This window comes from Agromyces sp. Y575 (assembly GCF_059445445.1).
In genome coordinates, this window is record NZ_JCAIUI010000001.1 from 971,421 (window position 1) to 1,026,583 (window position 55,163).

A 55,163-nucleotide genomic window follows, 5' to 3' on the forward strand; every position below is an offset into this window, starting at 1 on the left:
TCGGCCTCGCCTACGAAACCTCGACGCTCGACATGTACGCGTACCGCCCGTCGCAGGAGAGCTGGGAGAGCCTCGACGACCGTGTGGTCTCGTGCGTGATCTACGACCCGGCCGGCCAGGTCACGGGCACCCTCGCGGGCGCCGCACGCTGATCAGCTGAGCCACGGATGCCGCGTGGTGCGCCTCCGGGCCGCACCACGCGGCATTTCTCATGCCGACCGGGGTTTGCGGCGGCTCCACGCGACGCCGGCGAGGCACAGCACGCCGCCGATCATGCCGAGCACGGTCGGCAGCTCGCCGAGCAGCAACCACGAGAGCACGACGACGATCGCCGGCACGGCGAGCGTGGCTGAGGCTGTCGCACCGGCGGAGCTGCGCTTGAGCACGTACGCCCAGAGCAGGAACGCTACAGCGGTGGGGAAGACCCCGAGGTACACGACCGCCAGCACGGCCGGCGTCGGGGCATCGGCGAGTTCACCGATGGTCTGCGGGAGAAATGGCAGCAGCGCCACGGCGCCGACCACGCAACCGATCCAAGTCGCGCTCAGCGCGTCGGCCTCTCGCAGGGCGACCTTCTGCACGAGCACCCCGGCGGCATAGAGCACTGCGGCGAGGATGCCGAGCACGATGCCGAGCGGATCGCTGTGCGCGCCGATGCCGCCCGTCGCGATGATCACGACGCCGGTGAACGCGATGCCGATTCCGACCATGAGCGGGCGCGGGAATCCCTCTTTCAGCAGCGCACCGGCGGCGAGCGCCACGAGGAGCGGCGCGATGTTCACGAGCATCGCGGCGGTGCCCGCGTCGAGGTGGCGCTCGGCGAGATTGAGCACGAGAGTGTAGCCAGCGAACCAGAGCAGACCGTAGATCGCGATGAGCACGAGCGCGCGTGGTCGAGGCAGCGGCGGGCGGCGCCAGATGGCGATCGCGACGAGCACGGTGGCACCGACGAGCTGTCGGCCGAGCGCGAGCGGCCCGGGCGAGATCGCATCCCCGACCCCTCGGATGGCGATGAATGCCGAGGCCCAGAGCACCAGCACGATGAGCATCGCGGTCAGCACCTTCCAGCCGATCGTGGCTGGTGGCACCGGTGATTGCAGCGCGTCGGGCGCGGCCGCTGAAGGGAGTCGCATTCGTACAGCCTGACGTGCAAATCACCTCAGTACAAGCGAACGATTCTTCCTATTCGTTCAGTAACACTGTACGATCGCGGCATGGTAGACCCGCATCGACTCCGCGTGTTCCGTGCCGTGGTGCAGACCGGCTCGATCAATCAGGCCGCGACCCGGCTCGGCTACACGCCCTCGGCGGTCAGCCAGCACGTGAGCTCGCTGCAGCGCGAGACCGGGCTGACGCTCATCGAGAAGCGCGGGCGCGGCATCGTGCCGACGTCGGCCGGCATCGCCGTCGCCGACCGTGCCGCTCGAGTGCTCGACCAACTCGCCGATTTCGACTCCATGGCCGACGACCTGCGCTCCGGCCGCAGCGGCACGCTGCGCATCAGTTGCTTCATGTCGTCGAACCGCGCCTGGATGCCGGCGATCGCCGCCACACTCTTGAGCGAATTCCCGACACTGCGGCTCGAGCTCAGCCTCGTCGAGCTGAGCGGACAACACGCCGGCGAGCCCGACATCGAGCTGTACGTCGCCGAATCGGTTCGCGGCGACCGGGACCCCGCTGTCGCAGATGGCGCAGCAGACGGCTACGAGATCGAAGAGCTTCGCACCGAGGGCTACGTCGTCGTCGTGCCGAACGGGCATCCGCTCACGGTGCAGCGCTCGGTGACGCTGCGCGAGCTCGCCGACGAACCTTGGATCGACAATGACCACGCTCACGGACCATGCCGTGAGATCGCGCTGTCGGCCTGCGCCGCTCACGGGTTCGCACCGCAGTTCCGCATCCAGGCCCCCGACTATGCGACCGCCTTCGATTACGTCGCCCACAACGTCGGCGTCACCGTGCTGCCTCGCCTCGGCGTGCTCGACCTACCCGACGGCGTCACCGTACTGCCCGTCGACGATGTCGACGTGCAGCGGCGCATCATGTTGCGAGTGAAGCGCTCGATGCGAACGCACCCCGCGGTTCTGCGCATCACGGCGCTGCTGCGCGAAGCAGCACGCACCTGAGACACGGATGCATGATGCAGCGCTGAACTGCTCCGACAGTGTGCGACAACGGCCGATGGTGGAGATGGGGGGAATTGAACCCCCGTCCATCGCTGTGATTCCACGCCTTCTCCGGGCGCAGCCTGTGCAAGCGTTCTACTCGGCCCCGACCTTTGCCACAGGCGCCTAGGTCGACGAGCCCAGCCTGAGTAAAGTCCCGCGTGTCGCTCAGGCGACCACACGCAGCAAGTTCCCTAGATGACGCCAGCTACCGGGGCGGGAACAGACCCGCGGGCTGACGGACTATCGAGCTCGCTTAAGCAGCGAGGGCGAAGTCAGTGCGCTTTGAATTGGCACTTATTGTTTTCCAGAGATCGTTAACGAGATAACCCTGGATCCTCGGCCCGCTTCTCGTGGGTTCGCAGACGATGTCGAAACCGATCATCCCCATGAATCGCCGTGACTGTCGCTCAGTCGGAACTGAGTGATGAGCCTGGCGGGCCGTTGTCGCACACTGTGGAGTTTTCAAACCGGAGCGCCGATCTTTGGATCGGTGGGTGCCCGGCCTTACAGTCTAGAACAGGCGCGGCCGCTCCGCCATTCCCGAGCGGATGAATCCGGAGGTCCATGTGGCTACCGTCATCGCCGTGCGCGGCAACGCCGAAGAACGCATCCTTCCCGAACTCGGCGCCGTCTCGTTGAGCGTCGGCGCGTCGGGGGCCGAGCGCGACTCGACACTGGCGAGTACGACGGCCGCCCACGAGCAGCTCATCGCCGAGGTGCGCGAGCTCGAGGCATCCGGCGCCCTCGAAACGTGGTCCGCGGGGCAGCTCCGCGTCTCCTCGCATCGCCCGTGGAACAACGAAGGCAAGCAATTGCCGGTCGTGCATCAGGTGAGCGCCGACGTCGAGGTCGTCTTCACCGATCTCGACAAGCTCGGCGAATGGGTCAGCGCCGTCTCCGTCAACGGTCGGGTCTCCGTTGGCGGTATCGAGTGGCGACTGACAGATGCCACCCGCAAGCGCACCCAGGAACTCGCGCAGCGCGGCGCTGTCGCCGACGCCGTCGCGAAAGCGACCGTCTACGCCGCGGCGCTCGGTCTCGGGGATCCCGCGCCCGTCGAACTCGCCGACACGGGCCTGCTCACCGCGCAGCCGGTCGTGCCGGGCGGTGGCGGCGCTGAGCGGATGTACGCGATGCTCGATGCAACGATCGACTCGTCGGGCGGCGGCCCGTCGCAGTTCACGCCGGCGCAACTCGTGATCGCGGCATCCGTCGACGCCAGGTTCGCGGCCGCCGCCGCGACTGCGTAGCCGGGTCGGTTCGGCCGACGTCGAGAAGCCGACCGAGATCAGCTGGGGTCGATCAGCAGCGTCTCGAGGGCGGCGAGCTCGGAGAGCCCGAGGCCTGAGGCGAGCAGGTATTCCCTTGTCGAGCCGTGGTCGCGTTCGATGATCTCGATCACGCCTTCGATCGCCTCCCGCGGGCTGCCGCCCATGAGGATGCGCAGTTCGGGGCTGTCGGGCACGCCGTACTGCACGACGAGGCCCACCATCTCTTCGAGCCACTCCCCTGCGAGGTTCGCCTCGGTCGAGGCGTAGTCGACGATGACGGCCTCTCGGTCGACACCGACGGCGAGGAGCGCGAGTGCGATGACGATGCCCGTGCGGTCTTTGCCGGCGGTGCAGTGCACGACGACGGCGCGGTCACCGGCGCTCGAGATCTCGCGCAGGGCTGCGACGACGACCGAGGCGTGCTGGGTGACGATGCGCTCGTACAACGCCTCGAGCGAGATGCCGGCCGGGCCTTGCGAGGCGCCGGACCCCTCGAAGACGGGAAGCCGGAGTACCTCGACCTCGAGATCGCCGAGATCATCGGGCATGAACTGCGCCTCGTTGTCGTCGCGCAGGTCGATGACGATGCCGACGCCGAGTTCGCGGAGTTCGGCCCTGCCCGCCGCGCCGAGCCGGTGCAGTCCGTCGGAGCGGTAGAGCACGCCATCGCGCACCGTGCCGGTCGGTGCCGGCAAGCCGCCGACGTCGCGGAAGTTGTACGTGCCGGGCACCGGGATGCGGGTCGAGGTCTCCATCGCGAAGAGCCTACATCGCGCACCCCTTCGACAGGCTCAGGGAACTCGACAGGCTCAGGGAACTCGACAGGCTCAGGGAATGATCAGTCGCCGAGGTTGCGCCGGCTCGCCATGGCCCGGTCGGCCTCGCGCTTGTCTTGACGCTCGCGCAGCGCCTGCCGTTTGTCGAACTCCCGCTTGCCCTTCGCAATCGCGATCTCGACCTTCGCGCGCCCGTTCGAGAAATAGATCCGCAACGGCACGAGGGTGTAGCCACCCTGGCTCGTGCGGTGGCTGATCTTCACGATCTCCTGCTTGTGCAGCAGCAGCTTGCGCTTGCGCCGCGGAGCGTGGTTGTTCCAGGTGCCCTCGGTGTACTCGGGGATGTGCACCGCGTCGAGCCACATCTCGCCGCCTTCGAGGAACGCGTAGCCGTCGACGAGCGACGCCCGACCTTCACGCAGCGACTTCACCTCGGTGCCGGTCAGCACGATGCCGGCCTCATAGGTGTCCTCGATCGTGTAGTCGTGGCGCGCCTTGCGGTTGGTCGCCACGACCTTCTGACCGGTCTCCCTGGGCACGAGCGGCTCCTTGCCTCGAAACGGATGCCCCGGGGCATCCGAAGCAGCCGTTCAGTCTAACGGATGCCGCGGCATCCGTTTCGCCGGACTCGGAAGCGGCAAACTCGGGAAGCTGCGAACTAGACCTTCAGATACCTCGTGATCGCGATGCCCGCCGACGCGGCAGCGAGCAGCACCCCCACGAGGATGAGCAACGGCACCACGATGAGCGCATCGCCGAGGTCGACGAAGGTGAACGACAGGTTGTCGGCGAGGTAGCCCTGCACGAAGAAGTGCACGATCGCGACCACCGCCCCGCCCGCGAGCACGGAGCCGATGAGCCCCGCGAACACGCCCTCGAGTATGAACGGGGTCTGGATGAACCGATTCGACGCACCCACCAGCCGCATGATGCCGAGCTCTCGCCGGCGCGAGAACGCCGAGAGTCTGATAGTCGTGGCGATGAGCAGGGCGGCGGCGACGAGCATGATCGCCGCGATCGCGATCGCCGTATAGCTCGCGGAGTTCAAGACGTCGAAGATCTGATCGAGATACCGGCGCTGGTCGACCACCCCCTCGACGCCGGCCATGCCCGCAAGACTCTCGACGAGCACGGCTGCCTGCGATGGATCGACGAGGTTCACCCAGAACGTCTCGTTCAGCACCTCGGGCGTCACGTAGTCGGCCGCGGGGGTGCCCTCGAACTGCTCCTGGAAGTTCGCGAACGCCTGCTCGTGGTCCTCGAAGTAGAACTCGTCGATGAAGGGCTTCAGCGTGTCAGAGCCCAGTTGCTCCTCGATCGCGGCCTTCTGCTCTTCAGTCGCTTCACCGTCGGTGCAGCCGGCTGTGGTCGACACGCCCGTGCAGAGATAGACGGCGACCTGGGCTCGGTCGTACCAGTAGTTCTTCATCTGGCCGATCTGCAGCTGCAGCAACGCCGCGGTGCCGACGAAGGTCAGTGAGATGAACGTGACGAGCACGACGGAGACCACCATCGAGGCATTCCGGCGAAGGCCGTTCGCCGCCTCGGAGAGCACGAGACCGATCCTCATTTCGTCGGCCCCACTTCTTGGTCGTCGTCGCCTTCCCGGGGGCCTCCCGGAGCGCGCAGTCCAAGCCGTTCGGCGAGGGTCAAATGTTGGGATGCTGCGCTCCCGGGTTTCTTCGTCTTCGACGCGTCGCCCTGGCCCTGCCCGTCGCCGGCCACGGGCACGGCAGCCGTCGCTGCGGCGGTGATCGCCGCCGCGGCATCCGTCACCTCGTCGCGCTCTTCGGGCTCGACGTAGAGCGGCTGGGCTTCACGCATGACCTCGGTCGTGACCTTCGGCGCCGCACTCGTGATCGGTTCTCCGGTCGGCTGGGGGCCGGTGCCGCTGCCGGTGCCGGCGCCGTTGTCTGCATGCGTGCGGGACTCGCGAAGCGCAGCACCGTAGCCGGAGCTGCGCTCGTCGCGCACGATGTCCCCGGCCGAGAGCTCGATCACCCGGCGCTGCATCTGGTCGACGATGCCGGCCTCGTGCGTGGCCATGACGACGGTCGTGCCACTCGAGTTGATGCGCTCGAGCAAGGTCATGATGCCGGCGCTCGTCACGGGGTCGAGGTTTCCGGTCGGCTCGTCGGCCAACAGGATCTGCGGGTTGTTCACGATGGCGCGAGCGATGGCGACCCGCTGCTGCTCACCGCCCGAGAGCTCGTGGGGCATGCGCTTGCCCTTGCCGTCGAGGCCGACGAGCTTCAGCGTCTCGGGCACAGCCGACTGCACGAAGCCGCGCGACTTGCCGATGACCCGCAGGGTGAACGCCACGTTCTCATAGACCGACTTGTTCGCCAGCAGCCGGAAGTCCTGGAAGACGACGCCAAGATCGCGCCGGAAGTAGGGCACCTTGCGACTCGAGATCGAGCCCAGGTCTTGCCCGAGCACATGGATCGCACCCTTCGACGGCTTCTCCTCTTTCAGGATCAGCCGGAGGAAACTCGACTTGCCGGAGCCTGAAGCGCCGACGAGGAAAACGAACTCACCGCGGAGGATCTCAACCCCGATGTCGTTCAGGGCGGGCCTCGCCTGGCCGGGGTAGGTCTTGGTGACGGAATCGAAGCGGATCATCGCCATCGAGCCTAAGCAGGGACGGGGTGAATCGGCGCAACGACTCGCCCATCGACAGGCTCAGGGACCGCCCCTGCCCCTACTCGGCGGGGCGCTTGCGCCACTTGATGCCGGCCGCGATGAAGCCGTCGAGGTCGCCGTCGAAGACGTGGCTCGGGTTGCCGACCTCGTAGTCGGTGCGCAGGTCTTTGACCATCTGGTACGGCGCGAGCACGTACGAACGCATCTGGTCGCCCCAGCTCGCGGTGATGACGCCGGCGAGTTCCTTCTTCTGCGCGGCCTCCTGCTCCTTCTGCAGCAGCAGCAGTCGCGACTGCAGCACCCGCATAGCGGCTGCACGGTTCTGAATCTGCGACTTCTCGTTCTGCATCGACACGACCGTGCCGGTCGGCAGGTGCGTGATGCGTACGGCGGAGTCGGTCGTGTTGACCGACTGGCCACCGGGGCCGCTCGAGCGGAACACGTCGACGCGGATGTCGTTCTCGGGGATCTCGACCGACTGCGCCTCTTCCATGAGCGGGATGACCTCGACCGCGGCGAAGCTCGTCTGACGCTTGCCTGCCGCACCGAACGGGCTCATGCGCACGAGGCGGTGCGTGCCTGCCTCGACACTCAGTGTGCCGAACGCGTAGGGCGCGTCGATCTCGAACGTCGCCGACTTGATGCCCGCCTCTTCGGCGTAGCTCGTGTCCATGACGGTGGCCTTGTAGCCGTGCTGCTCGGCCCATCGCAGGTACATGCGCATGAGCATCTCGGCGAAGTCGGCGGCATCGACGCCGCCGGCACCGGCACGGATGGTGATGACCGCAGGGCGATCGTCCCATTCGCCGTCGAGCAGGGTCTGCACCTCGAGGTCGCCGATGGCCTTCTGCAGCGACTCGAGTTCGGCACGCGCCTCTGCGGCGCTCTCTTCGTCGCCCATCTCGTTGGCGAGCTCGATGAGCACCTCGAGGTCGTCGAGCCGCGAGTCGATGCTCTTCACCCGGGCGAGCTCGGTCTGACGGTGGCTGAGCGCACTCGTCACCTTCTGGGCGTTCTCGGTGTCATCCCAGAGGTCGGGAGCGCCGGCCTGCTCTGAGAGCCGCTCGATCTCCGACTGGAGGCCGTCGACGTCGACGACGGAACGGATGTCGCGGAATGTGGATCGCAGCGCGGCGATCTCCTGTGTGAGGTCAAGATCCAACATGGCCTCCCAGCCTACGCGAGTCGCCCTTCCCATGACTGATGGAGCATCCGCTCGCCTGCTCGTGCGTGACGGCTCCGGGCGGTGGCGGTGCGGGTGTAGCGTCGAATCGATGTCCGATTCAGCGTCCCGATTCTCATGGCGCTCGATCATCCTCCCGGTCTACCTGCCGACGCTCGTCTTCTCGCTCGGCGAGGGGGCGATGATCCCGATCATCCCGCTCGTGGCGACCGAACGTGGCGCCCCACTCGCGCTCGCGGGCCTCATCGCGGCGATGCTGATGGTCGGCGAGCTCGCCGGTGACCTGCCCGCCGGCTGGCTCGTGGCGCGCATCGGCGAGCGCAACGCGATGATCGGCGCCGCACTGCTCGCCGTCATCGGGGTGCTCATCGCGCTCGTCTCCCCGACCGTCGCGGCGCTCGGCATCGGCGTGTTCCTGCTGGGTCTCGCGACCGCGGTGTTCGGGCTCGCCCGGCACGCGTTCCTCACGAGCTACGTGCCGGTGCGCATCCGCGCGCGAGCTCTCTCGACGCTCGGCGGCGTGTTCCGCGCGGGCTGGGCGGTCGGACCGTTCGTCGCGGCCGCGATCATCGCGGCGACGGGCTCGAGCGAGACCGTCTTCTGGGTGCTCGTCGCAGCGTGCTTCGCGGTGATCGGCGTGCTCGTGCTGTTGCCCGACCCCGAGCGGGTCTTCGGTGTGGCGAGGCTCGCCCGCGCGGCATCCGCTGCTGAACTTCCCGATACCGCGACGGATGCTTCCGGTGAGCCGCGCACGGCCGGTGAGGCCGAGGCCGCGGCCGAGTCGTCGTCGAGCGTGTTCCGCGCGATCCGCGAGAACAGCGCAGTACTCGCCCGCATCGGCACGGGAGTGGGTCTGCTCTCGGCGCTCCGCGCGAGCCGCACGGTCGTGCTCCCCCTCTGGTCGGTCTCGATCGGCATGCCTGCCGAGCAGGCTGCGCTCGTGATCGGCATCTCGGGCACGATCGACTTCGCGCTGTTCTACGTGAGCGGCCAGATCATGGACCGTTTCGGCAGGCTCTGGAGCGCGATCCCCGGCTTGCTCGGCATGGCCGTCGGCCACATCGCGCTCGCGTTCACGCACGACCTGCCCGATGCCGCCCTCTGGTTCACGGTCATCGCCATCTGGCTCGGCCTCGCGAACGGTGTCACGAGCGGCATCATCATGACCCTCGGCGCCGACCTCGCACCGAAGCAGAACCCCGCGCCGTTCCTCGGCGCGTTCCGAATGATCGGCGACACCGGCGGGGCCGGGGCGCCGCTCATGATCGCTGCCGTGACCTCGCTCGTGTCGATCATGGCCGCGAACGTCGTGGTCGGAGCGCTCGGCCTCATCGGCGCCGCGGTGCTCTGGCGCTGGATTCCCCGCTACGTGCCGCACCGGCGACGGCGCTGATGCCGCGTTCGGCGGGCTTCAGCCAGTCGTCGCGAGCGACAGCACGACGAGAATGAGCTGCGAGACGAACACGAAGCCTCCGACGGCGACGGCGCCGATCCAGAGCCATCCGGCGACGAGTGTCGGATCGTTCTTCACTTCACGCCGCGCACGCAACCCGAGCACGACGGCGAGCCCCGAGAGGGGCAGCGAGGCGATCGCGGGCGTGAAGAGTGCGACCGCGACGATCACGACCGCGACGATCGCCGTCCACGCGTATCCTCGCCCGTCAGCTCGTGCTGCCGGGCCTCGACCCGAGTTGCCGTCGCTCATGGGTCAGCGTCCGTTGACCTTCTCGATCTGCATCACGAGGATGACCCGGTCGGCCTTGTCGGCCGGGGCCTGCTGGTCGGCGTTGCCGTAACGCTGGCCGAGGTGAACGTAGAAGGCGCCTTCCGGGTCGGGGATGACCTCGGCGAGTGTGCCGCGCAGCTCGACGTACTTCTGCGGGTTCTCGGGGTCGGTCATCTCGAGGGTCATGCGGGGGTTCGCCTGCAGGTTGCGGAACTTCGCGCGCTTCGTCGTGTGCGTGAACCGGATCGTCTGCGTCTCGGCGTCGAACTCGAACCACATCGGGTTGACCTGCACTTCGCCGTTGGGGCGCACGGTGCCGAGGTGGGCGAACACCGGTGCGGTGAGGATGCGGGTGAAGTGGTCTGATATCTCAAGGGTCATGTTCCCAGTCAATCGCACGATGAGCTGTCAGCGGAACGCGCCGTCAACGGAACGAACCGTCAATGAGACGACGAGCCATCAATGGAACACGGAACGGGCCGTCGCCGTCACCTCGATCGGCACCGACAACGGCACGAGCTCGGTGTGGATGGGCGCATACCAGACGGCCCGCATCGTGATCGTCGCGCTCTGCCCGTCGTCGGATGCCGCGCGCACGAGTTCGACGTCGTGCAGGCCGTGCACCGCGTCTCCGAGATATTCACCGGCGACCTGCTGCACCTCTGCATCGTCGAGGCTGAGCGAGAGGTGGTCGCCATCGACCTGCACAGTGTCGAGGCTCCACGCCTCGGCTGCGGCGAGCGCGGCGCCGTCGGCGAGGGTGAACAGCCGTTTTCGCTCGAGGTAGAGCGAGGTCGCCGAGACGACGACGAGCACGAGCGAGAGGCCGAGGAAGCAGTAGAAGATCGTGAGCAACAGGGTCGAGCCGTGCTCGTCGCGATCGAGACACGCTCGCACACACCGAATCATGGGCGGGTGCCGCCTGTTGTCGTGGTCGCCGCGAAGCGCGACACGGTCTGGGTGGCGCTCGCCTCGAGAGGCACGCTCGTGGCCCGGTCGAGCGAGAGGAAGTCGGGCACGAGGGGCAGCGCCACGGTGGCCGTGACGGACACTCGGACTCGCTCGCCCGGAGCGAGGCAGTCGCCGGAGGGCGAGCACGAGACGGTAACGGATGCCGCGTCGGCATCGACCCCATAGTCGTCGAGCGTCACTCGCACGGCACGTTCGACCGCGGCATCCGCTGCCCCTGCATCGATCGCTTGCACGGCGACCCGCGCCGCCTGCCTGGCCGCGCCCTCGACTGCGAGCGCACCGCCCTGAATCGCCGCGACGGCGAGCACGAGGTAGACGAGCGGCACGAGCAGGATGATGCCGACCGTGAGGAACTCGAGCGAGGCCGATCCCGACTCATTCGAGAACTTCGAGCGCAGCATGCCCCGTCACCTCCAGCGCACGGTCGACGCCGAGCAACCCCACGACGGGCAGCGGGGCACGAACTGTCACCGACACGATGGGAACGCCGCCCACAGTGGTGATGCCCGCCTCGATGTCCTTCGCATAGTCGGTCGATACGGCAGCGGCGATGAGTTCGCGCGTGCGGGCGATGCCTGCGCCTTCGCTCGAGCCGGCGAGCGCGGCGTATCTGGCTCCCTCGGCTGCGGCATCGAGCACGGTGTTTCGCACGTGAAGGGCCAACGCCAGCTGCACCACGGCGAGCGCGAGCACCGTGAGCAGGATGCCCACGAGAGTGAACTCGGCGACCGCTGAGCCCCGCTCCTGCCTCGCAAGTCGCTGCGCGGACTCCCGGAGCCGTGCAGGAAGCGCCCGGCTGCTCAGACCCCGAGCACGCGGTTGATCGCCTGGTCGAAGACGCCGGACAGGGCCGGACCGGCGAGCCCCCAGATGACGATGACCAGTCCAGCCGTCATGAGCGTGATGAGCACCCAGCCGGGTACGTCGCCTCGTTCGTCGCGGATCCGTTGCTCGATCCATCTGCGCATTGGGTTTCCTTTCGTCGGTGCACCTGACTTCGGTGCACGGGGTTGAACGGTCGTCCTCATCGGTGCTGCGGTTCATCAGAATCCCGTCTGCAGCACGAGGTAGCCCGGGAACAGCGCGTACGCGACCGTGACGGGCAGGATCAGGAAGATGAGAGGCACGAGCATCGCGACCTCTTTGCGGCCGGCGAGCTCGATGATCGTGCGTTTGGCCTCCTCACGGGCATCACCGGCTTGCGAACGAAGCACGGCCGCGAGCGGGGCGCCGCGATCGAGCGCGCCCAGCACCTGGTCGAGGGCACGGGAGAGAGCCGGATGCTCCAGATCGTCCCGAAGCTGCGCGAGCGCCTGACCGAGCGGAACCCCTGTGCCGACCGCTGCAACGACTCCGGCGAACTCTCGCGGCAGTTCACCCGAGCGAGAGCCGACGCTCGCGAGACGACGGATCGCATCGAACATGCCTTCGCCGGCGGTGAGACTGAGCGTCAGGAACTCGAGCACTGTCGGCAGTTCGGCCGAGATTCGGGCGAGGCGCCGTCGGGCAGCGCGCTGCAGCACCCAATCGCGTGCGACCGCACCGAGCGCCGCCGCGAGGAACGGTGTGGCGATGCGAACGACCGCGGGGAGCGATCCGAACGCGGGTGAGAGGAGGGCGAGCGCGGAGGCCATGGCGAACGCCCCGGCACTCCACGCCAATTGCTCACCTCTGAACCGTTCGACCGTCGCAGTCGACCCTGCTTGTCTGAGGCGTCGCGCGATCGTGTCGGCACCGCCGAGCCACTCCGAGACGAGCGTTCGGAGCGCGCGGGCAGCAGGGCCGATGAGGAATCCCAGCACCGGCGTCGGGTCGGCCGGACGTCTCGCGAGCAATGCCCGCGCCTCGGCTGAGATGTCGGCGACGTACGGAGCGACACGATCGACCAGCCTGGGGCGGCCCACACGCGGCACAGCCGAGACGACGAGCCAGAGTCCGAGGCCGAGCACTGCGCCGAAGACGAGTCCGAGCGCCGAGACACCGTTCAGTGGAACCATCGGCGCTCCTCGGGCAGTCTGCCGAGGGCGACCATCGCCTGGTAGGCCACGATGGTCACGACCACTCCGGCGATGATCAGGGCGGTGCCGGCGGCGGAGTCGTAGGCGACGATCGTCTCGGGTCGCGAAGCGAGAACGAGCAGCAGCAGCCAGGGCGCTGCGACGCCGAGGCGGGCCGCGTTGCGGATCCAGGACTGCCTGGCGACGACTTCGCCGCGAAGCGCCGCGTCTTCGCGGAGATAGCCTGCGAGGCCTCGGAGCACCGCCGTGACGTCACTGCCGCCGACCTCACGGGCCATGCGGAGGGTCTCGAAGATGCGGTCGGCGACGGGGTCGGCCAGCGAATCCTTCAGACGGTCGAGGCACGCACCGAAGTTGCCCGTGCGCCGGTATTCGTCGTCGAAGGCGGCGAACGCCGGGCGGGTCGGTGCCGGACCGAGGTCGGCGAGAGCGCCGAGGCTGTCGGGCAACGACATGCCGGCTCGCACCGATGCAACGAGGTGGTCGACGACATCGGGCCATACCGCGCGATTGGTCGCCCGCCGGCGTGCGGCCCGCGCACGCACGAGCAGCGGGACGATGGCCGCGCCCAGCACCGTCGCAACCACGGTGAGCACGGGCACCATGAAGACCGCCTGTGCGACCGCGCCGCACACGATCGCAAGCACGGCGACGACGACCACGATGACGGCGACCGGCACCCCGCCGAGCCCGGCGAGGGCGAGCTGGTCGCGGACCCGTCCGCTCCCGGCACGGCCCTCGGCACGCGCACCCTTGGCCGGCCACATGAGCGGGGAGAAGGCCAGCAGCACACCGAGGCCCAGCAGCGCCCCGAGCACGAGGCTCATCGGTGGGCCGCCGGGAGCACGATGCCGGGGTCCAGCCCCGTGGCACGGTACTTCTCGAGTCGCGCCGGCGTCGCGCCTGTAGCGACGAGCTCGCCATTGCGCGAGACGAAGACCGCGTCGGCGTCGACGGACGCCCCGGTGCATCCGCCGGTCGGTGCGGTGATCTCGGAGACCCGACGATGACCGTCACGATCGATCGCGAGATGCACGACGAGGTCGATGCAGCTTGCGACGGTCGGCACGACGAACGAGGAGTCGATGTTGCGCCCCGCGAGCAGAGGCAGCGTGCAGAGCTTCGCGAGCGCGTCGCGCGCGGAGTTGGCGTGGATCGTGCACATGCCAGGCAGACCCGAGTTCAACGCGATGAGCAGGTCGAGACTCTCGGCTTCACGCACTTCGCCGACGATGAGCCGGTCGGGCCGCATGCGCAGCGCCTCTTTGATGAGCCGGCGCAGCGTGATCTCACCAGTGCCCTCGAGACTCGGTTGACGGCATTGCAACGCCACGAGGTCACGCACATCGAGATCGAGCTCGAACGTCTCTTCAACGGTGACGACCCGGTCACTCGCGCGCGCTCCGGACATGAGTGCGTTGAGCATGGTGGTCTTGCCCGTGTGCGTCGCACCCGATACGAGGATGTTGGTGCCGGCGAGCACACTCATGCGCAGGAACTCGGAGGCGTGCGGCGTGAGGGAGCCGAGCTCGATGAGCTGCGTGAGCGAGCGGATGCGGCGCTGGAACTTTCGGATGTTCACGGCCCAGTGCGCCCGCGCGACATCTGGGATGGCGACGTGCAGCCGCGAGCCGTCGGGCAGCGAGGCATCGACGAAGGGCGACGAGAGGTCGACGCGGCGACCCGAGTGCTGCAGCATCCGTTCGACGAGCTCTCGCACCTCGCGATCCGAGAGCACGACGGTCGTCAGCTCTGACACGCCGTGGCGGGCTACGAACACCTTGGTGGGCGCATTGATCCAGATCTCTTCGACCTCGGGGTCATCGAAGTAGGGCTGCAGCTGACCGTAACCGGTGATCGAGGCGACCACGTCGCGAGCGATGCCGTGCTCGTCGCCGAGCTGGGCATGCGCGCCGGCGAGTGCGCGCTCGCTGTAGCGCCGTACCTCTTCATGCGCGTAGCGCGCGGCCGCCGACTCATCGCGCGTGAGATCGACCCCGTCGCGGAGCACCCGTGTGCGCACCCGGTCGGCGATGGTGCGCACGGGATCGGTCATGGCATCCATCATGCGGTGCAGCGGATGCCCCGACCCGAAGTTATCCACAGGCGCGGACTTCGCTCCCACAAGGCTGCCCGCGCCGTCATCGCAGCCGACGCCCCGCTCACTATGATCGACACACCCGAATGGAGAACCCATGAGCATCGCCCTCGATTCCGACGTCGCCCGCGCCGCGCTCGCCAAGCGCGACCTGGTCGTCGATCTCGCCCGCGTCGCGTGCGTGCTGTTCGTCGTGGTGATCCACTTGCTCATGATCGGCGTCGGATTCGGCCCTGACGGGGCGATCATCGCCTCGCGCCCGCTCGAGGCGCAGCCGTGGTTCGCGGGCGCGACATGGGTGGGGCAGATCATGCCGCTCTTCTTCGCGCTCGGCGGCTTCACAGCGCTGACCGCTTGGCGCAGCCTCGAGAAGCGCGGGGGCGACCAGGTCGACTTCGTCCGCGGTCGCGTGCTGCGTCTCGCCCGACCCGCTCTGCCGCTCTTCATCTTCTTCTCGGTCGCCCTCGGAGCTGCGACGGTCGCCGGCGGCGACCCGGCACTGCTCGACACTGTGGCGACGGGCGTCGGTACCCCGCTCTGGTTCATCGCGGCGTTCCTGCTCGCGCAGGCGTTCGCTCCGACGATGCTTCGGCTGCACACCATCGCACCCACACGCACCATGCTGATTCTCTTCATCGGCGCCGTCGTGATCGATGCCGTCCGCATCACGATCGGCGTCACCGCGATCGGCCTCGTGAACCTCGTCTTCGTGTGGTTCTTCGTGCAGCAACTCGGGTTCTGGTACGCCGATGGCTGGTTCCGGGCGCAGCGCCTTACCTCTCTCCTCGGCGTCGTCGTGATCGCGTACGCAATGATCGGTGCGCTCGTGGCCCTCGGGCTGTACTCCCCCGATATGCTCGCAAACCTCAACCCGCCGACGTTGCCGCTCGCGCTGCTCGGCATCGCCCAGGTGTGCCTCCTCGCGGTGTTCCACCGCCCTCTCGCGGCCCTGATGCGGCGATCGTCGATGCAGAAGGCGGTGTTCCTCGTGGGCGCTCGCGCCATGACGGTCTACCTCTGGCATCTGCCGGTGATCATCGCGGTGTCGGGCGTCGCCTTGCTGCTTCCATCGCTCTCGCCGGTTCCCGGCAGCGACGCCTGGTGGGCGACGCGGCCGATCGTGCTCGTCATCGTGCTGGCGATCGCGTTGCTCATCACCGTGCCGCTCGCCCGATTCGAGACGGCGTCGACGGCCATCCCAGACGGCCTCCGGCGTCCCGATGCCGCGGCGACGTGGACTGCAGCCGCGCTCGCCTTCCTCCCGGCGTTCGCCGTCATGGAGTTCTTCCTCGACCTCCCCATCGCCCTCGCGGGCGCCGCGTCACTCGCTACGGCAGTGTGGTTGCTCCGAGGGCGGCGCCCGCTACACGCCTAGACTGATCGGGCACTTCGCGGGAGTGGTGAAATCGGTAGACACGCAGGATTTAGGTTCCTGTGCCTTCGGGCGTGTGGGTTCGAGTCCCACCTTCCGCACGATCGATCGTGCGAGCCGGCAAACACGGATGTCGCAGCTCGCGTTGTCGCGCTACGTTCGTCTCAGGGCCGTCATTCCGACGGCGTCAGACGAGAGGAAGCTGGCCATGACTGATTTCGTCGATCCCCTTGAAGAGCCGCTCGGTCTCGACCGCGATCCCAATCGCCCGCAGCAACAGTCGCCAGAGATCGACGACGACTGGATCGAGTACGACGCCGACGGCAATGAGATCGCGAAGGACGAACCCTCCGACTGAGCTCAGCCTCTCGGCGGCCCGGCGGCGATGCGCTCGCGAGCGTACGCTTCGATGCGCTCGGCCGGCACCGACCAATCGGACTCGAGCCACCAGGTGGCGCCCGCGTCGGCCCACTGCTGCACGATGGCAGCGTCGGCCGCGGCATCGGTGCCGCTCGTCGTGCCTTCTTGGATCACGTCGAACGGCTGATCTGCGAGACCCAGCGCTTCACGCTCAGCATGTATCCACGCGATCGCTTCGGCCGCGATCTCGGGAGTGAAGAGCCGCGCCTGCTCTTCGGGGCTCGCGGGCGACGCCCCAGGCGGTGCGTAATTCGGAATCCACCCGTCGTACGCCGCGACACGGCGCATCGACTTCATGCGCGGCCAGAGCCCGACGACCCACGTCGGAATGCGGGGCTGTTGCACGATCGCCGGCGGCAGCATCGAATCGGTGCGCGCGGCCCGATAGTGCTGCCCCTCGTATTCGAACGGCTCGGCGCGCCACAGCTGCTGCATGAGCTCGAGCGACTCGTCGAGCAGTTCGGCGCGATGCTTGCGGCCGGGGTCGTCTTCGAAGATCCAGAATCGGGGCTCGGCCTCGGAAACGCCGAGCCCGGCTGAGAGGATGACGCGGCCGCCCGAGAGCCGGTCGACGGTCATGGTCTGCCCGGCGAGCTCCCACGGGCGGCGGCGTGGCACCGGCGTGAGCATCGTGCCGAGGCGGATGCGCTCGGTAACCATCGCCGCTGCCGCGAGCGTGGCCCAGGGGTCGGTGGCCCAGATGCCCTCCCACACGAAGAAGCCGTGCCAGCCGGCCGCTTCAGCGAGCGGCGCGAGCTCGACCGCGAGGTTCGGATCGGTACCGGTGAAGATGAACCCGTGCTTCATGCGGGCGACGCTACAGCCGACCTCCGACAACTGGTTCGCTCCACGCGATCTCGTGGTTGTAGAGCCAGTCGTTGCGGGTGTCATCGCGGGCCTTCTTCAGGAACATCGGCAGCATTGCATCGCGCATGGCGATGCCGAGCCGCGACTTCGTGACGCGCTTCTGCTTGTTGATCGCCCGCGCGTACCCGACGACGGCCTCGGCGCGGGGCTGCCGCAGCCGTTGGTATTCGGTGAACGCCGCCGCACGGTCGGGCGCATCGCGCAGGCAGCGTGCGAGCGTGATCGCGTCTTCGAGGGCGAGGGATGCCCCCTGGCCGGCGCTCGGCGAGATGGCGTGCACCGCGTCGCCGACGGCGACGACGCGCCCTCGACTCCAGTGCGGCACGTGCGCGAGATCGTCGATCGGGTAGCCGCGCAGCTCGCCGTTCACGTGCTCGAGGATCTGCGGCACGGGAGCGGGGTCGTCGGCGTGCAGGTCGCGCAGCTGGGCGAGCCATTCCTCGCCCGTCACGGATCGCAGCTCGGCCCGATCGACATCGGCTCGGGTGACGTTCGCGAACCAGTAGACCTCGCCGTCGTCGCGCACGAGGTACCCGAAGAACGAGCGGCGCCCGAACACCATGTGCTGTGCGCTCGGCGTGGGCGCGAGACCGGGCACCTGGGCGAAGCCGCCGAGACCGACGAGTCCTGAATACAGGGGTGCCGGGGCATCCGAGTCGATGTGACGACGGGTGGGCGAGCCGACGCCGTCGGCTCCGATGAGCACGTCGCCCGTCACGGTGCGGCCGTCGGCGAAGATCGCCCGCACCGAGGCATCCGTCTGTTCGATGCGTTCGAGCCGCGCACCGAAGGTGAAGGCGATGCCGGCTGCCTGTGCGGCCTCGCGCAGCACACGGTGCAGGATACCGCGGCGCACCACCACGCTTCCCCGTTCGGGTTCGCGGGCGGGGCCGTTCGGCACGGTGCCGAGCTCTCGACCCGTGCTCGACCACATGACCATCTGGGGCGAGGGATGCCCCTCGGCCACGAGCTGATCGCGCAGGCCGAGCTCGTCGAGGACGGCGAGCCCGTTGGTTGCGACGTTCAGGAAGAGCCCCGCGTACGCGTCGGGCTCGGCGGTGGCCTCGAAGATCTCGATCTCCCACCCCGCACGCTGCAGGAAGAGGGCAGTGGCGGGGCCCGCGACGCCGCCTCCGATGATGAGCGCGCGTGGCATGGGATGCTCCTTCAGTAGACTGTGATGCGAGAGTCTCGATTTCCGAGCCTCTCGATAGTAGAGAGAATACGCGATGATGGCACAGGCGTCAACACGGGCGCGAGAGATGGAGCGCGCCGGCGAAGTGATGCGCGAATTCATGGCCCGCGCCGTGCTCTTCCAAGACGCCGTCGCGAAATGGGGCGGTCTGAACGGCACCGACCTGCAGTGCGCGAGCCTGCTGATCAGCGAGGGTCCGGCGACCCCCGGCGAGCTGGCCGATCGCGCCGGACTCACCGCCGGCGGCGCCATCACGACCGCGATCGACCGACTCGAGGGCGAGGGCTTCGTCACGCGCGACCGCGATCCGAACGACCGGCGCCGCGTCATCGTCACCGCGAACCCCGTCGCGATCTACACGCGATTCGGGGAGGTCTACGGCCGCGTCGGGGCCCGCTGGAACGCGTACCTCGACACCCTGAGCGACGAACAGCTCGCTTTCGCGAACGACCTCTTCGCGCGCGCGGCCGAGGTGAATCGCGAGGAGATCGAGTTGCTCCGCGGTCGCTGAAGCTTCCCACCGAGCCGTTCGCCCCGTAGGCTTGTGAGGTAACCCTTACCTAACTCACCTCCCAGGAAGGGTCGTCATGCCGATCGCTCCCCCGACTGCGCCACGCCCCCGGCACCGAACTCATCGACGTCGCTGCACTCGTGCGCGCGGCATCCGCCGATGACCACCGTGCCGCCGAATCACGCGGATACATCTTGCAACTCATGGGCGGCGAACTCTCGCTTGCGGAGTACACGCGCTATCTCGCACAGTTCGGCTGGGTGTACCAAGCACTCGAGGAGCGCGGTAGTCGCGACGGTGACCCCGCGGTCTTCGACCCCGCGCTCGCACGTCTCGCCGCGATCGAGACCGACCTCGCCGCACTCGGCGCCGCCGACTGGCGCACCACGCATCCGCCGCTGCCTGCAACAGCCGAGTACGCCGCCCATCTCCGCGCCATCGCCGACGACGACGTGCGCTTCCTCGCCCACCACTACACCCGCTACCTCGGCGATCTCTCGGGTGGCCAGGCCATCGCACGGCTCGTCGCGCGACACTACCTCGCTCTCTCGCCCGAGCAGGTCGACGAGCTGATCGCCGAGGTTCGCGAGTCATTCCGGCTCAATGGCGCAATCTTCGAGGCGCTCGCCGGCTGACCGGGCCTACACGCCGCCCCTACCCGGGAGCTACGGCCGCCTCGCCGGGTCATCCTCCAGTCGGATGTCGCCCGCATCCGCCCTCGGTAGACTGCAACGAAACCACGCCGCCTGCTGAGAACGCCACCATCGTCAACGCTGCGCTGTGCCCGACGACGACAGGAGATCCCTCCCCGTGATCCATACCGCGCTCATCCCGTGGCTCGACCCCGAGACGATAATCTCCGGCGCCGGCCCATGGGCACTCGTCGTGGTCTGCGCGATCGTGTTCGCCGAGACCGGTCTGCTCTTCGGGTTCCTGTTGCCGGGCGACACGCTGCTCGTGATCTCGGGCCTGCTCACGCACACCTCGCTCGTCTTCGGCGTCGACATCTGGTGGGTCTGCCTCGCGATCAGCATCGCCGCGTTCCTCGGCGGCGAGGTCGGCTATCTCATCGGCCACAAGTTCGGTCCGAGCATATTCGAACGCAAGGAATCCGGCCTGTTCAGCGTGAGGAACGTCGAACGCACGAACGCGTTCTTCGAGCGCTTCGGCGCGCTCGCGATCATCCTCGCCCGTTTCGTGCCGATCGTACGCACGTTCGCGCCCGTCGCCGCGGGCGTCGGGCACATGAACTACAAGAAGTACTCGCTGTACAACCTCATCGGCGCGCTCATCTGGGGCGCCGGGCTCACCTACTTCGGCTTCCTCGTCGGTTACATCGAACCGCTCTCCCTCTTCGTGCAGGAGTACATCGACGTCATCCTCATCGGCGCAGTTGTGCTCACCCTCATCCCCACGCTCTGGCATTACTTCGCCTCCGCGCGCAAGGCGAAAAAGGCCGCTGCGGCCGGCGCCGATGTCGTGACCGACCACGACGAGGCGGAGCAGCTCGTGCTCGACCCCGAGGTCTTCGAGCGCGGCCCCGAAGAGCGGTAGACACCGGCGCATGGCAGAGACTCGGCGGCACACCGCCGACGGGGCTACACTCGGCCGCATGAGCTTCCTCTACGAGGAGAAAGCCTCACGCTCCACCTTCGTCGACGTCATCTGGCAGACGCTCGATACAAGTGACGGCGTCTATCTCGCCGCCGCCGATGCGTGCTGGGACATGATCTTCTCGCGTCTCGCCGATGGCCCGCGAACCCTCTTGAGCGGCCCGTCATCGCAACCGACCTCAGTGCCGTACCACGCGGGCGGGCGGAACGTCGGCGTGCGGTTCGTGCAGGGCAGCTACTTCACGCACGTGCCCGCGTGCGAGATGTGCGACCGCACGATCGTGCTCCGGATGCCGGAGCCGACGGTCTTCGAATTCGCGGGCATCGCGTGGCCGTTCCCCGACTACGCCGCCGTCGACGACCTCGTCGACGGCTTCGCCGACCATGGCCTGCTCGCCCACGACCGCGTCGTCGAGGCCGCACTTCGCGGAGTCCCGTCACGGGTGTCCGCCCGATCCGTGCAGCGCCATTTCGCGAAGGCCACCGGGTTCAGCCCGAGACACGTACGACAGATCACGCGAGCCCGCGAGGCGGTCGCCCGGCTGCAGGCCGGCGCGGCGATCGCCGACGTCGCCTACGCCCTCGGGTACGCCGACCAGCCGCATCTCAGCCGCGATGTGAAGCGCCTCACGGGGTACACACCGGCGCAGTCGCGCGGGCGCAGCGAACCGGTCTGACCACCGCGGCGTGTCGCTCCGGTTCAAGACGTGCGCCGCGGCATCCGCTTCACTCGGCTGGTACCGACCGAACGGAGCCGCCATGGATGTCTTGCCGTACACGATCGCGATTCCCGAGACGGATCTCGCCGAATTGCGGGATCGGCTCGAACGCACCCGATATCCGGCCACGCTCTCCGACGACTGGCGACGCGGCACCCCGGTGCCGTACGCACGCCGGCTCGCACGCTACTGGCGCGACGACTTCGACTGGCGGGCCGCAGAGGCGCGCCTGAACGAGCTGCCGCAGTTCCGCGTCGAGGTCGACGGTCAGCCGATCCACGGCCTGCACGTGCGCTCGCCACACCCCGATGCGGTGCCGCTCCTGCTGTGTCACGGCTACCCGACATCGTTCGCCGAGTTCGCGGGCATCGCGGCCGAACTGGCCGGTCTGAACGGCACGGATGTCGCAGGGCCGGCCTTCCACGTGGTCGCCCCGTCGATGCCGGGGTTCGGGTTCTCGACGCCGCTCACCGGCCATGGCTGGGACATCGCACGCACCGCATCGGCCTTCGACCGCATCATGATGGCGCTCGGTTACGAGCGATACGGCGTGTTCGGCGAGGACGTCGGTGCCGGAGTGAGCGATCAGCTCTGCCTCGACGCGGGTGAACGCGTGCTCGGATCGATCATCGCAACCGATCCGGGGGCCATCGCGACGCAGTACACGCCGTCGACGAGCCACCTCACGGATGAGGAGCGCGAGCGGCACGAACAGTTGAAGGCTGCGCGCGGCGAGGACTTCGGCTACCTGCAGGTGCAGGCGACCCGGCCGCTCAGCATCGCGTACGGACTCACAGACTCGCCGATGATGCAGGCGACGTGGATCGTCGAGAAGTTCCAGGAGTGGACGGATCCCGCACGCACCCTGCCCGAGGACGCGGTCGATCTCGATGCCCTCCTCACGCTCGTCGCGGTGTCGTGGTTCGGCCGCGCAGGCGACGGTGCCGCCAACATGATCTACGAGGCGGCGCACGCCCAGGTCGCCTGGGGGCGCAGTCACGACCGCCCCGTCGGCATGTCGGCGTTCGGCGAGGAGCCGCTCATGCGGCGGATCCTCGACCCCGACGGGCATCTGCAGTACTGGAACGAGCACGCCGCCGGCGGGCATTTCCCGGCCATGGAGGTGCCGGCCGAGCTGATCGGCGACATCCGGGCGTTCTTCGCACGACTGCTCACCGTCTGACCGCCGGTCGACGGGCCGCCGGTCGACGGGGCCGCCGGTCGACGGGGCCGGCGATCTGCGCAGGTCGCGCCCGTCACGGATGCTGCGGCTGCTCCCGCTCGGCACGACCCGCCGGCTCGAGCTGGAACGTCGAGTGCGCGACGTCGAAGTGATCACTGAGACATCCGCCGAGCTCATCGAGCAATTCGCCGGCTCGGCCGGAGGCGAACACCTCGGGCTCCACCTCGACGTGTGCACTGAACACGTGCGAGCCCGAGGTGATCGCCCAGACGTGCACGTCGTGCACCGCCACGACGCCCTTCGTGCGCAGGATGTGCGCCCGGATCTCGGCGACGTCGGTGTCGGCGGGTGCAGATTCGAAGAGCACGCGCGCCACGTCGCGCAGCAGTGAGAGGGCCCGCGGCACGATGAGCGCCGCGATGGCCAGCGACGCGATCGGGTCGGCCGCGTCGAACCCCGTGAACACGATCACGAGCGCGGCCGCGATGACCATGACCGAGCCGATCATGTCGCCGAGCACCTCGAGATATGCGCCACGAAGGTTGATCGAGTCCTTCGCACCGCCGCGGAGCACGAGCATCGCGGCGACGTTCGCGGCGAGGCCGATGACCGCCACGACGAGCATCGGCACCCCCTGCACCTCGTGCGCCTCGCCCTCAGCGCCAGTCACCAGACGACCGATCGCGCCGATCGCCACTGAGACCGCCACGACGACGAGGATCACGCCATTCACGAGCGCGCCGAACACCTCGGCCCGACGGTATCCGTAGGTCTGCCGATCGGTCGCCGGACGGGCCGCGACGACCGCGGCCACGAGCGCGACGACGAGCCCGATGAGGTCACTCGTCATGTGGCCCGCGTCGGCGAGGAGTGCGAGCGAGCCGCTGATGAGCGCACCGATCACCTGCACGACGAGGAACGCGCCGATGATCGCGATCGCCACCCAGAGCCGGGTGCGATTCGCGGTGCCCGCGTGATCGTGATCGTGTGCCATGTCATTCCAGCGTAAGCCGGGAACCGGGGACCCGGCCCAGATAGGAATGAGTCGCGTTCTCAGGCCCGCAGGCGGTGCCGTCAGCCGAGTCCGCTGCGGAATCCCTCCCGCCAGCTCGGCCATATCGGAGCCCACCCGAGCTCTCGCTTCGCCTTCGCGTTCGACGAGCCGCGCACCTTCGTCATCATCGACACGCCGTGTTCGCCGATGAGCGCCTTGGCGACCCACGAGGGCACGTGCATCGGCGGCTTCGCACCGACCGCGCGTGCGAACTCCGGCAGCCACACCGATACAGGCGCGGGGTCGTCGTCGACGATGTTGTAGACGCCCGGCGCGCCGCGTGTGACGGCCGCAGCCGCCGCGGATGCCGCGTCGTCGATGTGGCAGAACGACCATATCCCCGTGCCGCCTCCCACGACGGGCAGCTTGCGTGCCTTGACCATCTCGACGATCGAGCCGCCACGACCGATGTCGTTGCCCGGGCCGTACAGGGTGCCATAGCGGAGCGCGAGGCCCCCGGCATCCGTCGTCCGCTGCTCGACGTACCGGATCCCGGCGAGCGTCTCGCGCGACGCCTTCGTCGGGTTCGAGTCGAGCGGGTCCTCCTCGGTCTTCACCCGCCCGCCCGTGCGCTCGTTCGGCCAGCCCGTGTAGCTCTGCGCGATGAAGCGCCCGACACCCGCCTCTGTTGCGGCTGCGAGCAGGTGGTCGGTGCCCCGCGTGCGCAAGGCGTTCGTCGCCGCGAAGCCCCGATCGAAGTGCTTCATGTCGCCGGCCTGCCCGCTGAGGGCGGTCAGCTGGTGGACGATCACGTCGGGCCGCGCATCGACCACGGCGGTACGCACGGATGCCTCGTCGAGGCCGTCCATCACGACGGCGCGTGCGCCGGCCGACTCGATCACCGAAAGCCGGTCGGGCTTCCTCGACGTGCCGACGACCTCGTGTCCCTCAGCGACGAGCAGCGGTACCAGTCTCGATCCGATGGCGCCCGTGGCGCCTGCGATGAACACTCGCATGTCGATCTCCTTCTCTCTCAACCCCTTCGACGATCGATCACCCGCATCTGTGACAGCGGGGGTCTGTGATAGCCGGAGTTCTGTGCCATCCTCGAACCATGGCGGTCACCGGCGAGGCGCAGAACGCACTGCGCCCGCTCATGTTCTCCATCGCCTACCGAATGCTCGGCAGCGTGGTGGAAGCCGAAGACGTCGTGCAAGACGCGTACGTGCGACTGCAGGAACGCCAGGCGGCGGGCAAGACGATCGACAATCCCGACGCTTTCGCCGCGACGGTCGCCACACGTCTCGCGATCGACGCGCTGCGCTCGGCCCGGCGCACCCGTGAGGTCTACGTCGGCTCCTGGATACCCGAGCCGCTGCCGGATGACGACGCCGACCCGGCACACCGGGTCGAACGCGATGAGACGCTCTCGTTCGCGTTCCTCGCGGTGCTCGAGCGGCTCGGACCGGTCGAGCGCGCCGTGTTCCTGCTGCGCGAGGTGTTCGCCTACGACTATCCGGCTGTCGCCCGCATCGTCGAGCGCGACGAGGCCGCATGCCGCCAGATCTTCCACCGGGCGAAGGCTCGCATCGCCGACGGACGGCCCCGATTCGACGGTGCGAGCGAACGCGACGCCGCACTCACCGACGCGTTCTTCGCCGCACTCGAGGCGGGAGACGTCGACCGGCTCGTCGGCGCCCTCGCCGACGACGTCGTGTTCTACGGCGACGGCGGCGGTCGAGCGCCGGCGATCCGTCAACCGTTGCGCGGCGCCGTCGCCGTCGCGCGGTTCCTGGTCGGACTCGCCCGCCGCGGGGAGAGCTTGGGTGTACGGCTCGAACGCATGAACGTCAACGGCGCTCCGGCGCTGCGGATCACGGGGCCCGACGGCGCGATCCTCAGCGTGCTGATGGTGCACGTCGAGGGCGGCTCGGTGCACACGGTCGCGAACCAGCTGAATCCCGACAAGCTCGGTCACCTCGGAAAGGTCGGCGACCTCACCGCGCTCATGAGTTCGGCCGACGCGGAGGCGTAGTCGGCGCGCTCGGGCTTCGCGCTCGGGCTTCGCGCTCAGTCGCCGCGCTCGGCGACGATGCGCTCGAGTCGGGGCAGCAACGCGCCGAATGCACGTGCCCGATGGCTGTGCGCGTTCTTCACCTCGGGCGCGAGCTCGGCGGCCGAGATCTCGAAGCCCTCGGGCACGAAGATCGGGTCGTAACCGAACCCGTGCACGCCCGCGGCATCCGTTGCGATGCGACCGGGCCATTCGCCGACCGCAGCGAACTCGAACGCGCTGCCGGTCGCCTCAGGCGCGACGAGAGCGATCGTGCAGTGAAAGCGGGCGCCCCGATGCGGGTCGCGGATGTCGCCGAGCTGCGCGAGCAGCAGTTCGAGGTTCGCCTGCGCCCCCTTGCCCGGCCCAGACCAGCGTGCCGAGAAGATGCCGGGTGAACCACCCATGACGTCGACCGCGATGCCGGAGTCATCGGCGAGCGCGATTCGCCCGGTGTGGTGAGCGGCGGCACGCGCCTTGATGAACGCGTTCTCGGCGAAGGAGGTGCCGTCTTCGACGGGTTCGGGGCCGTCGTACGGGAGCACGGTGACCCCCGGCATCCGCTCGCCCAGGATCTTCTGGAACTCGTCGACCTTGTGCTGGTTGTGGGTGGCGAGCACGATCTCGAGCGGCAAGGCGTCACTCCCCCGCGGCGGCGGTGGCCTCGGCGAGCACGAGCTGCTGGATGAGCGTGAGCTCAGCCGTGCCGGCGAGCGCGAGGTCGAGCAGCGAGTCGAGCTCGCGGCGGTCGAACGGCGCCCCCTCGGCAGTGCCCTGCACCTCGACGAACAGACCGCGTCCGGTCGCCACGACGTTCATGTCGGTCTCTGCACGTACGTCTTCGACGTAAGCGAGGTCGAGCATGGGCGTGCCGTCGATGATGCCGACCGAGACTGCCGAGACCGTGTCGATGAGCGGCTTCGCGCGCTGGCCGATGAACTTCTTGTCGCGCGCCCACTCGATCGCGTCGGCGAGGGCGACGTACGCGCCCGTGATCGCGGCCGTGCGAGTGCCGCCATCGGCCTGCAGCACGTCGCAGTCGATCTGGATCGTGTTCTCGCCGAGACCTTTCATGTCGACGACCGCGCGCAGGCTGCGGCCGATGAGGCGGCTGATCTCGTGCGTGCGACCACCGATACGGCCCTTGACGGACTCGCGGTCGTTGCGGCTGTTCGTCGCCCGGGGCAGCATCGCGTACTCGGCCGTCACCCAGCCCTTGCCCTTGCCGTTCATCCAGCGCGGCACGCCGTTCGTGAACGACGCGGTGCACAGCACCTTGGTGCGGCCGAACGAGATCAGCGCGCTGCCCTCGGCGTGCTCGCTCCAGCCGCGCTCGATGGTCACCTCGCGCAACTGGTCGACGGTGCGCCCGTCGGCGCGAATCACTGCGGTGGGCTCGGATGCCTCGGTCATGCGTTCTCCTGTCGAAGCCGGCTGCGGTTGCTGGCAGATCGGTGGTCTGGGATGGTGACGGCACCGGTCTCGACGAGCTCGACGCTCGGGATCTCGGGGCCGATGAGCCTGTGGGCGAGGTCGAGGAAGGCACTCGTGGAGTGACCGGTCGCCTCGTAACGGTAACTCGGCGGGGTCGCTGCGCGGCGCTCGAGTCCGGTACTGACGAGCACGCGGTAGACGTCGTTCGCCGTCTCGACGTCGCTTGAAACGAGCGAGACCGCTTCGCCCATGACGTAGGAGATCGCGCCTTTGAGGAAGGGATAGTGCGTGCAGCCGAGCACGAGGGTGTCGACACGGGCACGCTTCAGCGGGGCCAGATACTCCTCGGCGACCGCGAGCAGTTCATCGCCGGTCGTCACCCCGGCCTCGACGAACTCGACGAAACGTGGGCACGCCTGCGAGAACAATTGGAGGTGCGGCGCCGCCGCGAACGCGTCGTCGTAGGCGCGAGAGGATATGGTGCCGACCGTGCCGATCACTCCAACCCGCCCGGTCTTCGTCGCGGCGACGGCGCGACGCACTGCCGGCTGGATCACCTCGACGACGGGCACCTCGTAGCGCTCGCGTGCGTCACGGAGCATCGCGGCCGACGCCGTGTTGCAGGCGATCACGAGCATCTTCACACCCTGCGCCACGAGGTCGTCGAGCACGGCGAGCGCGTACCCGCGCACGTCGGCGATCTTCTTCGGACCGTAGGGCGAGTGCTCGAGATCGCCGATGTAGAGGATCGACTCATTGGGCAACTGGTCTTTCACGGCCCGGGCGACGGTGAGCCCGCCGACCCCGGAGTCGAAGATCCCGATCGGTGCATCCGTCACGACATGCAAGCGTAGCGGTCCCCGCTGGGCGCACCCTCCTCGATAGGCTTGCTCTGTGACCGGGTCTGCTTCGCTCTTCACCGATCGATACGAGCTGACGATGGTGGATGCCGCGTTACTCGACGGCACCGCCCATCGCGAGAGCCTCTTCGAGGCCTTCGCCAGGCGCCTGCCCGACGGCCGCCGATACGGCGTCGTCGCCGGCACGGGGCGCCTGCTCGAACTCATCCAGCGCTTCCGCTTCGAAGAGTCCGAGCTCGAATGGCTGCGCGAGCACGACGTGGTTCGGCCTGCGACGCTCGATTGGCTCGCCGACTACCGGTTCACCGGCGACATCTGGGGGTACCGCGAGGGCGAGGCGTATTTCCCGGGCTCGCCCCTCCTGACCATCAAGGCGAGCTTCGCCGAGGCGGTCATGCTCGAGACGGTCGTGCTCTCGACGCTCAACTACGACTCCTCGGTTGCGAGCGCCGCAGCTCGCATGGTCTCGGTCGCGCTCGGCCGGCCGATCGCCGAGATGGGTTCACGGCGCACGAGCGAGGGCGCGGCAGTCGCCGCGGCCCGTGCCGCGTACATCGCCGGCTTCGATGCGACGTCGAACCTCGAAGCGGGCCGCACCTGGGGCATTCCGACCATGGGCACCGCCGCACACGCGTTCACGCTGTTGCACGACACCGAAGAGCAGGCGTTCCGCGCGCAGGTCGATGCATTCGGCTCGAAGACGACGCTGCTCGTCGACACCTACGACATCGCGCGCGGCGTCGAGCTCGCAGTGAAGGTCGCCGGTACCGAACTCGGCGCCGTGCGCATCGACTCGGGCGACCTGCCGACCGTCGTGGCCTCCGTGCGCGAGCAACTCGACACGCTCGGCGCCGTCGACACCCGCATCACCGTCACGAGCGACCTCGACGAGTTCACGATCGCCGGGCTCTCGGGCGCACCCGTCGACGCGTACGGGGTCGGCACCGCGGTCGTCACCGGTTCGGGCTTCCCTGCCGCCGGAATGGTGTTCAAGATCGTCGCGCGTCGCGACGATGCGGGCGAGTGGGTCGCGGTCGCGAAGGCGTCGACGCAGAAGGCGAGCGTCGGCGGCAGGAAGAACGCCGCACGACGCCTCGACTCCACGCTCACGGCGCGTGAAGAGCTGGTCTTCGTCGGTGACGGCCCCGACGGTGAGGCCGAGTTCGAAGCGGGCAGCCGGTTGCGCCCGCTCATGGTGCAGCTCATGTCGGGCGGCCAGGCCGACCCTGCGTTCCTCGGGCGTGCCGGCACGGAGGCCGCGCGAGCACACCGCGCCGAGGTCATGCAGGAACTGCCGATCGAGGCGTTCCGGCTCGGCCGCGGCGAGCCGGTGATTCCGACGACGTACCGCTGAACCTCACGTCGGTCGCGTGCCGAGCGTATCGAGACCCGGAAACTCACGTCGGTCAGTAGCGAGCGCCAGCGAGCGTATCGAGACCCGGAGCCCCTACCGCTGAGCCCTTTACGCCGACTTCATCCGCTCGTAGATCTCTTTGCAGCTCGGGCACACGGGAAACTTCTCGGGATCGCGCCCCGGAGTCCATTTCTTGCCGCAGAGTGCCTTCACTGGCTTGCCCGTCATCGCCGACTCGAGGATCTTCTCCTTCTTCACGTAGTGGGAGAAGCGCTCGTGGTCGCCGGGTTCGATGGCCTCGTCTTGGAGGAGTTTCTCGAGCTCACGGTCGAGAACGGAGGTGCCGCCACCCGGGGAATCAGGGTCGGCGATGCTCACGCGCACGGATGAAATCATGCGTTCGATTCTACGCGCGGATCGCAGCAGCGAGGATCTCGGGACCACGCCGATCGAACACCCGGCCGCCGACCAGCACGCCCAGCACGAGCACGAGGATGCCGAGCCCGACGCCCGAGGCGAAGGATGCCGCGTGCCACGCCGGATCGACGAGGAGGCCGAGCCCGGCGAACACCACAGCTGGCAGCGCGATGAGCAGCGAACCGAGCATCGTGATCGACTGCACGAGCGTGGTGATGCCGCCCGTGGACTGCGGCTGCTGGAACGGGCTGTCACCGGGCTTCACTGCCGGGTACGGGAAGCGGGCCGAGGTGATCGACCCGACACCGAGGCCTGCGAGCAGCAGCGCGGTGCTCACTCCGAGGAGTGACGGCAGCAGCCGCCAGTCGTTCAGCACGAACACCGTCACGGCACTGCCGAGCCCGATCACGAGCACACCGGTGATGAGCACGGGAACGAGACGGCCGACACGATCGGCGACGCCGCGCACGCCCGACACCACGTGCAACCAGATCGCCGTCGAGTCGGACGCGGTGTCGTTGTGCATGCTCCAGCCGAGCAGCAGGCACATGAGCGGCACCGGGATGAGTCCGAGGTACAGGTTCGGGATGCCCGCGAGGCTGAGCGGCACGATGACGATCAGAGGCGCGATCGGCACGATCACGAGCGAGACCCAGTAGCGTGCGTCGCGGAACCAGTAGGTGAAGCTGCGTGCGGCGATGGCACCGGTCGCGCCCTGCGGCATCCGGTCGAACCAGCCGAGGCCACGATAGCTCTTGGCGGATGCTTCGCGGCCGGGTGTCGCGAGCATCTTCGCCACGAGCGACTGCCAAGCGAACCAGATCACGACGAGTGTCGCGACGGCGATGAGGAGCTTCAGGAACGCCGTGCCCCAATCACCTGATGCCGCGTCACCGGGAATCGCGAAGACCGCGCCGAGCGGGGTCCAGGCGAGTGCACCCGCCAACGCCTCCAGCACTCGGAGCCCCGTGTTCGCCCAGTCGACGGTGACCAGCACCACGATGAGCGGCGAGGCCATGACGATCAGCAGGAGGCCCAGCACACCGCTCAGTTCGCGGGCTCGCCGGGTGGCCAGAAGCAGGGATGCGAGCCCCGTCGACACGCGCGCGAGCAGAAGGCACGTCGCGAATGCCAGAGCCGCGGCGATGATCGCCGCGAGCGTCTCCCCGACTCCGCGCGACCACGTGACCACCGTGCCGAGGAGCACGATCGCGAGCACGAGCGCGGGGATGCCGATGACGGCGGCGACGGCGAGGCTGACCGCGAGGGTTCGATCGGGCAGTCCGAAGAGCGCGAACCGTCGCGGGTCCATGGTGTCGTCGACGCCGAAGATCAGCGGCACGATGATGAAGCCCAGCACGGTGACCGCCCCGGCCACGACGAAGCCGTCGCGAATCAGCTCGACGTCACCGACGAACCGCAGGCCGACGAGCGTCGCGAAGAGCAGCGCCGCAAGCCCCAGTCCGTAGATCAGCCCGATGACGATGCCGACGACCTGCCAAGGACTCCGCCGGAAGATGTTCCCGAGCAAGCGCAGTTTCAGTCGGAGAAACTGTGCAACCATTCCATGCCTTCCGCAGCCTTGCGTCCGCCGGCGAGCTCGACGAATCGGTCTTCGAGGGTCTGACCGGCTCGCACTTCGTCGAGCGTTCCCGCCGCGAGCATGCGCCCGGCGACGATGATCGCGGCCGAGTCGCAGACACGTTCGATGAGGTCCATGCCGTGGCTGGAGAGCACGACCGTGCCGCCGCCCGCGACGTAGCGCTCGAGAATCTCGGTGAGGTTCGCCGCCGACACCGGGTCGACCGATTCGAACGGCTCGTCGAGCACGAGCAGTCGCGGCGAGTGGATCATCGCGCACGCGAGGGCGATCTTCTTCGTCATGCCGGCCGAGTAGTCGGCGACGAGCCGATCGAGGGCATCTTCGAGGCCGAACGCCGCGATGAGGTCGGCGCTGCGCTCGCGCACCGTGCGCCCGTCGAGGCCGCGCAGGATGCCCGAGTAGTACAGGAGTTGCGCGCCGGTCAGCCGGTCGAAGAGCCGGAGTCGGTCGGGCAGCACGCCGGTGGCACGCTTGGCCGCCTGCGGGTTCGCCCACGCGTCGATGTCGTGGATGCGTACGGTGCCGCCGTCGGGCCGGAGCAGGCCGGTGACCATCGACAGGGTCGTGGTCTTGCCTGCACCGTTCGGGCCGACGATGCCGAAGAACGAGCCGGCGCGCACATCGAGGGTGATGCCGTCGACGGCGGTATTCTCTCCGAAGCGCTTCACGAGCCCCTCGATCGCGAGCACCTTCGGTGCGTTCGTGGCCGGGGCAGGTCGAGCCGGTCGCAGCATGCGCTTCTTGCGTGCGGCGGACTTCTTGGGCGCCGCGATGACGGCGACAGCCTGCTCAGCGGTTCCGGATGACGCGATCGTCGACCCCGCAACAACCGCGGAGGCCTCCACGACTGCGGATGCTTCGGGCACGACGGATGCCTCGGGCACGACGGATGCCTCGGGGACGGCGACGGCCGGCGCGGCCGGAGTCTCGACTGCCGGCGGAGCGGGCGCCGTAGCCTGAACTGCGGCCGCAGCCTGAACCGCAGCGGCGGTTCGAACCGGTGCGCGTTTGGGCACCCGTTCCACGGTCTCCTCGTCGATCTCCGATCGCGGGGCCGCCGACTCGGGCGTCGCGACAGGCTCAGCGACGACAGGCGACTCGAGGGCGGCGGCGGGCGACTCTTCGGTAGCGGCCTTGCGAGTCGTGCGCTCGGCCGCGGTGGTCTCGGTCGTCAGTGCGGCTGCGACCCGCTGAGCCTGACGCTGCGACGCCGCAGCGGCCGCCGTGCTCCGGCTGCTCGCGCTACCGACCTGGCTCTTCGCCGCCGAGGTGCGGGGGGTTCGAACAGTCTTGGCGGCGTCTCCGCGCGCAGCAGCGGCCTTCGTCGACGCCGAGCGCGACGCAGCGGTTCGCTTCGACGGCGCGGGACTCGTCACTTCATCGCTGTCGGCCACGTTCCCCGAAGCATCTTTCGTCGTCGCTGCGCTGGTCTTCGCCGCAGTGCTCTTCGCGGCTGTCGTCTTCCCTCCGGCGCTCTTCGCCGCAGTGGTCTTCGCCGCTGGCTTCGCGGTGGTCGTCTTCGCCCCGGCGCTCTTCTCCCCGGCGTTCTTCGCCCCGGCGCTCTTCTCCCCGGCGTTCTTCGCCCCGGCGCTCTTCGCCCCGGCGCTCTTCGCTGCAGCACTGCTCTTCGCGGCAGTCGCATCGCCGCCGTCGACAGCTTCGGCCGAGGCAATTTCAGCCGGTGCGGTTTCAGCCGGTGCGGCCGTCGTTTTCGCAGCGGTCGTACGTGTGCTGCGCGCTGGGCGCGTCGACGCGCCTGCCGAGCGAGCCGGTTGGGATCCCCGCGTGTCGGACGCCCCCGTGCCGGTGCCTTCGGCAGTTTCGTCGTCGTGTTCTGAGCGCGAAACGGAAGTCACCCAGACAACCTATCAATGAGCGCCGCCAAATCGAGCCTTGCGACGAGCCGATCCGCATTGACAATGCTGGGTATCACCTGAAGACAACATCACGATCGCACTACGACCTTGTCCCCAGTTGGTGGGCCACAGGCACCCCTCGATATCCTGAAGACCGGCATAACGGCGTGTCCATATGTGAACTTCCGGATGAGAATCGGGCGAAATCTCGGCGACGAGGGCGAACGCCCGTGGCATCCGACCCACCAAAGGAGATGCAGTGACCACCCAGATCGTGATTCTCGCGGCCGGCATGGGGAGCCGGCTCGGGCGATCCCTCCCCAAGCCCCTCACCGAACTCGGCGACGGCCGCACCATCATGGGCCAGCAGTTCGACAACATCGAGCACGCGTTCGGTGCGAACGCCAACGTCACGATCGTCGTCGGCTACAAGCTCGAGCACATCATCGAGGCATTCCCGCAGGCGTCCTTCGTCTACAACGAAGAGTACGACCAGACGAACACCTCGAAGAGCCTCATGCGCGCCCTCGCTGCCTCGCAGTCGGGCGGCGTGCTCTGGATGAACGGCGACGTCGTCTTCGACCCGCGCATCCTCGACCGCGCGCTGCCGTTCATCGCGCGCGACCAGTCGATGGTTACGGTCAACACCTCGAAGGTGTCCGACGAAGAGGTGAAGTACACCACGAGCGCCGAGGGCTACATCAAAGAGCTCTCGAAGACCGTCAGGGGCGGTCTCGGCGAGGCCGTGGGCATCAACTACATCTCGAGCCGCGACAAGGCGACCTTCCTCGCGCACCTGCAGCGCGTGGGCGATCAAGATTACTTCGAACGCGGCCTCGAGCTCGCGATCGAGAAGAACGGCCTCCTCGTCGAGCCGATGGACATCTCCGACCTGTACGCGGTCGAGATCGACTTCGCCGAAGACCTCGAGCGAGCCAACCACTTCGTGTGACCTGCACCACAGCACCGGTAATGCAGCACGGCAAGTAGCACAGCACCGCAAGTAGCACAGCACCGCAAGTAGCACAGCAGCAGAACAGAAGAGCGGATGCCTCGAGGCATCCGCTCTTCTCTGTCTCTGTCTCTGCGTCTCTGTCTCTGCGTCACCGACTTCGGCTCCGGCGCACAGCCCTCAGGTGGTGAGGTTGCGCGCAACTCCGGCCCGCGCCAATGATGCTGAGATCACTCGACCGAGCCAGGTGAACACGATCGGGCTGAGCGTGAAGAGCGAGAGGTAGAGCGCCCAGAACCACGGGGCGTAGTGCTCGGGGCCGAGCGCGATGAACGTGCCCGCGGCGAGCAGCAGTCCGGATGCCCCGGCGGCGACGTAGTAGAGCCACGCCGACCAGTTCTTGTACCGGGTGATGAAGAACGGCAACTCGAGCAGGGCGCCGACGAGGAGGCCGGTGCCGAGGAACCGGAGGATCCAATGCGGCGCGAACGCCGCGCCGACGAGGCCGGCGATGAACCCGGTGAGCAGGCCGACGCCCGGACGCTTCAGCAGCGCGAGGGCAACGGCACTCGGCAGGAAGTGAGAGCCAATGGTGATGCCGTAGAGCATCGGCGCGATGCCGGCGATGAGCCCGGCGAAATACCCCGCCCCGGCGGCGAAGAGCCCACCAGCGACGCCGATCGCGGCGCAACTGAGGATTACACGGGTGCTGGTGCGGTGCACGAGGCTCCTTCCGACTGGGCTCGGCACTTGCCACCCATCTGCGTTCAAATCTACCTCGCCGATGCATTTCCGTTGGAGGGTGGCATCTACGATGAGAGGCGTGATGAGCACCGCATCTGCCGCGTACGGCGACGCGCATCCGCTGCAGCGGACGGCGTGGGCCCGGTACCGGCATTCGCTGTGGCTGCTCACGACGCGCGATCTGAAGGTGCGTTACTCGACATCGGCGCTCGGTTACGTGTGGTCGGTGCTCGATCCGCTCGTGATGGCGGGCATCTACTGGTTCGTCTTCACGCAGGTGTTCCAGCGGCCGGTGGGCACCGATCCGTACATCGTCTTCCTGCTCTCGGCACTGCTGCCGTGGATGTGGTTCAACGGGGCGGTCTCGGACTCGACGCGGGCGTTCCTCAAAGAGGCCAAGCTCATCCGATCGACGAAGATCCCGCGCACCATCTGGGTGAACCGCATCGTGCTGTCGAAGGGCATCGAGTTCCTGCTGGCGCTTCCGGTGCTCGCGCTGTTCGTCATCGTGTTCTTCGTCATCGATCTCGGGCAATCGCTGCACTGGGAGCTCGCACTGTTCCCGCTCGCGATCCTGCTGCAGGCGGTCCTCACCGCGGGTGTCGCGCTCATCGTCGCGCCGCTCGTGGTCTTCTTCCGCGACCTCGAGCGGGCCGTCAAACTCGTGCTGCGGTTCCTGTTCTACGCCTCCCCCATCATCTACGGCGTCACCGACCTGCCCAGCGAGTTGCACTTCTGGGCGGCGTTCAACCCGCTCTCGGGCATCTTCGGGCTGTATCGCGCCGGCTTCTTCCCTGAAGAGCTCGACTGGTTCAATGTTGCGATCGCAGCTCTGATGTCGGTCGTGCTGCTCGCCGTCGGACTCTGGGTGTTCCGATCAGCCGAGCGCCAGGTGCTGAAGGAGATCTGACCAGGTGCTGAAGGAGATCTGAATTGGATGCCACGACCGCCGTCACCGCGGCACCCTACGCGATCCGAACCGATGGACTCGGCATCCGCTTCCGTCGCAACCGCCGAGGGCGCCGCTCGTTCAAGGACCTCCTCGCGGGGCGTCGCCGTCGCACCCGACCCGGAGAGTTCTGGGCGCTGCGGGATGTCTCGATCGAGGTGCGCCCCGGCGAGGCGATCGGCGTGGTCGGTCGCAACGGGCAGGGCAAGTCGACACTGCTGAAGCTCGTTGCCGGCGTCATGATCGCCGACGAGGGCACGGTCGAGGTCACGGGCGGCGTCGCCCCGCTGATCGAGATCACGGGCGGCTTCGTCGACGACCTCACGGTGCGCGACAACGTCTACCTCACGGCCGGCCTGCACGGAATGACGAACGCGCAGATCGACGAGAGGTTCGACGAGATCATCGAGTTCGCCGACATCGGCGATTTTCTCGACACTCCGTACAAGCACCTCTCGAGCGGCATGAAGGTGCGCATCGCGTTCGCCGTGATCTCGCAGCTCGAAGAGCCGATCATGCTGGTCGACGAGGTATTGGCGGTCGGTGACAAGGCGTTCCGCGAGAAGTGCTATCGACGCATCGACGAGCTGCTCGCTGGTGGCCGCACATTGTTCTTCGTCTCGCACAACGAACGCGACCTGCGACGGTTCTGCACGCGGGGGCTCTATCTCGACAAGGGCGCTCTCGTGCTCGACGGTCCGATCGACGAGGTTCTCGACCTGTACAACGCGCAGTACGCCACGTCGTAGCGCATCGAACGGCGCCACGGTCATCGAGAGCGCAGCGATACGCGCGCCTGCCGGACAGCGTCGTCGAATTCCCAGAGCGCGCAGGCATGTCGAACGTCGACGATTCCGCGGGAGGTCATGAAGCGCCGACACTCCTCGGCAATTCGCAATTGTGCTCGCGCATCCTGAAGCGGGAGACGGGGTGATCGTTCGAGACGCACGAACGAGCACAGCGAGTAGAGCAGATCTTCGCCGGTCGCGACCCGGAGCAATGCGCCGAGCGGTTCGACTTCTCGTTCGATCTCGAGCATCGCGATTCCGGCTTCGAGGAGCATCCCCTCGCCGAGCCTCTCGAGGTGCGCTTCGAGCTCGGTTCGCGCCCGATGGTAGCGCAGGCACGTCGGATGCGTACGCCCGTCGGTGAGTCGTTCTTGAGCCGCGGTGATGATCATCTCCGCAGTCGGTTCGGGTCGACGCACGGGTGTCAGGGGAAACGGCATGGCGAGCTCACTTTCGGGTTGGTGTTCGGATTCGTGCTGCAACGTTTCGTGCTGCACGTTTCGTGCTGCACGTTTCGTGCTGCACGTTTCGTGCAGCTTGTTGCGCGCACTCACTGCGTGCTCGACGGAGTTCAGGCGGCCGGCGACTGCGATGTCGGGGGTGGGGAGGGAGGCATCGCAGGCGGAGACGATCGAGACGTGAATCGCACCGACTCGCTCACGTGATCGCGCCCGGCAGGGCTCGTCCAGCGGATTTCGCCACCGACCCCCTGTCTCACGCGCCAATGTGTCAGATGTTTCAGTCGATGATGCTTTCGGCACAGGTGCGCGAGATTCAGGTGCGTCGTCTCTCCGCCGTGCTGCCAATCGATGTCGCTGCTCGCTGCACTTCGACCGCAGCCCGGGAACCGGCACGTGCCGTCGCGGAGCCGCAGGAAGCCGGCGAGATCGGCCGGCACCCGGTACCTGTCACGACCGAACGAGAGGTACGCGCCGGTCTCGGGATGGGTGAGGATGCGCTGGAATGAGGGTGCGTGCGCGGCGAGCTCGCGTGCAGTTTGCGGGTCGATCGGCCCGTACCCGTCGAGCTCGGCGGGCTCTTCGCCGTACCCGAGGAGAGTCAGCACGGGCACGGTGACGTAGATCGTCGGCCGCACGACGCCGAGATCGGTCGCGGACCCGGTCGCAGTCGCGGTCGCGGTCGCATCCGCTGAGGGAGTGGCGTTCGCCGGTGACGAGCCGAGCAGGAGCGTGGCCGCGCAATCGACCTCGCGCTGCCGTCGCGTGCGCGGGTCGTTCGCCTCAGCACGCGAGGCGCACTGCGCGACGTGTGCCAGGATCGCCGCTGCACGCTCAGCCTCGAGGAAGAGGTGCAGCCATGCCATGCCGTCGGCATCGGGCTCGAGTGCGATGCGCCGCTCTGAACGGGCCGACTCGCGGCGCTGCTCGAGATTCTGCGGATGCATCCGCTCGCGCAGTCGCCTCGCCGCCTGCCGGAACGCAGGCGGAGTCATGCACGCGGCCTTTTCGAGCGCGACGCCCTCGAACTCACTCCGCGACGCCTCAGGCAAGGTGTGCGAGGCGTCGAGCAGATCGCGCAGCTGCGTCAGACTGATCACCCCCGAGGCGAGTGCCTCGTGTGTGGCTTCGAACCCGTGCGCGAGATCGTCGGCATCGGCGAGCATGCGGGACGCGGTGCGCTCGTGCACCCGGAGCGTGGTCGCGAGTTCGGAGACCATCGCTCGGCGGATGCACTCGTCGTCGTCACGCCGCGAGCGTGACGGGTGCGACTCGATCGCCGCCATGTGCTCGTGCGCGAGGGCGATCTGTCGAAGCTGCTCGGCTTGCGCGGCCCGGAGCTCGGATTCGAGACGAGCGATGACGACGAGCGCAGCGTCGAGTGCGGCATCGAGCGAAACCTCTGGCGCGAGCGCTGCGCGCGGCCCGGCTGCCGTCTCGGGTGCCGCGTGCGATGTCGTCATGAGATGAGTCAAGCACCACCCACCGACATCCTGTTCGAGTGGAAACAGCCGGTCAGCCTCAGTAAATCTGTGCAGAGATCGACGGCCACGTCACCTGTGGAGGACGAGTCGGTTGCTCGAATACACCCAGCCAGCTCACGTATCATCGCCACATGCCCGACCGAGTACACAGGATCACCTCGATGAAGACGGATGCCCCCCAAGAGGAGCATTCGGTTCCCGGTGCGCAGGGCGACGCCCAAGACGGCGCACAGGAGCCCCGTGCCCACGGCATGGAGCGCGGCATCGACCGGGTGCTCTCGATACAGCGCCCGATCGTCGTGGCCCACCTCCGCATCATCCGCAGAAGGTCGCCCAATGCCACGCCCGAGCAGATCGTGCGCATCCTCGAACGCCGTTACCTCGCGGCTGTGACCACCGGAGGCGCAGCCGTCGGCGCGACCGCGGTCATCCCGGGCATCGGAACCGGCGTGACCCTGGCACTGTCGGGCGTCGAGACGGCCGGCTTCCTCGAGGCCACCGCGCTCTTCGCCCAGTCGGTCGCCGAGGTGCACGGCATCGTCATCGACAACCCCGATCGCGCCCGCGCGCTCGTGATGACCCTGATGCTCGGCAACGAGGGCGTCGATCTCGTGCGCCAGCTCGCCGGGCAGGCCTCTGGCACCGGCGTCGCTCGCAACGCTTATTGGGGCGAGCTCATCACCAGCAACCTGCCGAAAGCCGTCATGGGCACCGTCGTCGAACGCCTTCGCAGCGTGTTCATCAAGCAGTTCGCGGTGCGCGGCGGCGCCGGCATCATCGGCAAGGCGATCCCGTTCGGCATCGGTGCAGCCATCGGCGGCGCCGGCAATCACATGCTCGGCCGCCGTGTGCTGCGCCAGTCGCGGCTGGCGTTCGGCCAGGCGCCTGCGGTGCTCCCGTTCGAACTCGAGCCGCGTGAAGGCGACTCGATGCTGCGGGCCGCCGGGGCACGGATGTCGCGGGTCAGCGGCGCCGTCGGAGGCGCTGCCCTCTCGGCGAGCCGTGGCATCCAGTCGGCTGGGCGTGCCGCAGGGCGGGCTGCCCGGGGTGCGATCACACGGCGTTCCGACGACGAGGACACTTCGGAGTCTCCCGACGCAGCCGGAGAGACCCACGACCCGAGCTGAGGTTTGCTATCTTCAGAAGATGCTGAATCTAGATCGCACACTCGATCGTCCAGGTGCGACACTCCGTTTCGCGGTGCTCGACGGTCACGCACAACCGGCCGTCTTCGTGCACGGCGCCGGTATCGACCACTCCATGTTCACCGCGCAAGCGCTCGCCCTGCACGAGGCCGGTCACCGGGTGGTGAGCTTCGATCAACGCGGGCACGGCGAATCGCAGCTCGCACCCGGCATCCGATTCACCGCCGATGCCGCACTCGACGACCTCGCGGCGCTCCTCGATCACCTCGATCTCGAGCGTCCGGTGCTCATCGGGCACTCGCTCGGGGGAAACCTCGCCCAAGCCCTGGTCCGGCGCGAACCGCGACGAGTCGGTGCGCTCATCGTCATCGACTCGACCTGGAACACCGGCCCGCTCTCGCGCGGCGAACGCCTCGCACTGCGGCTCGCCGCCCCCGCACTGTCGCTCATTCCCGCTGCACGGCTGCCCGGCTTGCTCGCTCGCGCCTCGGCAGTGACGCCCGACGCGATCGCCGCCGCCGAAGCGGTCTTCGCGCGCATGCCGAAGCGAGTGTTCCTCGATGTCTGGCGTGCCACCGTCGAGTTCGTCGAGCCCGACGCCGACTACCGGGTGCCCGTTCCGCTCGGCCTCGTCCGCGGCGAACTCGACCGCACCGGGAACATCGCCACGGCGATGCCGGCCTGGGCGAAGGCCGAAGGCGTCGCCGAGCGAGTGATCGCGGGCGCAGGTCACGTGGTCACCCTCGATGCGCCCGAAGCGGCCACGGCGGCGCTGTTCGACATCCTCGCGGCGGCGCCACGTGCCTGAGCACGACGAACGGGCGGAGTTCATCGAATCCGTCGGCGATGCGCTCGCCATCTGGCGGCTCTCCCGCGCGACCGGTCGGCTCTACGGATACCTGCTGCTCAGTACCGAACCGGCCACGCTCGACACCATCGGCACCGAGCTGGGCCTCAGCACCGGCAGCGTCAGCACTGCGGTTCGCGAACTGGTGTCGTGGGGACTCGCTCGAACGATCGCCCAGCCCGGGAGTCGGCGCCTCCGCGTCGAGGCGGTCGGCGGATTCGAGCAGTTGCTCGCGGCGAGCCACGAGCGCACCCGAATGTTCATCCGCACGCTGCGCTCCGGTGAGTCGCTCACCGGCGACGCGCGGGCGGCTGAGCGCCTCCGCGCCGTCACCGGACTCTTCGAGGGCTATGTCGACGCCGGTGACGAGATGCTGCGCCGGCATCGGAGCATCGAGGCCGGCTGATCCGCGATCCTGCGGCGGGCACCGGCACGCAGCGCCGGCACCCGGCGCACCCGCGCGGCACACCCGCGCACCGCACCCGCACGGCGCACCCGCGCACCGCGCACCGCGACGAATCAGACCGCGATCGTGTCGCCGTCGTCTTCGTCGTCGTTCGCGCGCACGTCGCGCTCATCGATCTCACCGTCGGCCTCGTGCAGGGCGGCGAACCGCTCCCATTCGCTCATGAGGTGATCGATGGCCGAGTGGAATCGCGCCGTGGTGACGCCCGGAGTGGTGTCGCCGAAGTATCGCTCGACCCACACGCCGAGCCGCTCGAGGGCAGCGTCGTCGTGGGCGACCTCATCGACGCGCGCGACCATCGCCGCGCCATCCGTCACCTCGAGCCATTCGCACGCCTGCAGGTAGCCCGAGGCGTCGATCTGCGCCTCAGGGTTCGCCGGCCGGGTGACGAGCAACGGCTTGCCGGCGGCGAGCCGGTCGTAGACCATCGCGGAGATGTCGACGATCGCGACGTCGGCCGCCGCGAGTTGCCAGCCCAGCTTCGGCCCGTCGTCGTAGATGTGCTGTGCGGCCGGGTCGGCTGCATTCGCGGTCGCGATCGCGGCGATGATGGCACGGTTCGCCGCGCCGTACGCGGGGTCGACGACTCCCGACCGCGGATGCGGACGGTAGATCACCCGGTGACGCCCCGTGGCGATCAGACCCTGCACGAGCGACACGCCGTGCGAGGCGATCGAGCCGTAGGCCGCGGCATCGCGGTCGCCCTCCCATGTCGGTGCGTACAACACGACCTCACGACCGTCTTGCGGGTACGGCAGCGAGGTGTCATCGAGGTAGTGGTCGGCCTGCGGGCGTCCGATGGGGATCGCACGCTTGTCGAAGTCATAGTCCCAGAGCACCTTTTCGAGCCGCGCCTTCGCAGCATCCCCAGCGATCAGGGCGTAGTCGTAGGCCTTGAACTGGTTGGTGGTCATGTACATCTTGTCGGACTCGCCGTGGTTGATGAACACGTGCCAGCGACGCCCGTAGCGCATCATCTGGAAGTTCTTGGCGTTCTGGTTCACGTAGAGGATGACGTGGAGGTCTTGCTCCTGGATGACCTGTTCGAGATCGGCCACGCGGCGCACATACGCGACCGGCAACGGCGACTCGTCGAGCAGGGCGAGTGCCGCGCCCGATGCCCGGCTCAGCACGAGCACTGGGTGGCGTTCGGCGAGTTCGGCGAGCGGGGCGTACCACTGCCGCAGCTGGTAGAGATTGACCTTGCCGTCGGCGAAGTACACCCCGATGCGGAAGCGGTGGGGCGGCAGCGGCTGCTGCTCGGCGAGTTTCACGCCGAGCGAGCGCTGCGCACGCCTGGACCACATGATGTCCTTGGCCAGCTTGACGGCTCGACGCGCGTCTTTCCTCAATCCCACTTTCCAAGGGTAGCGAGGCCGGGCTGAGCGGATGCCTCGTGGCGGGCGCGGCGGGCGCACTGAGAGCCGATCGTTACCGGGTCACACGCGAGAGGGGGAATAGGCGGGTCGCCCGACCTATCCCTTCAGATCAGAAATCGGAGCACCCTCAGTGAACTCGAACGGTTCCACTCCTCGGGCGACGAAGTCACACCAATGGCGGCCGGCCGGCAAGGGTCATGCGCCACACCGTGCGCCATCGCATCGGGCGGCGCTCCCCCGGGTACTCACGCCACCCGGCACGCCAGCCGCCGAACCACGCGCGGAGGGCAGACGGGTTGCGCGCCCACCGCAACACTTGGATCGCGGTCCACGAGCCGACGTAGAGGGGCACGAGCACGGCAGGCAGGTTGCGGCGCGCGAGCCAGACGCGGTTCCTGGCATTCAGCCGGTAGTAGTACGCGTGCCGGGCCGGATCGATGACCGGATGGGCCGCCTCGAGGTCTCCGGCGTACCAGGCGACGTGCCCGGTGTCCCACACCCGCCACGCGAGCTCGATGCCCTCGTGCGCGTAGAAGAACGGGTCGGCCCAGCCGCCGGTCGCATCGAACACTGCGCGCGGCATGAGCACCGCACCCTCCCAGCACGAGAACACGTTGCTCGAGTGGGCGGGGTCGCCTTTGCGGATGCGCGGAATCCAGCGCCGCGGTGAGACCCGGCCAGTCGGGTCGACGACGCGCGGCTGAAGCAGGCCGATCTCTGACCGGTCGGCGAGCACGCGGCATCCGTCGGCCAGGAAGGTCTCGCTCGGCAGGAACGCATCGTCGTCGAGGAAGAAGAGCGACTCGCCCGTCACGAGCGGCACCCCGCGGTTGCGGCCGGCCGGGATGCCGAGGTTCTCGGGCAGGTGCAGGGTCTTCACTCCAGCCGGCAGCGCCGGCGAAGCGGTCGCCGGGTCCCAGCCGTTGCCGACGCAGACGACGTCGGTCACGACCCCCTGCTGGGCGAGAATGCTCCGGATGCCGCGGGCGAGGTCATCGGGACGGGTGCCCATCGTGAGCACCACGACACCGACGCGGGGCAGTTCGCTTGCTGAGCCTGTCGAAGCGGGCGAGTTCCCTTCGACAGGCTCTGGGAGCTCAGGAACGGACACGACGAGAGGCCATGATCGCGACGAAGTGCCCGATCACGGAGAGGATGGCGAGCGGCAGCAGGGCCGCGAGCACGATGCGGTCGACGAGGGGCTGGCCGGCGATGAGCCCGACCAGCGCCGCCGCGAACACGATGAGCGTGAGCTCGACCGAGTGGTACAGGCGATGGAACGGCAGGAACCGCGCCGTCTTGCGGAGCTTGGCGACGAGCCCGCCGCGCGGAGCGGTCTCGCCGTGGGTGTCGGCGAGCTTCGCGAGACCGGCGTTGGCACGAGCGACGTGCACCATGTCGTTGAGCGCCTTGTTGAGCACGATCACGAGGGCGAGGAGTGCGGCAATCGTGGTCCACAGGAAGTCGGCCGGGAACTCGAGCGGATACGCCGCTGCGCGGATGCCGAGCGCGAGCGGAATGAGCGCCTCGGTCGTGTAATGCCCCACCTTGTCGAGGAAGACACCCGCAGGCGACGACGTACGCCGCCAACGCGCGACCTCGCCGTCGCAGCAGTCGACGAGCATCTGCAGCTGCCCGAGCACCACGGCGAGAAGCGCGCCCCAGATGCCGGGGATGAGCAGGGCCGCGGCCGTGGACCAACCGACGAGGATCATGAGCCCCGTCACGCCGTTCGCCGAGATCGAGGTCTTCAGCAGCATCCACGTGAGGTATGGCGAGAGCTTGCGGAGGTAGAGCGACGCCGTCCAGTGCTCGGCGTTGCGTCGACCTCTCACCTCGGGCGGCTGGGTCACCTCGCGCAGCTCGGCGATGCTCGTGGGCCTCGTGGTGACCGGACCGGCTTGTGACATCGACGTCACCTTCCCGTGTGCCTTGCGATGTTGCTCGTCAGCGCCAGGTATCCGAGCACGAACCCCACTCCCCACGAGACGTGTATGCAGGGCAACACTACGAGAAACCACGCCGCCGTGCTCGCGCCGCGCCCTCGGGCGTACACGAGCACCGCCGCCACCACGAACAGCAGGTACACGATCGGCGCGGCGAAACCGAGGAGCAGCCACGGCGCGACGCCGAGTGCCGCCTGCACAAGGCCGCCGATGCCGGCGATGAGGCCGATCGCGACCCCCAGCACCATGACGGGCGGTACGAAGTAGCGGATGCCGTTCGCCGACGGGAAGCGACGTGCGAGTTCGCCGCGCCAGAGCCCGGTCGAGAACATCTGCCTCGCGAGCCGGCCGAGGGAGGAGCGTGGCCGGTACGTCACGCCGAGGCGCGGGGTGAACCACACGGTGCCACCGGTCTCGCGGAGGCGCCGGTTCAGCTCCCAGTCTTGCCCGCGCTTGATCGTCTCGTCGAAGAGCCCCACCCGAAGCAGCGCGGAGCGGCGGAATACGCCGAGGTAGACCGTTTCGGCGGGGCCCGCCGTGCCGCCGACGTGGAACGCGGAGCCGCCGAGACCGACTTTGGTCGTGTAGGCGAGGGCGACGGCACGTTCGAACGGCGTCTCGCCCTGCGCATCCATGATGCCGCCGACGTTGTCAGCGCCGGTGCGCTCGAGCTCTTCGACCGCGATGCGGGCGTAGTCGGTCGGCAGCATCGAGTGCGAGTCGACTCGCACGACCACGGGGTACTGCGCGGCCCTGATGCCGATGTTCAGCCCGGCCGGCGTCGAGCCGACCTCGTTGTCGAGCACGCGCACGCGCGCATCGCGTGCCGCGAGGTCGGCGACGAGCTCGTTGGTGCCGTCGATCGAAGGGCCGAGAGCGATGAGCACCTCGACTGGGCCGGAATAGTCTTGCGCGAGGATCGACTCGACGGCGGCCCGAACATGCGTTGCGTCGTTCAGCACCGGCATGACGTAGGAGACGCCGAGGAGCGACGCAGGCATCGCTTCAGGGTGTTGCTCGGGCATGTTCCTCACTCGCGCTCGGGTCGATCGAGCCTAGCAGCCGGTGCCTGCGAGAACACGGGATGGGCAGACGGCGACGGCGAGCCCGGATCCCTTCGGATCCGGACCCGCCGCGCGGGTCGTCGTTCGATCAGCCCTCGAAGGTGCCGAGGGTGACGGTGACCGTCTGCGACGAACCGTCACGCGTGTAGGTGAGCTCGGCCTCGGCGCCACCCGGGAGGGCGCGCACCTGCGCGGTCAGGTCGGTCTGATCGGTGATCGGCACCCCGTTGAACTCGGTGACGACGTCACCCGCCTTCAGGCCCGCCTTCGCGGCCGCACCGTCTGCCGGCACATCGGCGATGAGCGCACCGACGGTGTCGCTCGATCCCTCGGCCTCGGCCGACGTGACCGTCGCGCCGAGCAGGCCGTGGCTGGCAGAACCGTCTTCGATGATGTCATCGGCGATGCGCTTCGCGAGGTTCGACGGCACTGCGAAACCGACGCCGATGTTGCCGGCCGTCTCGCCCGATGCCGCGCCGCCCGTGGAGAGGATCGCGACGTTCACGCCGATGAGCTTGCCCTCGGAGTCGACGAGCGCGCCACCGGAGTTGCCCGGGTTGATCGCGGCATCCGTCTGGATGACCGGAAGCGCGACCTGTCCGGCGGATGCGCTCGGCTGCTGCGGCTCGCCGCCGTCGGGGTCGGGCAGGTCGAAGAAGAAGTCGAACGGGCTGTCGGATCCGTCGTCGCCCTGCTCGCCCTGGCCTCGCTGCTCGCCCTGGTCGCCGCTGTCGCCCTGGTCGCCGCTGTCGCCCTGATCGCCGCTGTCACCCTGCGAGTCGTCGGGGGTCGTCGGCGCAGCAGAGGAGGCAACGTCGATCGAACGGTTCAGGGCGCTCACGATGCCGTTGGTCACAGTGCCCGAAAGGCCGAGCGGCGCGCCGATCGCGATCGCCGTGTCGCCGACGTTGAGCTTGTCGGAGTCGGCGAACTCGAGCGGGGTGAGGCCCGATGCGTCGACGAGCTTGATGACCGCGAGGTCGGAGAGCGGGTCGGTGCCGACGAGTTCGGCCTCGTAGAGGTGGCCGTCGTTCGTCTTGACCTGGATGGTCGGCTCGCCGGTCGCTCCGTCGAGCGTGACGACGTGCGTGTTCGTGAGCACGTAGCCGTCATCGGAGAGGATGATGCCCGAACCCGTGCCACCGGACTCGGAACCCGACACCGAGATGGTGACGACGCTCGGGCTCGCCTTGGCGGTGGCAGCCGTGATCTGGTTGACCGAGTCGGTGTCGTTCACGACGATGTTCTGCGCTGTGCCCGCACTCTCGCTCGCCGGCGTGCCGTTGTTGTTCGCGATGAGCGCGGTGATGCCGGCGCCCGATGCGCCGCCGATGAGGGCGGCCGCCACGATCGCGGCGGCGACGCCGAGACCGACGCGTCGCTGCTTCGGAGCGGTGGGAGTGCCGTCGTCGGCGCCCTGGATCGGCACGCCCGCGAGGGGCACGGTCGGCTGGGTCTCGTGCTGCTGGGTCTCGTGCTGCTGAGCAGCAGGCCCGCCGAAGGCAGGCGGAACCTGGCCGGGCTGGGCGGGCGCCTGAGCAGGCTGCGGGGCAGCGGATGCCACGGCCGCGGGCTGAGCCGGCTGCTTCGTGTATTGCGGGGCGGTGTAGGGCTGGGGCTGCTGCCCGGGCTCGTACACCGTGCCCGTCGCGGCCGGAGCGGGAGTCGCCGGGGCCGGAGTTGCCGGGGCGGATGTCGCGGAAGCCGGAGCTTCAGGCGCGGCCGAAGGGGCGGCGGGCGCTTCAGGCACAACCGGAGCGACAGGCGCAGCCGGCGGTTCGGTCTGCGCTGCGGCGACCGAGTCGGTCGGTGCAGCGGAAGTGGTGGGGATTGCAGGGGTCGCGCTCGCAGCGTCTGCGGGCGTTGCAGCGTCTGCGGGCGTCGGGGTGACGTCGGCCTCGCGGGGCTCCCCCGTGGCGCCATCTGTGGTGTCGGTCATGGTGTGCTCCTTCCAAGCGATGCCAGCATCCCGCCGCAAGCTGTGTACCTGATCGGCGGAGTCTATGACTCTGCTATCCCCGAGCCGGGATTCGTCCGAACACGACCCGGGAGCGTCGCTGCCTGCGCCAGCGTACCGGCCCCACCCTCGCGTACGGTGAGAACGTGAGCGACTTCTCCCCCGCATCGAGCCTCGCCCCATGGCAGCGCACCGCGGCCGGCGCCGGCCTCCTCTCGTCCGAGGGCACGATCGCCGCGACGATCTTCGCCGAGATGAGTGCGTTGGCCACCCGAACCGGGGCGATCAACCTCGGGCAGGGGTTCCCCGACGAAGACGGCCCCGCCGAGGTGCTCGAGGCCGCTCGCCAGGCGATCGCAGACGGAGTCAACCAGTACCCGCCGGGCATGGGCATGCCGGTGCTGCGCAAGGCGATCGCCGCGCACCAACAGCGGCGATACGGCATCGAGCTCGACGCGGCATCCGAAGTGCTCGTGACGGCCGGCGCGACCGAAGCGCTCGCGGCCACGCTGCTCGCCTTCGTCGACACCGGCGATGAGGTCGTGACCTTCGAGCCGTACTACGACGCGTACGCGGCCATGATCGCTCGTGCCGGCGGCGAGCATCGCACGGTGCCGCTCCGGTTCCCCGACTGGCGGCCCGATCCCGACGAGCTTCGCGCGGCGGTCACCGATCGCACGCGCATCATCCTCGTGAATTCGCCGCACAACCCGACCGGAGCCGTGCTCGACGCCAAGACTCTCGCGCTCATCGTCGAGCTCGCCGAACGGCACGATGCGCTCATCGTCACCGACGAGGTCTACGAACACCTCACGTTCGGCGTCGCACACACGCCGATCGCGACACTGCCGGGGGCGCGTGAACGCACGATCTCGATCTCCTCGGGCGGCAAGACGTTCTCGACGACCGGCTGGAAGATCGGCTGGTTGACCGCGCCGGCGCCGCTCGTGACGGCCGTGCTCGCCGTCAAGCAGTACCTCACGTACGTCAACGGCGCGCCGTTCCAGCCGGCGATCGCGGCCGGGCTCGGCCTGCCAGACGCATTCTTCACGGATGCCGCGGCGACCCTTTCGGCCAAGCGCGACCTGCTCGCCGCCGGTCTCGCCGCTGCCGGGTTCACGGTGTCGCTCCCGCCGGCCGGATATTTCATCGTCGCGGATGCCGCGCCGCTCGGTGCATCGGATGCCGCGGCGTTCTGCCGCGAGTTGCCGGAGCGTGCCGGGGTCGTGGGCGTGCCGGTCACGGCCTTCGTGCACGCCGATCGCCGGCCCGCGTACGCGAGCCTCGTGCGATTCGCGTTCTGCAAGCGGCGTGACGTGCTCGAAGAGGCGAGCACCCGGCTCGCCGCGCTCAGCGCGGCGTGACGTCGAAACGGCGCAGCGCGAGCGCGGGGTTCACGGCGCGCACGGCATCGATGCGCTCCTTCGAGACCCAGGTGACCGCGACATCCGTAGCCTCGCCGATCGTGGCGAGCTCGACGCCCATGGGGTCGACGATCATGCTGTTGCCCGCGCCGACGGGCGGAGCGTGGTCGGCGGCGGCGACGTAGATCGTGTTCTCGAGGGCGCGCGCCGTGATGAGCACTCGCCAGTGCGCCTCTTTCAACGGTCCGCGCACCCACTCGGCGGGCATGCAGACGACATCGGCGCCGGCATCGACGATGCGCCGCGTGACCTCGGGGAATCGCGCGTCGTAGCAGGTCTGCAGGCCGAAGCGGAGGCCGCCGGCCTCGAAGATCTCGGGTGGCCCGATCGCTCCAGGGGCGACCCAGGCCGACTCCTGCTGCCCGAAGGCGTCGTAGAGGTGGAGCTTGCGGTAGCGGGCGACGATGCCGACGCCGGGTGCGAGTGCGACGACCGTGTTGGAGACGCGGCGGTCGTCGCTCTCGCTGTCGCTCTCGCTCTCGCTCTCGCTCTCGAGCCGCTCGATCATGCCGGCCACGAGGTGCACGCCGAGACGGTCGGCAATGGCGCTGAGATGTGCCGTGAAGTCGCCGCCGAGGGGCTCTGCCGCCACCCGCCAGTCGTCACCGGGCTCAGGCGTGAAGTAGCTCGAGTACTCGGGAAAGACGACGAGTCGGGCGCCACGCGCAACCGCGAGCTCGGTGAGGCGCGCGATCTCGGTGCGATTGCGGGCGACGTCGTCGTTCGGCGCGAACTGGGCGACCGCGACGCCGAATCCCTCGGTCGTGCTCTGCATGTGCTCAGCCTATTTGCTCGAGGCGGCACGCCCGGAGCCGCGGACATCCCAGGCCTTTCCTGATTCCTCAGCCTCGCTCGCTAGAATGATCGTCTGGCCAACTCCGATGTTGGCGTGGTCGAGCCGCCGGAGGGCGCAACGATCCGGGCTGGAAACCCCGGCATTCACGCGTTCTCATTCGAAAGGCGGGCTACGCCCATGTCCAAATCCTCCTCCCGGCGCTGGTGGGTTCTCGTGATCCTCGCGCTGACGCAACTCATCGTCGTGCTCGACGGCACCATCGTCAACATCGCGCTCCCCCAAGCCCAGATCGCACTCGGGCTCAGCGACGTCGAGCGCCAGTGGGTCGTCACCGCCTACGCCCTGGCATTCGGGGCACTCCTCCTGTTCGGCGGACGCATCGCCGACTACTGGGGGCGCAAGCGCACGTTCCTCGTCGGCATGGTCGGCTTCGGCGTGGCATCCGTCATCGGCGGAATCGCCCAGACCGGAGGCGAACTGATCCTCGCCCGCGGCCTCCAGGGCGTCTTCGCCGCCCTCATGGCGCCCGCGGCGCTGGCACTCCTGACGGTCACGTTCCCCGGGGGCCGTGAGCGCAACACGGCATTCGCCGTCTTCGGCGCGGTGGCCGGCGCGGGCGCAGGCGTCGGTCTCTTGCTCGGCGGCATCCTGACCGAGTTCGTCGACTGGCGGTGGTGCCTGCTCGTCAACGTGCCCATCGTGATCGTCGTCTTCGTGGCGGGTGCACTCCTCGTGACCGAGAGCAAGGCCGAGGGCAAGAACCGCTACGACTGGCTCGGCGTCATCACCGTCGCCCTCGGCCTCGGCTCCCTCGTCTACGGCTTCACGCTCGCCGAGGAGAGCTGGGTCTCGGTCGGAACGATCGGATTCATCGCCGCCGGCGTGGTGCTGCTCGCCCTCTTCGTCTGGATCGAATCTCGCGTGGCCCAGCCGCTGCTTCCGCTCCGCATCGTGCGCGACAAGGTGCGGGGAGGTGCGTTCCTGCTCCAGGCGATCGCGGGGAGCGCCATGATCGGCGCGACCGTCTATCTCACGTTCCACCTGCAGATCGTGCTCGGGTTCTCGCCGCTGTGGGCCGGGCTCGCGAGTCTGCCGCTGGCGATCGTGATCTCACTCGTCGCTCCGCTCGCCACCAAGTTCCTGTCGCGGTACGGTGCCCGGCCGCTCATGATCGGCGGCCCGCTGTTCGCCGCGGTCGGCCTGTTCTACCTGAGCTTCATCACCGTCGGCGGCAACTACTTCGTGCATGTACTGCCCGCGCTCGTGCTGCTCGGCATCGGCATGGCGATGCTCTTCGTCCCGATGCAGAACCTCGCCCTCGCCGGCGTGGCCCCGCACGACGCCGGCGCTGCGAGCGCCACTGCGAACGCCGCGATGCAGATCGGCGGCTCGCTCGGTCTGTCGATCTTCACGACGGCGTACGCCGCAGCAGCCGGAGGCGTCGCGGTCACCAGCTCGGCGAGCCAGCTCGAGGCGTTCGTGAGCGGCTACTCGGCCGCCTTCGTCGCCGCGGGCGTCGCGATGCTCGTGGGCGCCGTGCTCGCGATCGTGTTGATCCGCCCGCGGACGTCCGAAGTCGAGGTCGAGGCCGAGGTCGAGGCCGAGGCCGAGGCCGACACGGCCGTGACCGTCGCCGTAGGCGACTGACAGCCGGCATGGGGATGGCCCGGACCCCTGCGGTTCCGGGCCATCCTCGTTGCGCAATTGGTAAATCCAGAAAGCCTTGTGCTTGCTGGGCACTTTCAGCGTTGGTGAATGAATTCGGCCCAGACCGGACCCAGCTGGCGCAGAAGCCACGAATGTCCGGTATTGTCACACGATCGACCGACCCGGCATGATGTTCTCAGGCCGCAGCCGGCTGTCCCGGAACCCGACGAGGAGAACCCAGACCGTGACGCAGACGCCGCCCGGACCCGGCACCTCCTTCTTTCGACGTCCGGTGTTCTGGATCAGCGCGTCCGTGGTGGCCGTCATCGTTGTCGTCGCATCCCTCGTGTTCGTGCTGACCAAGGCTGTGACGGAAGCCAATGCTGCACCGCCTGCATCGTCGGCGCCTCAGAGCACCGCGCCACAATCGACGCCGCCGGCGACCGAACCGACACCGCCGGCCGACCCGGCCACGGTGACGCTGCCCGCCGATTGCGCCGGGATCTACACACGCGACCTGACCCCGGACTTCGGCGGGCTGGTGTTGAACCCCGCCTGGGCCGTCGACGCCACCCCGAAAATGTACGGGTCGAACGACGAGGAAGCCATCGCACTGCTCAGCGACGTGTCGCAGCTCTCATGCCGTTGGGGGAACCCTATCGGCGGAAGCGACCGGAGCCTCATCACGAATGTGTCAGCGGTCACTGCCGAGCAGTCGACTGCGATGCAGGCACGGTTCGCTGAGGTCGGGCACTCCTGCTACGAAGAGTTAGACGGCGTCCGCTGCGTGACCGAATCGCCGAAAAGCAACGACGGCCAAACCGGCGAGTCCCACTTCTTCCGCGAAGGGGTGTGGATTGCAACGAAGTGGATGAACACCGGCCCTGACGGGTACACGCACGACATCATCGCAGCGATCTTCGGGTAGCGACCCCAAGTAGCACCGAAGGAACGGAAGAGGCCGGGACTGAATTCCTTCAGTCCCGGCCTCGACTGAGCGATCTCACGAGAACCGGAATCCGATTCTCCAATACCGCCTTGAACGGCGTTGCCGCTCTCCGTGATGCACGTCCGTCACCTTCAGCGAGAAGTGTCGGTCACCTTCGGCGGGAGGGATGAGGGACCTCCGGTTCTGCGAATCACCTCAACTGCGTGAGGCGGCTTCACGCCGACTGTCGTCCAATGGTCTGAGGCATCGCGGCGTTCACTTCAAGGCCCGCCATTCCTCTGGCAGCCGGAACACCGCCCGACCGAGAGATGAGGAGGACGACGTGGCGTCGGACTACACGGAGCGGCTACGTCGCTTGGCGGTCAATGAAGCGGATGCCGTCGATGAAGGTGACGCCTTCGCCTCGCGCGCGACCGCACTCGATCCGAAGACCCTGGCGCTCGCGAAGCTCGGGGCCTTGGTGGCGATCGGAGCTTCGGAACCGTCGTTCGGCGAGTTCGCCGACGCCGCGGTGAGTGCTGGGGCATCCGCCGACGAGATCGTCGATGTGCTCATCGGCGTCAGCTCTGTGGTCGGCATCCCCCGCGTGGTCGCCGCAGCACCGAAGCTCGCCTTGGCCCTGGGATACGATCTCGACGACCTGAGCGAGTGATTCACCCGCCGAGGGTGATTCACCCGCCGAGGAGACCGAGAAGTACGGCGCGATCGACAGCGCCGCTCCGCGATGAGACACCCAGCTTCCGGTAGATGGATCCGACCTCCGAGCTCACCGTGTTGCGGGAGACGAACAAGCGTGCCCCGATCTCGGGAACGGTGAGGTGGGTCTGCAGGTACGGCAGCAGGCGCAGCTCCGCAGGGGTGAGAGGCGGAGCACCGGTCGCACCGTCCGCTCCGTCGACGCTCGACTCGATGACGGATCGCAATCGAGCGACGTCATCGACGAGCGTTCCGAGGTCGGGGCGACGCGCGAGGACCCCGTCGATCTCTCGCACCAGGTGTCGAGCGGTCGCGCGGTCACCCATCGCCACGTAGGTCTTCGCCAAGCACACGCGAGACCGAACGGCCAGGGCCGGCGCGGCGTACGTGCAGAACTGTCGTGCACGCATCGCCCTCGTCAATTCACGGTTGGCGGCGAGGCGATCGCCACGGTGGAGCCACGATCTCGCAGCCGCAGCGAACGCCAGCGCCGAGACGGCGTAGTCATCGAGACGATGATCTTCGATCGCTGCGAGTGCCTCGTCGACGAGCTGCACCGCTTCCACCCACCGGCTACCGTCCATGGCGATCATCGCCCGTTCCGAGTCCGAGAGCACCTGCACGTCGTGATTGCCCGCGATGCCTGCCAGGTCGGATGCCTCGGCGAACAACGACTCCGCCTGATCGACGTGGCCGATGAGCAACTGGGCCTCTGCGGCCAGGCAGACGGCTTGGTCTCGCCAGGCGCTCCACAACGGCTCCTGCGCCATACCGAAGGCTGCGTCGGCGACGGCCTGGGGCGATCCGCCCCTGCACATCATCGAACGCAACATGGCCCTCGCAGATGCGAACGAGGCTGTTCCATCCGCGGGCGGATGGTCGAACGACGCTGCGTCGATCACGATCGCCCACCGCTCGGCCTCCCGAGGTTGGCCGGACATCACGGCGATCCACCCTGCGAGAACCGCCAGCGGCGGATACTCGGCGACGGCATGGTCGCCGAGCGTCGTCATCCAGCGCTGCACCGTCTGCATCTGGCCGGCCTGATAGATCGAGAGCGCCACTTGCGTGACGAGACGGATGCATCGATCACCCGCGGATGTCTCGAGGAGATGCTCGATCGCCATCCCCGGCGACCCATGGGATTCGTACCAGTCTGCTGCCCGGACATGGAGGTCCTCGATCAGGTCGGCTTCAGTGCGTCTGAGCTCGGCAACGAGGAACTGCCTGAACAAGGGATGGTATCGGTACCACCCGCGGTACCGATCGAGGGGCACGAGGAAGACGTTGGATGCCTCGAGTTCGCGCAGTCGGCCTTGAGAGCCCGTCGCACCGAGCACCGCGTCGCAGAGCTCAGCAGAGAACCGATCGAGCACGGCAGTCCGCCGGAGGAAGACTTGAGCGTCACTCGGAAGGCCGACCAGTGACTCGCGATACAGGTAATCGGCGATGAAGCGGTCGTCGCCCGACACGTCGACTGTCCCGTCATCGCGATCGCGCGCGATCATCGCTGCCAGGTACAGGCCGACCGGCCACCCTTCGGTGCGATCGGTGACTTCGCGTGCGCGATCAGGCGTCAACTCGATATCCGCCGATGCGAAGATGTGCCGCGCGGCGGCGGCGTCCATCGCGAGTTCGTCGACGCCGAACTCGAGCGCGTCCCCAGAGGCCCGAAGACGGGGAACGTGCGGTTGCTCGATACGACTCGCCGTCACCAACTGCGATCCATCGGGGATGCCCGGGATGATCACGCTGAGCACGTCGTGGCAGGCCGGCGAGCCGAGGTCGTGGAGATCGTCGAGCATGAGCACGAACGGCATGGGGCTCGCCCGCAGTGCGGTGGCGAGACGCGGGGCCGCCCGACCGAGCGCCGACGTGCCGTGTCCGCGCATGTCCGCCACCAGAGCGGGGTCGGCCCCGGTTGCTCGAACGTATGCTGTGGCCAACAAGGAGAGCAAGGTCATCGGGTCGTTGTCGAAACGGTCGAGGGACACCCAGGCCACCCGACGGTCTTCGGCGGCAGCCCATTCCGACAGGAAGCTGGATTTGCCGTAACCCGACGGCGCGCTGACAGCGACTACGCGACGGTTGCTTTCGCGGCCGGTGGCGATGAGGGTGCTACGACTGACGAACCCGGCCCGTGCGAGGGGGAACGTCAGTTTCGTG

59 protein-coding genes, 1 tRNA gene and 1 other RNA gene (2 of these 61 cut by a window edge) are annotated in these 55,163 nt (G+C 68.3%); 25 read left to right on the plus strand and 36 right to left on the minus strand.

All coding sequences use genetic code 11. From position 1 onward, the window contains the following. Positions 1–152, plus strand: the 3' portion of a protein-coding gene (locus AC1C2U_RS04615; protein ID WP_495360531.1) for a septum formation family protein. Its footprint begins 373 nt before the window's first position; the window shows 152 of its 525 coding nt (coding positions 374–525); its start codon lies off the left edge, out of view; its stop codon occupies positions 150–152. A 57-nt stretch (positions 153–209) separates the two neighbouring features. Here AC1C2U_RS04615 and AC1C2U_RS04620 read toward each other — a convergent pair whose 3' ends face one another. Then, positions 210–1,133, minus strand: coding sequence for a DMT family transporter (locus tag AC1C2U_RS04620; protein WP_495360532.1), 924 nt, complete (start codon positions 1,131–1,133; stop codon positions 210–212). Positions 1,134–1,214: 81 nt separating this feature from the next. Here AC1C2U_RS04620 and AC1C2U_RS04625 point away from each other — a divergent pair, with 81 nt between their 5' ends. Beyond that, a complete protein-coding gene (locus AC1C2U_RS04625; RefSeq protein WP_495360533.1) occupies positions 1,215–2,126 on the plus strand; it encodes a LysR family transcriptional regulator in 912 nt (303 codons plus the stop codon). 56 nt (positions 2,127–2,182) lie between these two features. On the opposite strand, the gene ssrA is transcribed toward AC1C2U_RS04625, so the two are convergent. Beyond that, positions 2,183–2,554, minus strand: a transfer-messenger RNA (tmRNA) gene (gene ssrA, locus AC1C2U_RS04630). A gap of 180 nt (positions 2,555–2,734) precedes the next feature. On the opposite strand from ssrA, the gene AC1C2U_RS04635 reads away from it, so the two are divergent. Further along, positions 2,735–3,418 (plus strand): SIMPL domain-containing protein, encoded by a 684-nt coding sequence (locus AC1C2U_RS04635; protein ID WP_495360534.1) that lies wholly within the window; start codon positions 2,735–2,737, stop codon positions 3,416–3,418. 38 nt (positions 3,419–3,456) lie between these two features. On the opposite strand, the gene AC1C2U_RS04640 is transcribed toward AC1C2U_RS04635, so the two are convergent. The 5 genes from AC1C2U_RS04640 to prfB all read right to left on the minus strand — a co-directional run bounded on the left by AC1C2U_RS04640 (position 3,457) and on the right by prfB (position 8,023). Beyond that, positions 3,457–4,194, minus strand: a complete 738-nt coding sequence (locus AC1C2U_RS04640) for a tyrosine-protein phosphatase (protein ID WP_495360535.1) — start codon at positions 4,192–4,194, stop codon at positions 3,457–3,459. Positions 4,195–4,277: 83 nt separating this feature from the next. Next, the gene (gene smpB, locus AC1C2U_RS04645) at positions 4,278–4,754 is read right to left on the minus strand and encodes an SsrA-binding protein SmpB (protein WP_495360536.1); all 477 of its coding nucleotides are present in this window, start codon (positions 4,752–4,754) and stop codon (positions 4,278–4,280) included. A gap of 119 nt (positions 4,755–4,873) precedes the next feature. Further along, on the minus strand, positions 4,874–5,785 hold the full coding sequence (gene ftsX, locus AC1C2U_RS04650; RefSeq protein WP_495360537.1) for a permease-like cell division protein FtsX: 912 nt from the start codon (positions 5,783–5,785) through the stop codon (positions 4,874–4,876). Further along, positions 5,782–6,837 carry a cell division ATP-binding protein FtsE gene (ftsE, locus tag AC1C2U_RS04655; RefSeq protein ID WP_495360538.1) on the minus strand — a complete coding sequence of 352 codons (1,056 nt, stop codon included), beginning with the start codon at positions 6,835–6,837 and terminating at the stop codon, positions 5,782–5,784. Before ftsE ends, ftsX begins: the two co-directional genes overlap by 4 nt. A gap of 79 nt (positions 6,838–6,916) precedes the next feature. After that, complete coding sequence (gene prfB, locus AC1C2U_RS04660) at positions 6,917–8,023, minus strand: peptide chain release factor 2 (RefSeq protein WP_495360539.1); 1,107 nt, start codon at positions 8,021–8,023, stop codon at positions 6,917–6,919. Positions 8,024–8,132: 109 nt separating this feature from the next. Between prfB and AC1C2U_RS04665 the strand changes: the two genes are divergently transcribed. Further along, complete coding sequence (locus tag AC1C2U_RS04665) at positions 8,133–9,434, plus strand: MFS transporter (protein ID WP_495360540.1); 1,302 nt, start codon at positions 8,133–8,135, stop codon at positions 9,432–9,434. A gap of 18 nt (positions 9,435–9,452) precedes the next feature. Here the strand turns inward: AC1C2U_RS04665 and AC1C2U_RS04670 are convergent, their stop codons facing one another. The 9 genes from AC1C2U_RS04670 to AC1C2U_RS04710 all read right to left on the minus strand — a co-directional run bounded on the left by AC1C2U_RS04670 (position 9,453) and on the right by AC1C2U_RS04710 (position 14,813). Further along, positions 9,453–9,746 carry a hypothetical protein gene (locus AC1C2U_RS04670; protein ID WP_495360541.1) on the minus strand — a complete coding sequence of 98 codons (294 nt, stop codon included), beginning with the start codon at positions 9,744–9,746 and terminating at the stop codon, positions 9,453–9,455. Between the two features lie 3 nt (positions 9,747–9,749). After that, on the minus strand, positions 9,750–10,148 hold the full coding sequence (locus AC1C2U_RS04675; RefSeq protein ID WP_495360542.1) for a PPOX class F420-dependent oxidoreductase: 399 nt from the start codon (positions 10,146–10,148) through the stop codon (positions 9,750–9,752). A 78-nt stretch (positions 10,149–10,226) separates the two neighbouring features. Beyond that, positions 10,227–10,664 carry a pilus assembly protein TadG-related protein gene (locus AC1C2U_RS04680; protein WP_495360543.1) on the minus strand — a complete coding sequence of 146 codons (438 nt, stop codon included), beginning with the start codon at positions 10,662–10,664 and terminating at the stop codon, positions 10,227–10,229. A gap of 8 nt (positions 10,665–10,672) precedes the next feature. Continuing rightward, positions 10,673–11,140 (minus strand): TadE family protein, encoded by a 468-nt coding sequence (locus AC1C2U_RS04685; RefSeq protein WP_495360544.1) that lies wholly within the window; start codon positions 11,138–11,140, stop codon positions 10,673–10,675. Next, positions 11,115–11,543 (minus strand): TadE/TadG family type IV pilus assembly protein, encoded by a 429-nt coding sequence (locus AC1C2U_RS04690; RefSeq protein ID WP_495360837.1) that lies wholly within the window; start codon positions 11,541–11,543, stop codon positions 11,115–11,117. Before AC1C2U_RS04690 ends, AC1C2U_RS04685 begins: the two co-directional genes overlap by 26 nt. Continuing rightward, positions 11,540–11,707, minus strand: a complete 168-nt coding sequence (locus AC1C2U_RS04695) for a hypothetical protein (protein WP_495360545.1) — start codon at positions 11,705–11,707, stop codon at positions 11,540–11,542. Before AC1C2U_RS04695 ends, AC1C2U_RS04690 begins: the two co-directional genes overlap by 4 nt. 75 nt (positions 11,708–11,782) lie before the next feature. After that, positions 11,783–12,736, minus strand: a complete 954-nt coding sequence (locus AC1C2U_RS04700; protein ID WP_495360546.1) for a type II secretion system F family protein — start codon at positions 12,734–12,736, stop codon at positions 11,783–11,785. Next, positions 12,724–13,584 carry a type II secretion system F family protein gene (locus tag AC1C2U_RS04705; RefSeq protein ID WP_495360547.1) on the minus strand — a complete coding sequence of 287 codons (861 nt, stop codon included), beginning with the start codon at positions 13,582–13,584 and terminating at the stop codon, positions 12,724–12,726. The genes AC1C2U_RS04700 and AC1C2U_RS04705 overlap by 13 nt, the downstream gene beginning before the upstream one ends. Next, positions 13,581–14,813 carry a TadA family conjugal transfer-associated ATPase gene (locus AC1C2U_RS04710; protein ID WP_495360548.1) on the minus strand — a complete coding sequence of 411 codons (1,233 nt, stop codon included), beginning with the start codon at positions 14,811–14,813 and terminating at the stop codon, positions 13,581–13,583. The genes AC1C2U_RS04705 and AC1C2U_RS04710 overlap by 4 nt, the downstream gene beginning before the upstream one ends. Before the next feature lie 139 nt (positions 14,814–14,952). Here AC1C2U_RS04710 and AC1C2U_RS04715 point away from each other — a divergent pair, with 139 nt between their 5' ends. From AC1C2U_RS04715 to AC1C2U_RS04725, 3 genes are all read left to right on the plus strand, one after another. Further along, positions 14,953–16,230 carry an acyltransferase family protein gene (locus tag AC1C2U_RS04715; RefSeq protein ID WP_495360549.1) on the plus strand — a complete coding sequence of 426 codons (1,278 nt, stop codon included), beginning with the start codon at positions 14,953–14,955 and terminating at the stop codon, positions 16,228–16,230. A gap of 16 nt (positions 16,231–16,246) precedes the next feature. After that, positions 16,247–16,328 (plus strand) — tRNA-Leu (locus tag AC1C2U_RS04720). A 107-nt stretch (positions 16,329–16,435) separates the two neighbouring features. Next, the gene (locus AC1C2U_RS04725; RefSeq protein WP_495360550.1) at positions 16,436–16,585 is read left to right on the plus strand and encodes a hypothetical protein; all 150 of its coding nucleotides are present in this window, start codon (positions 16,436–16,438) and stop codon (positions 16,583–16,585) included. 2 nt (positions 16,586–16,587) lie between these two features. Here the strand turns inward: AC1C2U_RS04725 and AC1C2U_RS04730 are convergent, their stop codons facing one another. After that, positions 16,588–17,454 (minus strand): LLM class flavin-dependent oxidoreductase, encoded by an 867-nt coding sequence (locus AC1C2U_RS04730; protein ID WP_495360551.1) that lies wholly within the window; start codon positions 17,452–17,454, stop codon positions 16,588–16,590. A gap of 10 nt (positions 17,455–17,464) precedes the next feature. Continuing rightward, complete coding sequence (locus tag AC1C2U_RS04735; protein WP_495360552.1) at positions 17,465–18,670, minus strand: FAD-dependent oxidoreductase; 1,206 nt, start codon at positions 18,668–18,670, stop codon at positions 17,465–17,467. A gap of 73 nt (positions 18,671–18,743) precedes the next feature. Between AC1C2U_RS04735 and AC1C2U_RS04740 the strand changes: the two genes are divergently transcribed. The 5 genes from AC1C2U_RS04740 (at position 18,744) to AC1C2U_RS04760 (ending at position 22,735) form a co-directional block, all read left to right on the plus strand. After that, the gene (locus AC1C2U_RS04740) at positions 18,744–19,220 is read left to right on the plus strand and encodes a MarR family transcriptional regulator (RefSeq protein WP_495360553.1); all 477 of its coding nucleotides are present in this window, start codon (positions 18,744–18,746) and stop codon (positions 19,218–19,220) included. Between the two features lie 140 nt (positions 19,221–19,360). Beyond that, positions 19,361–19,855 carry a biliverdin-producing heme oxygenase gene (locus AC1C2U_RS04745; protein ID WP_495360554.1) on the plus strand — a complete coding sequence of 165 codons (495 nt, stop codon included), beginning with the start codon at positions 19,361–19,363 and terminating at the stop codon, positions 19,853–19,855. A 178-nt stretch (positions 19,856–20,033) separates the two neighbouring features. Continuing rightward, the gene (locus AC1C2U_RS04750) at positions 20,034–20,774 is read left to right on the plus strand and encodes a DedA family protein (protein WP_495360838.1); all 741 of its coding nucleotides are present in this window, start codon (positions 20,034–20,036) and stop codon (positions 20,772–20,774) included. A gap of 10 nt (positions 20,775–20,784) precedes the next feature. Further along, positions 20,785–21,510 (plus strand): helix-turn-helix domain-containing protein, encoded by a 726-nt coding sequence (locus AC1C2U_RS04755; RefSeq protein ID WP_495360555.1) that lies wholly within the window; start codon positions 20,785–20,787, stop codon positions 21,508–21,510. A gap of 10 nt (positions 21,511–21,520) precedes the next feature. Further along, entirely contained in the window at positions 21,521–22,735 is a 1,215-nt protein-coding gene (locus tag AC1C2U_RS04760; protein WP_495360556.1) for an epoxide hydrolase family protein, read from the plus strand. A gap of 73 nt (positions 22,736–22,808) precedes the next feature. On the opposite strand, the gene AC1C2U_RS04765 is transcribed toward AC1C2U_RS04760, so the two are convergent. Together AC1C2U_RS04765 and AC1C2U_RS04770 are read right to left on the minus strand one after the other, a co-directional pair. After that, entirely contained in the window at positions 22,809–23,729 is a 921-nt protein-coding gene (locus AC1C2U_RS04765) for a cation diffusion facilitator family transporter (RefSeq protein ID WP_495360557.1), read from the minus strand. 80 nt (positions 23,730–23,809) lie between these two features. Further along, positions 23,810–24,745, minus strand: a complete 936-nt coding sequence (locus tag AC1C2U_RS04770; protein WP_495360558.1) for an NAD-dependent epimerase/dehydratase family protein — start codon at positions 24,743–24,745, stop codon at positions 23,810–23,812. 98 nt (positions 24,746–24,843) lie between these two features. Between AC1C2U_RS04770 and sigJ the strand changes: the two genes are divergently transcribed. Then, positions 24,844–25,764: an RNA polymerase sigma factor SigJ gene (sigJ, locus tag AC1C2U_RS04775; protein WP_495360559.1), complete on the plus strand. Its 921-nt coding sequence runs from the start codon at positions 24,844–24,846 to the stop codon at positions 25,762–25,764. 35 nt (positions 25,765–25,799) lie between these two features. On the opposite strand, the gene rdgB is transcribed toward sigJ, so the two are convergent. From rdgB to murI, 3 genes are read right to left on the minus strand one after another with little or no spacing between them, the layout of a single operon-like run. After that, positions 25,800–26,417 carry an RdgB/HAM1 family non-canonical purine NTP pyrophosphatase gene (gene rdgB / locus AC1C2U_RS04780; RefSeq protein ID WP_495360560.1) on the minus strand — a complete coding sequence of 206 codons (618 nt, stop codon included), beginning with the start codon at positions 26,415–26,417 and terminating at the stop codon, positions 25,800–25,802. Between the two features lie 4 nt (positions 26,418–26,421). Next, the gene (gene rph / locus AC1C2U_RS04785) at positions 26,422–27,195 is read right to left on the minus strand and encodes a ribonuclease PH (protein ID WP_495360561.1); all 774 of its coding nucleotides are present in this window, start codon (positions 27,193–27,195) and stop codon (positions 26,422–26,424) included. Beyond that, on the minus strand, positions 27,192–28,055 hold the full coding sequence (gene murI, locus AC1C2U_RS04790) for a glutamate racemase (protein ID WP_495360562.1): 864 nt from the start codon (positions 28,053–28,055) through the stop codon (positions 27,192–27,194). The genes rph and murI overlap by 4 nt, the downstream gene beginning before the upstream one ends. A gap of 55 nt (positions 28,056–28,110) precedes the next feature. Here murI and AC1C2U_RS04795 point away from each other — a divergent pair, with 55 nt between their 5' ends. Then, positions 28,111–29,430 (plus strand): nicotinate phosphoribosyltransferase, encoded by a 1,320-nt coding sequence (locus AC1C2U_RS04795; RefSeq protein ID WP_495360563.1) that lies wholly within the window; start codon positions 28,111–28,113, stop codon positions 29,428–29,430. 108 nt (positions 29,431–29,538) lie between these two features. On the opposite strand, the gene AC1C2U_RS04800 is transcribed toward AC1C2U_RS04795, so the two are convergent. The 3 genes from AC1C2U_RS04800 to AC1C2U_RS04810 are packed head-to-tail and all read right to left on the minus strand — an operon-like array spanning position 29,539 to position 32,184. After that, entirely contained in the window at positions 29,539–29,826 is a 288-nt protein-coding gene (locus AC1C2U_RS04800) for a DUF3039 domain-containing protein (RefSeq protein ID WP_495360564.1), read from the minus strand. A gap of 10 nt (positions 29,827–29,836) precedes the next feature. After that, on the minus strand, positions 29,837–31,411 hold the full coding sequence (locus tag AC1C2U_RS04805) for a hypothetical protein (RefSeq protein ID WP_495360565.1): 1,575 nt from the start codon (positions 31,409–31,411) through the stop codon (positions 29,837–29,839). Next, positions 31,387–32,184, minus strand: a complete 798-nt coding sequence (locus AC1C2U_RS04810; RefSeq protein ID WP_495360839.1) for an ABC transporter ATP-binding protein — start codon at positions 32,182–32,184, stop codon at positions 31,387–31,389. The genes AC1C2U_RS04805 and AC1C2U_RS04810 overlap by 25 nt, the downstream gene beginning before the upstream one ends. A gap of 490 nt (positions 32,185–32,674) precedes the next feature. On the opposite strand from AC1C2U_RS04810, the gene AC1C2U_RS04815 reads away from it, so the two are divergent. Both AC1C2U_RS04815 and AC1C2U_RS04820 read left to right on the plus strand, forming a co-directional pair. Next, positions 32,675–33,325, plus strand: coding sequence for a hypothetical protein (locus tag AC1C2U_RS04815; protein WP_495360566.1), 651 nt, complete (start codon positions 32,675–32,677; stop codon positions 33,323–33,325). A 240-nt stretch (positions 33,326–33,565) separates the two neighbouring features. After that, the gene (locus AC1C2U_RS04820; protein WP_495360567.1) at positions 33,566–34,258 is read left to right on the plus strand and encodes a phosphocholine cytidylyltransferase family protein; all 693 of its coding nucleotides are present in this window, start codon (positions 33,566–33,568) and stop codon (positions 34,256–34,258) included. 180 nt (positions 34,259–34,438) lie between these two features. On the opposite strand, the gene AC1C2U_RS04825 is transcribed toward AC1C2U_RS04820, so the two are convergent. Further along, the gene (locus tag AC1C2U_RS04825) at positions 34,439–34,981 is read right to left on the minus strand and encodes an ECF transporter S component (protein WP_495360568.1); all 543 of its coding nucleotides are present in this window, start codon (positions 34,979–34,981) and stop codon (positions 34,439–34,441) included. A gap of 103 nt (positions 34,982–35,084) precedes the next feature. Here AC1C2U_RS04825 and AC1C2U_RS04830 point away from each other — a divergent pair, with 103 nt between their 5' ends. Next, positions 35,085–35,912 carry an ABC transporter permease gene (locus AC1C2U_RS04830; RefSeq protein WP_495360569.1) on the plus strand — a complete coding sequence of 276 codons (828 nt, stop codon included), beginning with the start codon at positions 35,085–35,087 and terminating at the stop codon, positions 35,910–35,912. A gap of 23 nt (positions 35,913–35,935) precedes the next feature. Beyond that, complete coding sequence (locus tag AC1C2U_RS04835; protein WP_495360570.1) at positions 35,936–36,700, plus strand: ABC transporter ATP-binding protein; 765 nt, start codon at positions 35,936–35,938, stop codon at positions 36,698–36,700. 20 nt (positions 36,701–36,720) lie between these two features. Here the strand turns inward: AC1C2U_RS04835 and AC1C2U_RS04840 are convergent, their stop codons facing one another. Both AC1C2U_RS04840 and AC1C2U_RS04845 read right to left on the minus strand, forming a co-directional pair. After that, complete coding sequence (locus AC1C2U_RS04840; protein ID WP_495360571.1) at positions 36,721–37,179, minus strand: hypothetical protein; 459 nt, start codon at positions 37,177–37,179, stop codon at positions 36,721–36,723. Between the two features lie 131 nt (positions 37,180–37,310). Further along, positions 37,311–38,660 (minus strand): HNH endonuclease, encoded by a 1,350-nt coding sequence (locus AC1C2U_RS04845; RefSeq protein ID WP_495360572.1) that lies wholly within the window; start codon positions 38,658–38,660, stop codon positions 37,311–37,313. 152 nt (positions 38,661–38,812) lie between these two features. Here AC1C2U_RS04845 and AC1C2U_RS04850 point away from each other — a divergent pair, with 152 nt between their 5' ends. Genes AC1C2U_RS04850 through AC1C2U_RS04860 form a run of 3 tightly spaced genes read left to right on the plus strand, consistent with a single transcriptional unit; the run spans position 38,813 to position 41,079 of the window. Further along, on the plus strand, positions 38,813–39,808 hold the full coding sequence (locus AC1C2U_RS04850) for a hypothetical protein (RefSeq protein WP_495360573.1): 996 nt from the start codon (positions 38,813–38,815) through the stop codon (positions 39,806–39,808). Between the two features lie 19 nt (positions 39,809–39,827). Further along, entirely contained in the window at positions 39,828–40,634 is an 807-nt protein-coding gene (locus tag AC1C2U_RS04855; RefSeq protein ID WP_495360574.1) for an alpha/beta fold hydrolase, read from the plus strand. Continuing rightward, positions 40,627–41,079 carry a GbsR/MarR family transcriptional regulator gene (locus AC1C2U_RS04860; RefSeq protein WP_495360575.1) on the plus strand — a complete coding sequence of 151 codons (453 nt, stop codon included), beginning with the start codon at positions 40,627–40,629 and terminating at the stop codon, positions 41,077–41,079. Before AC1C2U_RS04855 ends, AC1C2U_RS04860 begins: the two co-directional genes overlap by 8 nt. A gap of 113 nt (positions 41,080–41,192) precedes the next feature. On the opposite strand, the gene AC1C2U_RS04865 is transcribed toward AC1C2U_RS04860, so the two are convergent. From AC1C2U_RS04865 to AC1C2U_RS04885, 5 genes are all read right to left on the minus strand, one after another. After that, positions 41,193–42,497: a CDP-glycerol glycerophosphotransferase family protein gene (locus AC1C2U_RS04865; protein WP_495360576.1), complete on the minus strand. Its 1,305-nt coding sequence runs from the start codon at positions 42,495–42,497 to the stop codon at positions 41,193–41,195. A gap of 187 nt (positions 42,498–42,684) precedes the next feature. Beyond that, positions 42,685–43,530, minus strand: a complete 846-nt coding sequence (locus tag AC1C2U_RS04870) for a glycosyltransferase family 2 protein (protein WP_495360840.1) — start codon at positions 43,528–43,530, stop codon at positions 42,685–42,687. Between the two features lie 85 nt (positions 43,531–43,615). Next, positions 43,616–44,428 (minus strand): CDP-alcohol phosphatidyltransferase family protein, encoded by an 813-nt coding sequence (locus AC1C2U_RS04875; RefSeq protein ID WP_495360577.1) that lies wholly within the window; start codon positions 44,426–44,428, stop codon positions 43,616–43,618. A gap of 5 nt (positions 44,429–44,433) precedes the next feature. Further along, a complete protein-coding gene (locus tag AC1C2U_RS04880) occupies positions 44,434–45,465 on the minus strand; it encodes a glycosyltransferase family 2 protein (protein WP_495360578.1) in 1,032 nt (343 codons plus the stop codon). A gap of 151 nt (positions 45,466–45,616) precedes the next feature. Then, positions 45,617–47,467, minus strand: a complete 1,851-nt coding sequence (locus AC1C2U_RS04885; protein WP_495360579.1) for a S1C family serine protease — start codon at positions 47,465–47,467, stop codon at positions 45,617–45,619. A 164-nt stretch (positions 47,468–47,631) separates the two neighbouring features. Between AC1C2U_RS04885 and AC1C2U_RS04890 the strand changes: the two genes are divergently transcribed. Beyond that, positions 47,632–48,849, plus strand: a complete 1,218-nt coding sequence (locus AC1C2U_RS04890) for a pyridoxal phosphate-dependent aminotransferase (protein WP_495360580.1) — start codon at positions 47,632–47,634, stop codon at positions 48,847–48,849. Here the strand turns inward: AC1C2U_RS04890 and AC1C2U_RS04895 are convergent. Beyond that, on the minus strand, positions 48,836–49,684 hold the full coding sequence (locus AC1C2U_RS04895) for a carbon-nitrogen hydrolase family protein (protein WP_495360581.1): 849 nt from the start codon (positions 49,682–49,684) through the stop codon (positions 48,836–48,838). The two genes, AC1C2U_RS04890 and AC1C2U_RS04895, sit on opposite strands and share 14 nt — an antisense overlap. A gap of 198 nt (positions 49,685–49,882) precedes the next feature. On the opposite strand from AC1C2U_RS04895, the gene AC1C2U_RS04900 reads away from it, so the two are divergent. From AC1C2U_RS04900 to AC1C2U_RS04910, 3 genes are all read left to right on the plus strand, one after another. After that, positions 49,883–51,352: an MFS transporter gene (locus AC1C2U_RS04900; RefSeq protein ID WP_495360582.1), complete on the plus strand. Its 1,470-nt coding sequence runs from the start codon at positions 49,883–49,885 to the stop codon at positions 51,350–51,352. 244 nt (positions 51,353–51,596) lie between these two features. Beyond that, a complete protein-coding gene (locus tag AC1C2U_RS04905; protein ID WP_495360583.1) occupies positions 51,597–52,280 on the plus strand; it encodes a hypothetical protein in 684 nt (227 codons plus the stop codon). Between the two features lie 343 nt (positions 52,281–52,623). After that, a complete protein-coding gene (locus AC1C2U_RS04910) occupies positions 52,624–52,953 on the plus strand; it encodes a carboxymuconolactone decarboxylase family protein (protein ID WP_495360584.1) in 330 nt (109 codons plus the stop codon). Positions 52,954–52,972: 19 nt separating this feature from the next. On the opposite strand, the gene AC1C2U_RS04915 is transcribed toward AC1C2U_RS04910, so the two are convergent. After that, positions 52,973–55,163, minus strand: partial view of a winged helix-turn-helix domain-containing protein gene (locus AC1C2U_RS04915; protein WP_495360585.1) — the 3' portion only. 62 nt of this gene lie beyond the right edge of the window; only the last 2,191 of its 2,253 coding nucleotides appear in the window; the start codon falls outside the window, past its right edge — the gene reads right to left on this strand; it ends in the stop codon at positions 52,973–52,975.

Coding starts and splice junctions, on each gene's coding strand:
- AC1C2U_RS04620 (WP_495360532.1), bottom strand. CDS start 1,133: ATGCGACTCCCTTCAGCGGCCGCGCCCGACGCGCTGCAATCACCGGTG.
- AC1C2U_RS04625 (WP_495360533.1), top strand. CDS start 1,215: ATGGTAGACCCGCATCGACTCCGCGTGTTCCGTGCCGTGGTGCAGACC.
- AC1C2U_RS04640 (WP_495360535.1), bottom strand. CDS start 4,194: ATGGAGACCTCGACCCGCATCCCGGTGCCCGGCACGTACAACTTCCGC.
- ftsX (WP_495360537.1), bottom strand. CDS start 5,785: ATGAGGATCGGTCTCGTGCTCTCCGAGGCGGCGAACGGCCTTCGCCGG.
- ftsE (WP_495360538.1), bottom strand. CDS start 6,837: ATGATCCGCTTCGATTCCGTCACCAAGACCTACCCCGGCCAGGCGAGG.
- prfB (WP_495360539.1), bottom strand. CDS start 8,023: ATGTTGGATCTTGACCTCACACAGGAGATCGCCGCGCTGCGATCCACA.
- AC1C2U_RS04665 (WP_495360540.1), top strand. CDS start 8,133: ATGTCCGATTCAGCGTCCCGATTCTCATGGCGCTCGATCATCCTCCCG.
- AC1C2U_RS04670 (WP_495360541.1), bottom strand. CDS start 9,746: ATGAGCGACGGCAACTCGGGTCGAGGCCCGGCAGCACGAGCTGACGGG.
- AC1C2U_RS04675 (WP_495360542.1), bottom strand. CDS start 10,148: ATGACCCTTGAGATATCAGACCACTTCACCCGCATCCTCACCGCACCG.
- AC1C2U_RS04685 (WP_495360544.1), bottom strand. CDS start 11,140: ATGCTGCGCTCGAAGTTCTCGAATGAGTCGGGATCGGCCTCGCTCGAG.
- AC1C2U_RS04695 (WP_495360545.1), bottom strand. CDS start 11,707: ATGCGCAGATGGATCGAGCAACGGATCCGCGACGAACGAGGCGACGTA.
- AC1C2U_RS04700 (WP_495360546.1), bottom strand. CDS start 12,736: ATGGTTCCACTGAACGGTGTCTCGGCGCTCGGACTCGTCTTCGGCGCA.
- AC1C2U_RS04705 (WP_495360547.1), bottom strand. CDS start 13,584: ATGAGCCTCGTGCTCGGGGCGCTGCTGGGCCTCGGTGTGCTGCTGGCC.
- AC1C2U_RS04710 (WP_495360548.1), bottom strand. CDS start 14,813: ATGACCGATCCCGTGCGCACCATCGCCGACCGGGTGCGCACACGGGTG.
- AC1C2U_RS04715 (WP_495360549.1), top strand. CDS start 14,953: ATGAGCATCGCCCTCGATTCCGACGTCGCCCGCGCCGCGCTCGCCAAG.
- AC1C2U_RS04725 (WP_495360550.1), top strand. CDS start 16,436: ATGACTGATTTCGTCGATCCCCTTGAAGAGCCGCTCGGTCTCGACCGC.
- AC1C2U_RS04730 (WP_495360551.1), bottom strand. CDS start 17,454: ATGAAGCACGGGTTCATCTTCACCGGTACCGATCCGAACCTCGCGGTC.
- AC1C2U_RS04735 (WP_495360552.1), bottom strand. CDS start 18,670: ATGCCACGCGCGCTCATCATCGGAGGCGGCGTCGCGGGCCCCGCCACT.
- AC1C2U_RS04740 (WP_495360553.1), top strand. CDS start 18,744: ATGATGGCACAGGCGTCAACACGGGCGCGAGAGATGGAGCGCGCCGGC.
- AC1C2U_RS04755 (WP_495360555.1), top strand. CDS start 20,785: ATGGCAGAGACTCGGCGGCACACCGCCGACGGGGCTACACTCGGCCGC.
- AC1C2U_RS04765 (WP_495360557.1), bottom strand. CDS start 23,729: ATGGCACACGATCACGATCACGCGGGCACCGCGAATCGCACCCGGCTC.
- AC1C2U_RS04770 (WP_495360558.1), bottom strand. CDS start 24,745: ATGCGAGTGTTCATCGCAGGCGCCACGGGCGCCATCGGATCGAGACTG.
- sigJ (WP_495360559.1), top strand. CDS start 24,844: ATGGCGGTCACCGGCGAGGCGCAGAACGCACTGCGCCCGCTCATGTTC.
- rph (WP_495360561.1), bottom strand. CDS start 27,195: ATGACCGAGGCATCCGAGCCCACCGCAGTGATTCGCGCCGACGGGCGC.
- AC1C2U_RS04800 (WP_495360564.1), bottom strand. CDS start 29,826: ATGATTTCATCCGTGCGCGTGAGCATCGCCGACCCTGATTCCCCGGGT.
- AC1C2U_RS04805 (WP_495360565.1), bottom strand. CDS start 31,411: ATGGTTGCACAGTTTCTCCGACTGAAACTGCGCTTGCTCGGGAACATC.
- AC1C2U_RS04810 (WP_495360839.1), bottom strand. CDS start 32,184: ATGCTGCGACCGGCTCGACCTGCCCCGGCCACGAACGCACCGAAGGTG.
- AC1C2U_RS04830 (WP_495360569.1), top strand. CDS start 35,085: ATGAGCACCGCATCTGCCGCGTACGGCGACGCGCATCCGCTGCAGCGG.
- AC1C2U_RS04840 (WP_495360571.1), bottom strand. CDS start 37,179: ATGCCGTTTCCCCTGACACCCGTGCGTCGACCCGAACCGACTGCGGAG.
- AC1C2U_RS04845 (WP_495360572.1), bottom strand. CDS start 38,660: ATGACGACATCGCACGCGGCACCCGAGACGGCAGCCGGGCCGCGCGCA.
- AC1C2U_RS04850 (WP_495360573.1), top strand. CDS start 38,813: ATGCCCGACCGAGTACACAGGATCACCTCGATGAAGACGGATGCCCCC.
- AC1C2U_RS04855 (WP_495360574.1), top strand. CDS start 39,828: ATGCTGAATCTAGATCGCACACTCGATCGTCCAGGTGCGACACTCCGT.
- AC1C2U_RS04870 (WP_495360840.1), bottom strand. CDS start 43,530: ATGGGCACCCGTCCCGATGACCTCGCCCGCGGCATCCGGAGCATTCTC.
- AC1C2U_RS04875 (WP_495360577.1), bottom strand. CDS start 44,428: ATGTCACAAGCCGGTCCGGTCACCACGAGGCCCACGAGCATCGCCGAG.
- AC1C2U_RS04880 (WP_495360578.1), bottom strand. CDS start 45,465: ATGCCTGCGTCGCTCCTCGGCGTCTCCTACGTCATGCCGGTGCTGAAC.
- AC1C2U_RS04885 (WP_495360579.1), bottom strand. CDS start 47,467: ATGACCGACACCACAGATGGCGCCACGGGGGAGCCCCGCGAGGCCGAC.
- AC1C2U_RS04895 (WP_495360581.1), bottom strand. CDS start 49,684: ATGCAGAGCACGACCGAGGGATTCGGCGTCGCGGTCGCCCAGTTCGCG.
- AC1C2U_RS04900 (WP_495360582.1), top strand. CDS start 49,883: ATGTCCAAATCCTCCTCCCGGCGCTGGTGGGTTCTCGTGATCCTCGCG.